49 protein-coding genes, 1 tRNA gene and 7 pseudogenes (2 of these 57 cut by a window edge) are annotated in these 57,671 nt (G+C 67.7%); 22 read left to right on the forward strand and 35 right to left on the reverse strand.

Going from position 1 to position 57,671, the window contains the following annotated elements; all coding sequences use genetic code 11:
• Positions 1–193 carry the start of an N-acetylglutaminylglutamine synthetase gene (ngg, locus tag L6444_RS15185; protein ID WP_236974978.1) on the reverse strand. It extends 1,598 nt beyond the left edge of the window, so the window shows 193 of its 1,791 coding nt (coding positions 1–193); it begins with the start codon at positions 191–193; its stop codon lies off the left edge, out of view.
• Complete coding sequence (locus L6444_RS15190; protein WP_236974980.1) at positions 190–1,995, reverse strand: N-acetylglutaminylglutamine amidotransferase; 1,806 nt, start codon at positions 1,993–1,995, stop codon at positions 190–192. Before L6444_RS15190 ends, ngg begins: the two co-directional genes overlap by 4 nt.
• Before the next feature lie 95 nt (positions 1,996–2,090).
• Here L6444_RS15190 and L6444_RS15195 point away from each other — a divergent pair, with 95 nt between their 5' ends.
• The 9 genes from L6444_RS15195 (at position 2,091) to L6444_RS15235 (ending at position 10,132) form a co-directional block, all read left to right on the forward strand.
• Positions 2,091–3,113, forward strand: a complete 1,023-nt coding sequence (locus L6444_RS15195) for a TIGR03617 family F420-dependent LLM class oxidoreductase (protein ID WP_236974983.1) — start codon at positions 2,091–2,093, stop codon at positions 3,111–3,113.
• Between the two features lie 49 nt (positions 3,114–3,162).
• The gene (locus L6444_RS15200) at positions 3,163–4,719 is read left to right on the forward strand and encodes a succinic semialdehyde dehydrogenase (protein ID WP_236974985.1); all 1,557 of its coding nucleotides are present in this window, start codon (positions 3,163–3,165) and stop codon (positions 4,717–4,719) included.
• A 76-nt stretch (positions 4,720–4,795) separates the two neighbouring features.
• Complete coding sequence (locus L6444_RS15205; RefSeq protein ID WP_236974987.1) at positions 4,796–5,485, forward strand: glycoside hydrolase; 690 nt, start codon at positions 4,796–4,798, stop codon at positions 5,483–5,485.
• A gap of 114 nt (positions 5,486–5,599) precedes the next feature.
• The gene (locus L6444_RS15210; protein ID WP_236974988.1) at positions 5,600–6,199 is read left to right on the forward strand and encodes a cyclic nucleotide-binding domain-containing protein; all 600 of its coding nucleotides are present in this window, start codon (positions 5,600–5,602) and stop codon (positions 6,197–6,199) included.
• An 81-nt stretch (positions 6,200–6,280) separates the two neighbouring features.
• Complete coding sequence (locus L6444_RS15215; protein ID WP_236974990.1) at positions 6,281–6,622, forward strand: FeoA family protein; 342 nt, start codon at positions 6,281–6,283, stop codon at positions 6,620–6,622.
• The gene (gene feoB / locus L6444_RS15220; protein ID WP_236974992.1) at positions 6,619–8,559 is read left to right on the forward strand and encodes a ferrous iron transporter B; all 1,941 of its coding nucleotides are present in this window, start codon (positions 6,619–6,621) and stop codon (positions 8,557–8,559) included. The genes L6444_RS15215 and feoB overlap by 4 nt, the downstream gene beginning before the upstream one ends.
• A gap of 2 nt (positions 8,560–8,561) precedes the next feature.
• Positions 8,562–9,113 carry a NifU family protein gene (locus tag L6444_RS15225; RefSeq protein WP_236974995.1) on the forward strand — a complete coding sequence of 184 codons (552 nt, stop codon included), beginning with the start codon at positions 8,562–8,564 and terminating at the stop codon, positions 9,111–9,113.
• A gap of 108 nt (positions 9,114–9,221) precedes the next feature.
• On the forward strand, positions 9,222–9,563 hold the full coding sequence (locus tag L6444_RS15230; RefSeq protein ID WP_236974997.1) for a DUF3253 domain-containing protein: 342 nt from the start codon (positions 9,222–9,224) through the stop codon (positions 9,561–9,563).
• 20 nt (positions 9,564–9,583) lie between these two features.
• Complete coding sequence (locus tag L6444_RS15235) at positions 9,584–10,132, forward strand: thioredoxin family protein (RefSeq protein WP_236974999.1); 549 nt, start codon at positions 9,584–9,586, stop codon at positions 10,130–10,132.
• Here L6444_RS15235 and L6444_RS15240 read toward each other — a convergent pair.
• The gene (locus L6444_RS15240) at positions 10,119–10,931 is read right to left on the reverse strand and encodes a ParA family protein (RefSeq protein ID WP_236984155.1); all 813 of its coding nucleotides are present in this window, start codon (positions 10,929–10,931) and stop codon (positions 10,119–10,121) included. The genes L6444_RS15235 and L6444_RS15240 overlap by 14 nt on opposite strands.
• A gap of 130 nt (positions 10,932–11,061) precedes the next feature.
• A complete protein-coding gene (locus tag L6444_RS15245) occupies positions 11,062–11,559 on the reverse strand; it encodes a nitroreductase/quinone reductase family protein (protein ID WP_236975001.1) in 498 nt (165 codons plus the stop codon).
• A 151-nt stretch (positions 11,560–11,710) separates the two neighbouring features.
• Here L6444_RS15245 and L6444_RS15250 point away from each other — a divergent pair, with 151 nt between their 5' ends.
• Together L6444_RS15250 and L6444_RS15255 are read left to right on the forward strand one after the other, a co-directional pair.
• A complete protein-coding gene (locus tag L6444_RS15250; RefSeq protein WP_236975003.1) occupies positions 11,711–12,916 on the forward strand; it encodes a glycosyltransferase in 1,206 nt (401 codons plus the stop codon).
• Between the two features lie 74 nt (positions 12,917–12,990).
• Positions 12,991–16,092 (forward strand): adenylate/guanylate cyclase domain-containing protein, encoded by a 3,102-nt coding sequence (locus L6444_RS15255; RefSeq protein WP_236975005.1) that lies wholly within the window; start codon positions 12,991–12,993, stop codon positions 16,090–16,092.
• A gap of 300 nt (positions 16,093–16,392) precedes the next feature.
• On the opposite strand, the gene L6444_RS15260 is transcribed toward L6444_RS15255, so the two are convergent.
• The 6 genes and pseudogenes from L6444_RS15260 to L6444_RS15290 all read right to left on the reverse strand — a co-directional run bounded on the left by L6444_RS15260 (position 16,393) and on the right by L6444_RS15290 (position 22,671).
• A complete protein-coding gene (locus tag L6444_RS15260) occupies positions 16,393–17,727 on the reverse strand; it encodes a phosphatase PAP2 family protein (RefSeq protein ID WP_236984156.1) in 1,335 nt (444 codons plus the stop codon).
• Positions 17,728–17,919: 192 nt separating this feature from the next.
• A pseudogene (locus L6444_RS30645) lies at positions 17,920–18,692 on the reverse strand (SDR family NAD(P)-dependent oxidoreductase).
• A 37-nt stretch (positions 18,693–18,729) separates the two neighbouring features.
• The gene (locus L6444_RS15275; RefSeq protein WP_236975009.1) at positions 18,730–19,554 is read right to left on the reverse strand and encodes a mycofactocin-coupled SDR family oxidoreductase; all 825 of its coding nucleotides are present in this window, start codon (positions 19,552–19,554) and stop codon (positions 18,730–18,732) included.
• A 7-nt stretch (positions 19,555–19,561) separates the two neighbouring features.
• On the reverse strand, positions 19,562–20,554 hold the full coding sequence (locus L6444_RS15280; protein WP_236984157.1) for a hypothetical protein: 993 nt from the start codon (positions 20,552–20,554) through the stop codon (positions 19,562–19,564).
• A gap of 71 nt (positions 20,555–20,625) precedes the next feature.
• Positions 20,626–21,780: a sulfotransferase family protein gene (locus L6444_RS15285; RefSeq protein WP_236975011.1), complete on the reverse strand. Its 1,155-nt coding sequence runs from the start codon at positions 21,778–21,780 to the stop codon at positions 20,626–20,628.
• A gap of 3 nt (positions 21,781–21,783) precedes the next feature.
• Positions 21,784–22,671: an SDR family NAD(P)-dependent oxidoreductase gene (locus L6444_RS15290; RefSeq protein WP_373877337.1), complete on the reverse strand. Its 888-nt coding sequence runs from the start codon at positions 22,669–22,671 to the stop codon at positions 21,784–21,786.
• Between the two features lie 103 nt (positions 22,672–22,774).
• Here L6444_RS15290 and L6444_RS15295 point away from each other — a divergent pair, with 103 nt between their 5' ends.
• The 4 genes from L6444_RS15295 (at position 22,775) to L6444_RS15310 (ending at position 24,702) form a co-directional block, all read left to right on the forward strand.
• Positions 22,775–23,755, forward strand: coding sequence for a LysR family transcriptional regulator (locus L6444_RS15295; RefSeq protein WP_236975015.1), 981 nt, complete (start codon positions 22,775–22,777; stop codon positions 23,753–23,755).
• Positions 23,756–23,834: 79 nt separating this feature from the next.
• Positions 23,835–24,068, forward strand: a complete 234-nt coding sequence (locus tag L6444_RS15300) for a hypothetical protein (protein ID WP_236975017.1) — start codon at positions 23,835–23,837, stop codon at positions 24,066–24,068.
• Positions 24,069–24,169: 101 nt separating this feature from the next.
• Positions 24,170–24,243 (forward strand) — tRNA-Pro (locus tag L6444_RS15305).
• Positions 24,244–24,489: 246 nt separating this feature from the next.
• Positions 24,490–24,702, forward strand: coding sequence for a hypothetical protein (locus tag L6444_RS15310; RefSeq protein WP_236975019.1), 213 nt, complete (start codon positions 24,490–24,492; stop codon positions 24,700–24,702).
• Here L6444_RS15310 and der read toward each other — a convergent pair.
• From der to L6444_RS15340, 6 genes and pseudogenes are all read right to left on the reverse strand, one after another.
• A complete protein-coding gene (gene der, locus L6444_RS15315) occupies positions 24,699–26,099 on the reverse strand; it encodes a ribosome biogenesis GTPase Der (RefSeq protein WP_236975021.1) in 1,401 nt (466 codons plus the stop codon). The two genes, L6444_RS15310 and der, sit on opposite strands and share 4 nt — an antisense overlap.
• Positions 26,096–26,779, reverse strand: a complete 684-nt coding sequence (gene cmk, locus L6444_RS15320; RefSeq protein ID WP_236975037.1) for a (d)CMP kinase — start codon at positions 26,777–26,779, stop codon at positions 26,096–26,098. The genes der and cmk overlap by 4 nt, the downstream gene beginning before the upstream one ends.
• Positions 26,776–27,528, reverse strand: coding sequence for a pseudouridine synthase (locus tag L6444_RS15325; protein WP_236975039.1), 753 nt, complete (start codon positions 27,526–27,528; stop codon positions 26,776–26,778). Before L6444_RS15325 ends, cmk begins: the two co-directional genes overlap by 4 nt.
• Entirely contained in the window at positions 27,528–28,220 is a 693-nt protein-coding gene (gene scpB, locus L6444_RS15330) for an SMC-Scp complex subunit ScpB (RefSeq protein WP_236975052.1), read from the reverse strand. Before scpB ends, L6444_RS15325 begins: the two co-directional genes overlap by 1 nt.
• A complete protein-coding gene (locus tag L6444_RS15335) occupies positions 28,221–29,027 on the reverse strand; it encodes a segregation/condensation protein A (RefSeq protein ID WP_370653174.1) in 807 nt (268 codons plus the stop codon).
• Positions 29,015–29,876, reverse strand: a pseudogene (locus L6444_RS15340) (ParA family protein). Before L6444_RS15340 ends, L6444_RS15335 begins: the two are co-directional and overlap by 13 nt.
• Positions 29,877–30,010: 134 nt before the next feature.
• On the opposite strand from L6444_RS15340, the gene L6444_RS15345 reads away from it, so the two are divergent.
• Both L6444_RS15345 and L6444_RS15350 read left to right on the forward strand, forming a co-directional pair.
• Positions 30,011–30,763, forward strand: a complete 753-nt coding sequence (locus L6444_RS15345; RefSeq protein WP_236975056.1) for an O-methyltransferase — start codon at positions 30,011–30,013, stop codon at positions 30,761–30,763.
• 38 nt (positions 30,764–30,801) lie between these two features.
• Positions 30,802–31,653, forward strand: a complete 852-nt coding sequence (locus L6444_RS15350) for an SdpI family protein (protein ID WP_236975058.1) — start codon at positions 30,802–30,804, stop codon at positions 31,651–31,653.
• A gap of 33 nt (positions 31,654–31,686) precedes the next feature.
• On the opposite strand, the gene xerD is transcribed toward L6444_RS15350, so the two are convergent.
• From xerD to tyrS, 13 genes and pseudogenes are all read right to left on the reverse strand, one after another.
• Positions 31,687–32,619, reverse strand: coding sequence for a site-specific tyrosine recombinase XerD (xerD, locus tag L6444_RS15355; RefSeq protein ID WP_236984158.1), 933 nt, complete (start codon positions 32,617–32,619; stop codon positions 31,687–31,689).
• An 8-nt stretch (positions 32,620–32,627) separates the two neighbouring features.
• Complete coding sequence (locus L6444_RS15360) at positions 32,628–33,251, reverse strand: NUDIX domain-containing protein (protein ID WP_236975060.1); 624 nt, start codon at positions 33,249–33,251, stop codon at positions 32,628–32,630.
• Positions 33,244–35,019 (reverse strand): CTP synthase, encoded by a 1,776-nt coding sequence (locus L6444_RS15365; protein ID WP_236975062.1) that lies wholly within the window; start codon positions 35,017–35,019, stop codon positions 33,244–33,246. The genes L6444_RS15360 and L6444_RS15365 overlap by 8 nt, the downstream gene beginning before the upstream one ends.
• Positions 35,020–35,137: 118 nt before the next feature.
• Positions 35,138–36,082 carry a copper transporter gene (locus L6444_RS15370; RefSeq protein ID WP_236975064.1) on the reverse strand — a complete coding sequence of 315 codons (945 nt, stop codon included), beginning with the start codon at positions 36,080–36,082 and terminating at the stop codon, positions 35,138–35,140.
• Between the two features lie 22 nt (positions 36,083–36,104).
• Positions 36,105–37,286 (reverse strand): putative cytokinetic ring protein SteA, encoded by a 1,182-nt coding sequence (gene steA / locus L6444_RS15375; RefSeq protein WP_236975066.1) that lies wholly within the window; start codon positions 37,284–37,286, stop codon positions 36,105–36,107.
• Between the two features lie 199 nt (positions 37,287–37,485).
• Positions 37,486–39,226: pseudogene (gene recN / locus L6444_RS15380) on the reverse strand (DNA repair protein RecN).
• 3 nt (positions 39,227–39,229) lie between these two features.
• A pseudogene (locus tag L6444_RS15385) lies at positions 39,230–40,154 on the reverse strand (NAD kinase).
• Positions 40,155–40,326: 172 nt separating this feature from the next.
• Positions 40,327–40,956, reverse strand: a pseudogene (locus L6444_RS15390) (TlyA family RNA methyltransferase); the annotation flags it as partial.
• An 8-nt stretch (positions 40,957–40,964) separates the two neighbouring features.
• A pseudogene (locus L6444_RS15395) lies at positions 40,965–41,142 on the reverse strand (hypothetical protein).
• A 34-nt stretch (positions 41,143–41,176) separates the two neighbouring features.
• Positions 41,177–42,175 (reverse strand): HAD-IIA family hydrolase, encoded by a 999-nt coding sequence (locus tag L6444_RS15400; protein ID WP_370653173.1) that lies wholly within the window; start codon positions 42,173–42,175, stop codon positions 41,177–41,179.
• A 10-nt stretch (positions 42,176–42,185) separates the two neighbouring features.
• Positions 42,186–42,971: a tetratricopeptide repeat protein gene (locus L6444_RS15405; RefSeq protein WP_236975078.1), complete on the reverse strand. Its 786-nt coding sequence runs from the start codon at positions 42,969–42,971 to the stop codon at positions 42,186–42,188.
• A gap of 84 nt (positions 42,972–43,055) precedes the next feature.
• Complete coding sequence (locus L6444_RS15410) at positions 43,056–43,406, reverse strand: DUF732 domain-containing protein (RefSeq protein ID WP_236975080.1); 351 nt, start codon at positions 43,404–43,406, stop codon at positions 43,056–43,058.
• 306 nt (positions 43,407–43,712) lie between these two features.
• Positions 43,713–45,002, reverse strand: a complete 1,290-nt coding sequence (tyrS, locus tag L6444_RS15415) for a tyrosine--tRNA ligase (protein WP_236975082.1) — start codon at positions 45,000–45,002, stop codon at positions 43,713–43,715.
• Between the two features lie 107 nt (positions 45,003–45,109).
• Here tyrS and L6444_RS15420 point away from each other — a divergent pair, with 107 nt between their 5' ends.
• Complete coding sequence (locus tag L6444_RS15420; protein ID WP_236975084.1) at positions 45,110–45,985, forward strand: bile acid:sodium symporter family protein; 876 nt, start codon at positions 45,110–45,112, stop codon at positions 45,983–45,985.
• On the opposite strand, the gene L6444_RS15425 is transcribed toward L6444_RS15420, so the two are convergent.
• Positions 45,982–46,641: a DNA-3-methyladenine glycosylase gene (locus L6444_RS15425; RefSeq protein ID WP_255730570.1), complete on the reverse strand. Its 660-nt coding sequence runs from the start codon at positions 46,639–46,641 to the stop codon at positions 45,982–45,984. The two genes, L6444_RS15420 and L6444_RS15425, sit on opposite strands and share 4 nt — an antisense overlap.
• Before the next feature lie 57 nt (positions 46,642–46,698).
• On the opposite strand from L6444_RS15425, the gene L6444_RS15430 reads away from it, so the two are divergent.
• The 3 genes from L6444_RS15430 to L6444_RS15440 are packed head-to-tail and all read left to right on the forward strand — an operon-like array spanning position 46,699 to position 48,837.
• Complete coding sequence (locus tag L6444_RS15430; protein WP_236975086.1) at positions 46,699–47,463, forward strand: ABC transporter ATP-binding protein; 765 nt, start codon at positions 46,699–46,701, stop codon at positions 47,461–47,463.
• Positions 47,397–48,215: an ABC transporter permease gene (locus L6444_RS15435; RefSeq protein WP_236975088.1), complete on the forward strand. Its 819-nt coding sequence runs from the start codon at positions 47,397–47,399 to the stop codon at positions 48,213–48,215. The genes L6444_RS15430 and L6444_RS15435 overlap by 67 nt, the downstream gene beginning before the upstream one ends.
• Position 48,216: 1 nt before the next feature.
• Entirely contained in the window at positions 48,217–48,837 is a 621-nt protein-coding gene (locus L6444_RS15440) for a TetR/AcrR family transcriptional regulator (RefSeq protein ID WP_236975090.1), read from the forward strand.
• On the opposite strand, the gene L6444_RS15445 is transcribed toward L6444_RS15440, so the two are convergent.
• The 3 genes from L6444_RS15445 to L6444_RS15455 form a co-directional block, all read right to left on the reverse strand.
• The gene (locus tag L6444_RS15445) at positions 48,803–49,021 is read right to left on the reverse strand and encodes a Trm112 family protein (RefSeq protein WP_236975099.1); all 219 of its coding nucleotides are present in this window, start codon (positions 49,019–49,021) and stop codon (positions 48,803–48,805) included. The two genes, L6444_RS15440 and L6444_RS15445, sit on opposite strands and share 35 nt — an antisense overlap.
• Complete coding sequence (locus L6444_RS15450) at positions 49,014–51,998, reverse strand: acyl-CoA synthetase (RefSeq protein ID WP_236975101.1); 2,985 nt, start codon at positions 51,996–51,998, stop codon at positions 49,014–49,016. Before L6444_RS15450 ends, L6444_RS15445 begins: the two co-directional genes overlap by 8 nt.
• Before the next feature lie 92 nt (positions 51,999–52,090).
• Positions 52,091–53,575, reverse strand: a complete 1,485-nt coding sequence (locus L6444_RS15455; protein WP_236984162.1) for an HNH endonuclease signature motif containing protein — start codon at positions 53,573–53,575, stop codon at positions 52,091–52,093.
• 210 nt (positions 53,576–53,785) lie between these two features.
• Between L6444_RS15455 and L6444_RS15460 the strand changes: the two are divergent.
• Positions 53,786–55,562: pseudogene (locus L6444_RS15460) on the forward strand (ABC-F family ATP-binding cassette domain-containing protein).
• A gap of 48 nt (positions 55,563–55,610) precedes the next feature.
• On the opposite strand, the gene L6444_RS15465 reads toward L6444_RS15460, so the two are convergent.
• Both L6444_RS15465 and L6444_RS15470 read right to left on the reverse strand, forming a co-directional pair.
• Positions 55,611–56,672, reverse strand: a complete 1,062-nt coding sequence (locus tag L6444_RS15465; protein ID WP_236975103.1) for a type III polyketide synthase — start codon at positions 56,670–56,672, stop codon at positions 55,611–55,613.
• A 140-nt stretch (positions 56,673–56,812) separates the two neighbouring features.
• A protein-coding gene (locus L6444_RS15470) for a type I polyketide synthase (protein ID WP_236984164.1) crosses the window boundary here: on the reverse strand, positions 56,813–57,671 show its end. Its footprint extends 2,168 nt past the window's final position; only the last 859 of its 3,027 coding nucleotides appear in the window; its start codon lies off the right edge, out of view; it ends in the stop codon at positions 56,813–56,815.

Here is a 57,671-nt window from a genome sequence, read left to right on the forward strand (position 1 = left end):
CGGGCGCCTCCCGCCGCAGCGACTCGGCCAGCGTGTCGGCATCGGAGAATGTCTGACCGAAAATCAGTCGGCCCCAACCCAATTCGAGCTCCACATCATGCGCCATCGCCTCGGCCAGCTCTGGCGGGGCGGCGTCGTGCAAACCGAGAGTGATCGCTTCCGGGTGATCCTCCGACGGATCGATGATCGTCATCCGGCGGACCCTGTGACACCGTGCTTCTGCAGCCACATCTCCAGCAGTGCAATCTGCCAGAGCTCGTTGCCGCGCAAGGGGGTCAGCCTGCGGTTGGGGTCGGCGAGCAGCGCCTCGACCGCTTCGGACCGGAACAGGCCGCGCTCCTTGGCGACCGGCGCGTACAGGGCATCCCGGACCATGTCCAGATAGGGCCCTTCCAGGTGGGTCAGCGCCGGCACCGGGAAGTAGCCCTTGGGCCGGTCGATGACCTCGGCCGGTATCACCCGGCGCGCGGCCTGCTTGAGGACGCCCTTTCCGTCGTGCGCGATCTTGAGTTCCGGCGGGCAGGTCGCGGCCAGTTCCACCAGCTCGTGGTCCAGGAACGGCACCCGGCCCTCCAGTCCCCAGGCCATGGTCATGTTGTCGACCCGCTTGACCGGGTCGTCGACCAGCATCACCGTCGTGTCCAGCCGCAGCGCCCGGTCGATGCCGGTGTCGGCGTTGGGCCGGGCGAAGTGTTCGGCGACGAAACGCTCGCTGGGGTCGTCCGCGGCGACGTTCTCGGCCGCCACCAGGGCCCGCAGCCCGGCGACGTCGCGGTCGAAGAAGGCGGCCCGGTACGCCGCGACCGATCCGGGCAGGCTGCTGGCCTCCGGCGCTCCCATCGGCGGGTACCAGTGGTATCCGGCGAACACCTCGTCGGCGCCCTGACCGGACTGCACGACCTTGACGTGGCGCGACACCTCCTGGCTGAGCAGGTAGAAGGCGACGCAGTCGTGGCTGACCATCGGCTCGCTCATCGCCCCGATGGCGTCGTCGAGCGCCGGCAGCATCCGGTCTGTCCCGATGCGGATCTGGTGGTGGTCGGTGCCGAACCGCTCGGCGATGATGTCGGAGTAGCGGAACTCGTCGCCCTCGACGCCGCCCACGGACTCGAAGCCGATGGAGAACGTCGAAAGGCCGTGTTGCCCGGCTTCGGCGAGCAGTCCGACGATCAGGCTGGAGTCGACTCCGCCCGACAGCAGGCAACCGACCGGAACGTCGGCGACCAGTCGGCGTTCGACCGCGGTGCGCAGCGCGGCGAGCACCGCGTCCTCCCAATCGGTCTCCGACCAGTCGGAGTGGCGGTCCTGCCGGGTGAAGTCCGGCGTCCAGTAAGTGGTGGCGGTGCGCTTGCCGTCCGGTTCGATGGCCAGCAGCGATCCCGGTGGGATCTTGCGCACGCCGCGCAGGATGGTCAGCGGTGCGGGCACCACCGAATGGAACGTCATGTAGTGGTGCAGCGCGACGCGATCGATGCGGGTGTCCACGCCGCCGCCGGCCAGCAACGCCGGCAGCGTCGAGGCGAACCGGATCCGGTGGCTGTCTTCGGTGATGTAGAGAGGTTTGATACCCAGCCGGTCGCGGCCCAGCAGGACCCGCCCGCTGTCGCGTTCGGCGATGGCGAACGCGAACATGCCATGCAGGTGGCTGACGAAGTCGTCACCCCAGCGGTGATAGGCCTTGATCAGGACTTCGGTGTCGCTGTGCGAAAAGAATCGGTAGCCGTGGCCCTCGAGTTCCCGGCGCAATTCCCGATAGTTGTAGATGCAGCCGTTCCAGGCGATGGCCAGACCCAGCTCAGCGTCCACCATCGGCTGTGCGCCGGCCTCGGTCAAGTCGATGATCTTGAGGCGGCGATGCCCGAGGGCAACCCGGCCCTGGGACCAGACCCCGGCGCCGTCCGGCCCGCGCGGCGCCATTACGTCAGCCATCGCCGCAACTGCCCCTACATCGGGCACTCGGCCATCGAGTCGCACCTCACCGGTGGCTCCACACACCTTTTCGACCTTAACCGGCCGCATCGGCGCGCGCAGAGCGGGCCGCACCCTGGCTGGGTCGCGGGCCCGCCCCGCTACCGTTGTACGGTTCGACTGTGCAGGTCGACGCGATGACGATTCCCCTACCATTGGCGCAGATCGGGGACGTGGCCCGGCGCACCCAGCAGGCCGGGTTCAGCGGGCTGTTGTTCACCGAGACCGGGCGCACCGCGTACCTCAACGCCGCGGTCGCAACCCAGGCCGCCCCGGGACTGGAATTGTCGACCGGCGTCGCGGTCGCCTTTCCGCGCAGCCCGTTCGTCACCGCGGCCGCGGCATGGGAACTGCAGGAGGCCTCCAACGGAAACTTCCGGCTCGGGTTGGGCACCCAGGTGCGGACCCATGTGGTGCGGCGCTACGGCGTGCAGTTCGAACATCCCGGCCCTCGGCTGCGTGACTACGTGCGCGCGGTCAAGGCGTGTTTCGCGGCGTTCCGAACGGGCCGACTCGACCACCACGGCGAGTTCTACAACCTCGACTTCATCACCCCGCAGTGGAGCGCCGGCCCCATCGACGCACCCGATCCCAAGGTGGATGTAGCCGCGGTGAACCCGTGGATGCTGCGGATGGCCGGCGAGGTGGCCGACGGGGTCCATGTCCACCCGCTCGGTGAGCCCGGCTACCTCACGCGCCACGTGGCACCGAATATCGCCGCGGGCGCAGTGCAGGCGAACCGCCTGCCCGCCGACGTCGCGGTGATCGTGCCGGTCATGACGATCGTCGGCGACACCGAAGAAGAACGCCGCAAGGAGCGGGAATTGGTGCGGTCCAGCATCAGCTTCTACGCCAGCACCCCCAACTACGCGTTCATCCTGGACGAGGCCGGCTTCGAGGGCACGACCGCCCGGCTGCGCGCCAAGCAGAAGGCCGGCGACGTGGCCGGCATGGCGGCGGAGATCACCGACGACCACATCGCCGTGTTCGCCACCGAATCGACGTGGGACGGCCTGGCCGACGCCCTGCTGGCCAAGTATCAGGGCGTCGCGTCGCGGCTGGTGCTGTACAACGCGCTCGGTGACGCCGACCGATTCGAGCGTTATGGCCAAGTTGCACAACGTATCTCGGCGATGAGTGGTTGACCCGGCGCCAGCGGGGTAATCATCGCGGCAATACCAGGGAGGTTCCGCCATGCCCGCACCGTCAGCCGAGGTGTTCGACCGCTTGCGCCGGCTCGCTGCGATCGACGACGTCGATGAGCGCCCGACGAAGACCATCGACGAGGTCTTCACCGGCAGGCCGCTGACCACCATCCCGGTCGGCACCGCGGCCGATGTCGATGCGGCATTTCTCAAAGCCCGTGCGGCACAAGCTGAGTGGGCGGCCCGGCCGGTCGCAGAGCGGATCGAGGTGATCCGCCGCTATCGCGACCTGGTGGTCGCCAACCGCGAGTTCCTGATGGATCTGCTGCAGGCCGAGGCGGGCAAGGCGCGGTGGGCGGCGCAGGAAGAGATCGTCGACCTGATGGCCAACGCGAACTATTACGTGCGCGTGGCCGCCGGCCTGCTGGAGCCGCGCAAGGTCCAGTCGCTGCTGCCGGCGATCGGCAAGACGACGGTCTGCTACCAGCCCAAGGGCGTGGTGGGCGTGATTTCGCCGTGGAATTATCCGATGACGCTGACCGCGTCGGACTCGGTTCCGGCGCTGCTGGCGGGAAACGCAGTGGTGCTCAAGCCGGACAGCCAGACCCCCTACTGCGCACTGGCCTGCGCCGAGCTGCTGTACCGGGCCGGCCTGCCGCGGGCGCTGTACGCGGTGGTGCCCGGGCCCGGCTCGGTGGTGGGCACCGCGATCACCCAGAACTGCGACTACCTGATGTTCACCGGGTCCTCCGAGACCGGCAGCCACCTCGCCGAGCAGGCAGGCCGCCGGCTGATCGGGTTCTCCGCCGAACTGGGCGGCAAGAACGCGATGATCGTCACGCGTGGCGCCAATCTGGACAAGGTGGCCAAAGCCGCCACCCGCGCCTGCTTCTCCAACGCGGGCCAGCTGTGCATCTCCATCGAGCGGATCTACGTCGAAAAGGACATCGCCGACGAGTTCGCGCACAAATTCGGCGCGGCCGCGCGAAACATGAAACTGGGAACCGCCTACGACTTCTCGGTCGACATGGGAAGCCTGATCTCCGAGGGACAGCTCAAGACCGTCTCGGCACACGTCGAAGACGCAACAGCCAAGGGCGCCAAGGTGATTGCCGGTGGCAAGGCGCGCCCCGATATCGGCCCGCTGTTCTACGAGCCGACGGTGCTGACCGACGTCACACCGGAGATGGAGTGCGCGGCCAACGAGACGTTCGGGCCGCTGGTCTCCATCTATCCGGTCGCCGACGTGGAAGAGGCGGTCGAGAAGGCCAACGACACCCAGTACGGCCTCAACGCCAGCGTCTGGGCTGGGTCACCCGCCGAGGGTCAGCGAATCGCGGCCCGGTTGCGTTCGGGCACGGTGAACGTGGACGAGGGCTACGCGTTCGCCTGGGGGAGCCTCAGCGCGCCGATGGGCGGCATGGGCATCTCGGGTGTGGGTCGCCGGCACGGCGCCGAGGGGCTGCTGAAATACACCGAGTCGCAGACGATCGCGACCGCGCGGGTGTTCAACCTCGATCCACCGTTCGGCCTGCCCAAGACCCTGTGGCAGAAGTCGCTGCTGCCGATCGTGCGGACGGTGATGAAGCTGCCCGGCCGGACCTGACCGACGACTCAGCCCGACACACTTGAAGTTCGCCAAGGTCTGTCACATCGGCCCCACCCGACACTAAAGTGTCTGCGTGGGCAACGGCGCGTCAGGCAAGGGCTGGGGCCGCTGGCTGGCGATCGCAGCCTCGCTGGTCCTCGCGGGCGGCATGATCTACGCCCAGGACACCAGGCCGAAGACCCCGTGTTGCGTGGACTCCACCACGGCGGCCGCCGCACCGAGCAGCCAGCCCGTCGCGGCGCCCCCGGGGCCGGGGACGCCGCAGACCGCCAGTCCGGAGGAAGCGGCCCAGCTGGCCGGCAACGCCCCTGTCGCCGCCCAGGACTTCCAGATCGCGCTGCCCCCGAGCGTTGCCTCGGAGCAGGGACTACAGGTCAAGACGATCTGGGCGGCCCGCGCCATCGGCGTGCTGTTCCCCGAGATCAAGACCATCTACGGCTACCGTCAGGACCCGTTGAAATGGCATCCCAACGGGCTGGCGATCGACGTGATGATCCCCGACCACGGCAGTCCCGAAGGCATCGCGCTGGGCAACCAGATTGCCGGGTTGGCCCTTGCCAATGCCAAACGCTGGGGCATCGACCACGTCATCTGGCGGCAGAAGATCTATCTCGGTATCCGATCCGGCAGCTGGACAGCCGATCTGGGCAACGAAACCGCCAACCATTACGACCACGTTCACATCGCCACCAACGGCGGCGGCTACCCCACCGGGCGGGAAACCTACTTCATCGGCTCGATGACACCCCCACCGCCGGACTGATCGGTCGATCGCCGCCGGTAGCGCCGGAAATATCTGGGTGCACTTGAGCCGAATCGACGTAGGCTCCTCGGTGTCAGGGTTCACATCATTCACAGCGCACGGCAGGAGTCCCCCATGAAGGTGGATGCGAAGCAGCAAGAGGAAGAAGAACGTCGGATCCGCGACGATGCGCGTCGGCTGCGCGAGTTTCCCGCCTTCGAGAAGTTCTCGGACAGCGAACTGCATCGTCTCGTCGCCGCAACCCATCACTCGTCACAGTCCGTGCCCTGGCCGCTGATCCGGGAGCAGACGCCGTCGGACGCGTGCTTCATCCTGCTCAGCGGTGAGGTGGGCGTGTACGTCGGCCGGGACCGCGTTGCCGTGGTGGGACCCGGTGAGGTCATCGGTGAGTCAGCTCTGCGCCGCGGGAAACTGCGGTCGGCGACCGTCACCACGATCGGACCTGCCGAGGTGCTGCGCATCGAGCGCGACGACCTGGACCGGCTACTCAAGGAGATCCCGGCGCTGCGCGAGACCATGGATGCGACCGCCGCCAAGCACGTGGCGGTCGAGCAGCCGCCGAAGCCGAAGCCGGAGCGCTCCAAGTTGAACGTTTCGGTCCCGACGGACCTGGTCGAACGATTCGAGCACGCCGCCGAAGGCGCCGGCGTGAGCGTGTCCGCGGCGCTGGAGGACGCGCTGACCCAGTGGGTGGAGCGCAACAGTAAAAGCTAGGTTCGCCACCGCACCCTGATGCGGCTCGGCACATTTCGATAGGCTTGCCTAACTACTGTGGCGGCAATCGGAGGTGTCGGGATGACCTGGAATCGGTCGAACCGCTCGGTGCGGCCGCCGCGCGCCGATCCCGATCGGCCACCCACCTTGGCCGACCTGGCTGCCCAGACCGCCGCCCAAATCGTCGCAGTGAGCCAATCGGCACCCCCCGAAGTGCGAACCAGGCTGCGCCACTTAGGTTTTCGGCCCGGCACCAAAGTCGTCAAACTGCGCACCGCGCCGCTCGGCGACCCTGCCGTATACCGGTTGCTGGGGTACGACACCTGCCTGCGCCGGCACGAGGCGGCGTACTTGGAGGTCTCCGAAGAGGTCTCCGAAGAGGTCGCCGCAGCGGTCCCCGAGGAGATCGGCGAGCAGCCGTGACCGCGTCCTGCCACAGCGACGAAGGCACCGTCAGCGCACCGCCCAGCCTCCCCCGGATCGCGCTGGTCGGCAGCCCCAACGCCGGCAAGACCAGCGTCTTCAACCATCTGACCGGCATGCGGGCGCGTACCGGTAACTATCCCGGCGTCACCGTGGCCCGCCGGATGGGCACCGGCCGGTACCGTGACGGCGGGACGACCAGGGACTTCGTCGTGGAGGACCTGCCGGGGTGCTACAGCCTGCATCCGGTCAGTCCCGACGAGAAGGTGGTCGCCGACCTGCTGCACGGGCAACTCCCCGGCGTCGCGCCCCCCGAAGCGCTGGCGGTGGTCGTCGACGTCACCGTGCTCGAGCGGTCGCTGTCGCTGGTGGCCCAGGTGCTCGAACTCGGCGCCCCCACCATGGTGATCCTCACCATGACCGACGAACTGGCCGCCCGTGGTGGCCGATTGGACATCGAGCGGTTTGCCGCCGCGCTGGGTATCCCGGTAGTGGGCGTCATCGGAAGCCGCGGCAAAGGATTCGAACCGCTGCGAGCGCTGCTGGCCGCCCCCGACACGTGGGCCCGGATCCCCGTGCCGCCGCCGCAAGACGATGCCGAATTCAGCAGTTGGACAGCCTCGATCCTGGACGCCGGCCGTTACCGCCAACCCATCCCGGACCGTCGCAGCGCCCGCATCGACCGGGTGTTGCTGCATCCGGTATGGGGTTCGCTGGCCTTCGTCGTGGTGATGTTCGCGTTCTTCCAGACGATATTCACCGTGGCCGCTCCGGCCCAGGACCTGATCAAGCAACTCTTCGACTGGCTCGCCACGCTCATCGAGCACCACATCTCCAATACGGCGGTGGCCGGCCTGCTCGGGCACGGCATCATCGGCGGCGTGGGCGCCGTGCTGGTGTTCATCCCGCAGATCGTGTTGATGTTCCTGCTGATCTCCCTGCTGGAGAACGTCGGCTACATGACGCGCGCCGCCTTCCTGGTCGACCGCATCATGGCCACCACCGGACTCGACGGGCGGGCATTCGTGGCGATGCTGTCCTCGCTGGCCTGTGCGGTACCCGGCATCATGGCGACCCGCACGCTGCCGTCCTCGCGGGACCGCATCGCCACCTGCATGGCCGCCCCGCTGATGACGTGCTCGGCGCGGCTGCCGGTGTACATCCTGCTGATCGGGCTGCTGGTCGATCCCCGATCCCGGTGGGGTCCGGTGTCGATGCAAGGCGTCGCGATGTTCGGGATGTACGTGCTCGGCGGCATCTCGGCGATGACGACCGCCTGGCTGTTCAAGTCGGTGGTCCTCGGTGGTGATCTGCTGCCCTTCTACATGGAGATGCCGCCATACCGCTTCCCGTCGCCCAAGTCGGTGCTGCTGACGATGTGGGACTCGGCGAAGGTGTTCCTGCGCAAGGCCGGGACCATCATCCTGGGCACCTCGGTGGTGCTGTGGTTTCTGCTCAACCTGCCCACCCGCGCCGTCGAGACCGCCGGCATGGACCCGGACGCAGCCAACGCCTACGTGGTGGACCACTCGTTTGCCGCGGGCCTGGGCAAGCTGCTGGAACCGGTGTTCTCACCGCTCGGTTTCGACTGGCGCATCTGCGTGGGGCTGATCGGGGCGATGGCCGCCCGCGAGGTGTTCGTGGCCACGCTGGGCCAGATCTTCGCCACCGGCGAGACGGGCGACCTGACCGCCACCGCGCACTCGGCGGTCTTCACCTCCGGGCCGCACCAGGGGGCGCTGCTGTTCACCGCAGCTACCACCGTGGCGCTGTTGGTGTTCTTCGCCTACGCGCTGCTGTGCATGTCCACCGTGGCCACCATCCGCCGCGAGACCAATTCGTGGCGGTGGCCCCTGGTGGCGTGGGGATACCTGTTCGTCCTGGCCTGGGTCGCCGCCTTCGCCGCCCGCCATATCACCCTGTGGCTGACCGGCTGAGCGTGTCCAGACCGCTGCTGCACCCGCAGACCACCGACGACCCGCGCCTGTTGCGGTGGCTGACGAACGGGCGCCAACTGTCCGACGTACCGCCGCAGTTGAGCGCGCTGATCGACGAGGGCGTGCTGGAGCGCGCTGAGATCGGCGCCGACGAAGTACGAACCTGGTTGGGTCCCAACCGATCCTGGTCCGTCGACGGCCCGCGCGTGCGTTCGGCGCTCTTCGCGGCGCTCTCCACGGCCGAGGCCGACGAACTCACCGACGATGAGCTCCGGAATGCGATCGAGCAGATTCTGGCGCGTGAGGTCGCACCGCTCGCCGACTCGCACGGGGGCGCGATCACGGTGGTTTCGGTGCGCGACGGCACCCTCACCCTGGCGCTCGACGGGGCCTGCCTGGGCTGCCCGATGAGTGGTCGCACCCTCGGCGATCTGGTGGCGCGCAGCGTGCAAAGCCGCTACCCGCAGATCCGCGAGATCACCACCGCCCCGGCACGCCGCAGGTGGCTGCCGCTGTCGCCCAAGCGCGTGGCGCAGCGTCGCTACCCTGACTGAAGTGAAAGCGACCACTGCAACCTGTGCCGCCGCCGTGGTGCTTGCGGCGGCGGTCGCGGTGGGCGCGCCACTCGGTGCCCGGATCACCCAAAGCCTCACCGGTGCAACATGACTGAGCAGTTGCGCGCGGAACTGCGCCGCGTCGTCGACGACGGCGGCCCCGGTAGCGCCGAGGCCGAAATCGCGCTCGGCGACGGGCCCATCGAAGACCGGTTGAAGTCGGCGATCCTGGCTCTGGCCACCCGCCGCGGCCCGCAGAGCAGCATCTGCCCGTCGGATGCGGCGCGAGCGGTGGGCGGCGACAACTGGCGGGACTTGACCGACGACGCCCGCGAACTCGCGCGCGGGCTGGCGAAATCCGGTGCGGTTCAGATCACCCAGCACGGTGCGGTGCTGGACGCCGACGCAGCGTGGCGGGGCCCCATCCGCATCAGGATCACCGGCAACTGACGGACGTTAGTCTGGCGGCCATGGCTATTGAATCGACAATGCTCGAACTCGGCACTGCGGCCCCGCCGTTCACATTGCCCAACCCGGCGACCGGCGCCACGGTCAGCCTCGACGACCTGACCGGCCCGGCCCTGGTGGTCACGTTCATCTGTAACCACTGTCCCTACGTCCAGCATGTCGCCGCCGCTCTGGCCGCGCTGGGGCGCGACTTCGCCGCACAGGGCGTCGCGATGGTGGCGATCTCGAGCAACGACGTTGTCAGCTATCCGCAGGACGGCCCCGAGCAGATGGTCGAAGAGGCGCGCCGGCACGGCTGGACGTTCCCCTACCTCTACGACGAGAGTCAGGACGTCGCGCGGGCCTTCTCTGCGGCGTGCACGCCGGATACTTTCGTGTTCGACGGTGAGCGCCGCCTGGTCTACCGCGGCCAGCTCGACGACTCGCGACCCAAGAACGGCCTGCCGGTCACCGGTGCCGACGTGCGGGCGGCGGTCGACGCGGTGCTGGCCGGGCGGCCCGTCGACGCCGACCAGCGGCCGTCGATCGGGTGCGGGATCAAGTGGCGTTGAGAACCGTTGCGGCCTCGCCGCTGCGACCCAGCAGGTCGCGGACCAGAAAGTCGCGAAAGACGGGTGCCAGCCGCCGCGCGATGGGATCGTGCCGGTCGCCCAGGCGATCGCCGACCTGAAACACCTCGTTGATGACGGCGCGCCGCGGCACTTCGGCGCGGACCTCGTCGCCGAACTCCCCGTAGACGCGTTCCCGGATGGATTGTTCGATGCTGTTGCGGGTGTCGAAGCCGGACAACACCACACCAACCCACTTGAGCGGATGAGTCCGTTGAATGCGCTCTACCCGGTTACGCGCCTCGACGGCTTTACGCACTGCGTCGATCGTCGGCACGATCGGGGCGTAGGCCACGTCGGCCAGATGCATGGCGAGCGCTTCGAGCGAGCCGGTGCGGCCGCCGGTGTCGATCAGGATCAGCTCGTAACGGTCGAACACGCCGGCCGAGGCGAAGATGCCGCGCAGCAGACCGGTGTCCGGGAAACCGACCCCGGCGACCCGGGTCAGCGTTGCGCCTGCCGGCAGCAGGTCGACGTGGGGCCACTTGGTGTCGATGATCTCCTCGTCGACCCGCTTCGCGGCGTTGTCGGGGTTTCCCCAGAAGTTGATGCCGGCGTCCTCCAGCACCGAGCCCAGCCCGGTCGAATGCTGGGGCACGCCGAAGTGATTGGACAGATTCCGCTCGGGGTCCGCGTCCACCAGCAGTGTCGAGATGGCATTCCGGGAGGCCTCGCCGGCCAGCATCATCTGCCATAACGTCTTAGCCGTCCCGCCCTTGCCCGAAAGGACCGCGGCCGCCACGGCTGCCAAAATTCTCGCCTCGCCTTCCCGTTGACCGCGCCCAGCATAGCCAGCCGCTGTCGTCGCGATTGCACGCGGCGCAGCCGGGCGTAGCCGGTCGCGGCTATCGGATCAAGCGCGCAGCGCCGGCTCAGCCCGGCGTCGGTGTGAAGACTTCGATCGGTCGCACCGTCTTGAGCATCACCAGCGGGATGTGCCGGCTCGTCGACTGCTGGTAGGAAACATACGGCGGGTAGAGGTGGCTCATGTACTCCCACACGTCGTGGCGCTCGGTGGCCTCCGGTTCGCGCCAGGTGGCCTCGAACGCCTGGGTCGCGATCTGCACTCCGACGGTCTCGCCGGCGACGATGTTCAGGTACCACTCGGGGTGGGTGTCGGCGCCGCCCTTGGACGCCACGATCACGACCTCCCCACCGACGTTGCCGTAGATGAGTGGCTTGATGTAGGTCCTGCCGGACTTTCGACCGCGGTACCGGACCAGGCAGTGGGTGGTCATCGCGCGACCGCCGATAGCGCTGAGGTCGACGATATGGCCCTGGGCTCCGCCCGAGTCGAGATAGATCGCCAGGTGTTCTTTCATCCAGTCGCCGCCTTCGGCGCGAACCGCGGCGGCATCAGCGTCGCCCATCAACCATTTCCCTTCCACGATCTGTCGCTGGAGCCGACCCTAACGGTGCATCGACTTTCGGAAATGCCCGGCTCCGAGCGCCGGACACCGACTCGCCGGGCGCATCCGCTCGCCTCGGTCAGCTGCGCCCGGCCCAGTTAATCTGGCGGGCATGGCCACCGATCGAGGGGCGTTGAGCCCGGCGGCCCGTCGGCTCAAGGTTGCGGTGGTTGCTTACGGCAGCCGGGGTGACGTCGAACCGTGCGTGGCCGTCGCCCGGGAGCTACAGCGCCGTGGACACGAAGTCCGAATTGCGCTGCCTCCCAATATGATCGAGCTCGCCACGGCAACCGACCTCACTGCGGTCGACTACGGACCGGATTCGCGTGCACACCTGGACTCGGCAGCAGAGCTGGTGCGGGACTGCGGACTGTCGAATCCGGTCGCCGCGCTACCTAGGATTATCGAGCGGATCAATGCGGTCACGGCGGCAAAGACGGCGACGCTGAAGTCGGTGGCGCAGGGGGCCGACCTGATCGTGGCCGGTTTCAACGAGCAGGGGCTGGCCGGCATCGTCGCCGAGTACTACGGCGTCCCACTGGCTGCGGTGCACTACTTCCCCACCAAGGTCTTTTCGTCCTGGGGCCTGGTGGCGACCATGTCGAAGCAGGCCGAAGCCACACAGCGCCAGGCATTGGGGTTGTCCGCGGACTCCGGGGCTGCGCGAGAAATACTGGAGATTCAGGCCTACGACGAGCTCTGCCTGCCGGGGCCCGCCGCCGAATGGGTGGCACCTGGCCGCCGGCCGTTCGTCGGCGCGCTGACGCTGGCGTTGCCGACGGACACCGACGACGAGGTCATGTCCTGGATCGACGCCGGACCGGCGCCCATCTACTTCGGCTTCGGAAGCACGTCCGTCGAACCTGACACGCTGACTTGGATCACCGCGGCCGCCGGCCGCCTGGGCGGGCGCGCATTGGTGTGCAGCGGACCCAACGACCTGAACCCGACTCCGGACTCGGAGCGGGTGCGGATGGTGCGCACGGTCAACCATGCCGCGGTGCTGCCGCTCTGCCGCGCAGCCGTTCATCATGGCGGCGCCGGCACCACTGCCGCGTGTCTGCGTGCCGGGATCCCGATGCTGATTCTGTGGTCGTGGCTCGACCAGCCGCTGTGGGCCGCCGGCATTCAGAGCCTGAAAGTTGGTACCGCGCAGCCATATTCGGCTTCCGCGCTGGATTCGATTGTCGCGAACCTGAGCGAGATCCTCTCGCCGCAATACTCCGCGACCGCCCGTGCGGTCGCCGGGCAGATGACCGACGCGGCCCAGAGCATTGCTGCCGCCGCCGACCTATTGGAAACTGAGGCAGAGCTCTAGACGGTGTCTCCGGCCGTCTGCCAGGGACTTAAGCATCTGGTGCTCACCGGCCTCCGGAGTGACAAGATACTCAGGTGGACGGTCGCGACCAGAGCACATCGATCGATGCGTTGCTGGATCGGGCCGTGGCCGCACTCGACAGCGGCGACCATGCCGCGGCGACGGCACTCGCCGGTCAGGTGCTGGCCGCCGACGAAGGCAACACCGACGCCGAGGAGCTGCTCGCAGCCCCGGCGCACAGCGGCGAAATTCGGCGGCTGACAATACTTTTCGCCGATCTGGTGGACTCCACCGCGCTGTCGACCAGTGTCGAACCGGAGACCTACCGGCTGGTGGTCGGCCGGTATCGCGAACAGGTGCTTGCCGTCGTGAACCGCTTCGGCGGACACATCGGCTCGACCCACGGTGACGGCTTACTGGCCGTCTTCGGTCATCCGGTCGCCCACGAAGACGACGTGCGCCGCGCGGTGCTGGCGGGTCTGGAAATCAACCGTGCCGTCGCGAAACTCAGCGCTAGGGTGCAGGCGCGCTTCGGGTTCGAGATTCGCGCCCGGGTGGGCGTGCATCGCGGTGTGGTCTATCTGGACACGACGCAAGAAGACGTCTACGGGCTGGGCGCCAACCTTGCCGCGCGAGTCTGCGGGCTGGCGCCGCCGGGGGCGGTGGTGGTCTCCGAGGCGGTCGCACGGTTGGTTCGTGATGCGTTCGAGCTGCAGGCCCGGCCCGCGGCCCCGGTGAAGGGCGTCCAAGGCCTGATCGAGCATCACCTGGTGCTTGGCGAGCGGACCGCGCCGAACCTGGTTGCGCAGGGACCGTTCGTCGGCCGATCGCGCGAGTGGCAGCGGCTGCAAGCCAACTGGACCGAGGCGCAACAGGGTCGGTTGAGCACACCAGCAATGGTGTTCTGCGGTGAACCCGGCATCGGTAAGAGCAGGCTGGCGGCGGCCAGCGAGACGATGGTCAGGCAGTCCACCAACGCCGTGATGGAGCTGATCGGCTCACCCTTTCACACCGATGCCGGCATGCATCCGATCCGCACGCTGATCGAACGCCATTGCGGCATCAGCCGTCTCACCGATCCGGCCGAGCGCCTGGCGCTGCTCGATACCGAATTGACCAGGGTGGGCCTGGATCCCGTCCGCTTCATTCCGCTGCTGGCGCCGGTGCTGAGCATCGATCCCCAACATGGATATCGTGCCGTCACCGACGAGGGACGCGAGCTGTACGACCTGATCGCCGAGGCGGTGCAGACCTACCTATTGGCCTGGTTCGGGCGCCGGCCCGGTCTGGTGGTCGCCGAGGACGCACACTGGTTCGACACCACCAGTCTGGAAGTGCTCGGCGGCCTGCTGGAAGCGGCGCAAGGTCGGCTGCTCGTCGTCGTCACCGCGCGGCACCGGGACTGGTTACCGGAGAACTGGCCGGTCGAGGTCGTCGATCTGGAGCCCTTGACCGAGGAGGAGACCGACCGGCTGATCGTTGCCCTCAATCCGCAACTGACCCCGCAGGAGCAGGCCAGTGTCCGGTCCCGCTGCGATGGACTGCCGTTCTACATCGAGCAGGTGGTGGCCGGTATCACCGAGGTCGGTGTGCCCGAGGCGCTCTACGAACCGTTATTCGCCCGGTTGCGCGCGAGCGCGCAGGTGGTGCCGGTGGTGGAGGCGGCGGCGGTGATCGGCCGCTACGTCGATATGAGCCTGCTGCGCAGCGTGGTCGACACGGACGACGACGAGTTGCAACGCGTCGTCGACGAACTCGTGGACGCGCGGGTGCTCGAAACGTGGGACGGGGACGGTTGGCGGTTCCGTCACGAGTTGCTGCGTGAGGTGGCCGGCGAGTTGGCGCCGCCGAGCGTGCGGCGCAGACTGCACGCCCGGGTCGGCGACGCGCTGTGCAGCTTCGGCGGTGAGCCGGACTGGGGCCTGGTCGCGAATCATTACGCCCAGGCCGAGCGGTTCGACGACGCCGCATCCGCCCACCAGCAGGCATCGGCTGCCGCGCGGCGCCGCGGTGCCCTCGCGGAGGCGCGCGCTCATCTCAGCCAGGCGCTCACCCAGCTTGACCGGTGTCCACCCAATCCCGATCGTGACCGCCGCGAGATCGCGCTGCGATTGGGGCGAGGATTTCTTGCCGGCAGCGCCGTCAGTCCGTCGAGTCCCGTTGTCGCGCCGGACTTGGAGCGCTGCCTGGCGTTGGTCGGCGCGGAGGTGCCGACCAACGACCGCGGCCGCACCTCCACCGCGCAGGAACTTTTCGCCACACTGGGGGTGCTGACCGGCTACTACACTGCCCGGGCGGATCTGGCCCGGGCTAATCAGGCGCTTGAGCTGCTGCGGGCAGCCCTGGAGCAGTGGCGGCCCGGCTTCTGGCCGAGAATCGGCGCGTGGGCCGGGGTGCTGGCGTTTCTGCGTGGCGAATTCGACAGTGCCCGAACGAATTTGGAGCTGGCCACCGGACGCGGCGCAACCGATGACCGCGAGACCGAGACAGTCGGCTTTCTGCCCATCGACCCGATCGTTGCGGCCCATATCCACTTGGCGCTGGTGCGACTGGTGCAGGGCGACCTCGAAGCCGCCGAGACCGAACTCGCCCATGCGGCGTCGCGGGTCGAGGGAATGGGATTCCCGCAAGGCCCGTACAGCCTGGCCTACCTGAGGTTCGCCCAGGTCTGGGTGCACATCGAGGCCGGCCAACACGAGCGCGCCTCCGCATTGGCGGTCGACATGGTCGACGACGCTGCCCGGCATGGCTTCGACCAATGGCGGCTCCGTGGCACCATCCAGCACGCCGTCGCGAACGGATTCACCGAGCGCGCCGCAGCAGCGGTCGGCACCGACCGCATCCGGCAGGTCAGCGGTTTGGTCGACGAACTGCGCGCCGCCGACCTCGGTGTCTACCTGCCTTTTTTCGAGGGCATGCTGGCGCGGCTGATGATCGCCGCTGGACAACTCGACCGCGCGGGCGCTCGGCTCGACGCCGCGTTGGAGTTGGCGCGCGACACCGGAATGACGTTTTACGACTCCGAATTGTTGAGGCTCCGCGCGCAGACGCGCACCGACCCGGCCGCCCGTGAATCCGACCTGAGTCGCGCCCTCGATTTGGCGCGCGGTCAGGGCGCGCGCCTTTTCGAGTTACGTTGCGCTGCAACTGCCGCCTCGACCCAGCCAGCATCCTGAGCCGCGCGGCGCTATCGTCGTATCGGGACCGCGCAATGTCCCGCGCTGAGGAGGCGATCATCATTGCACTCAAGATGGGGCTGGCAGGGGTGCTGGGAACGCTGCTGATGCTGTTCGCGCCCGCGGCTCAAGCCGATCCCCCCGGCCCCGGTGTTCCCTGCCAGGCCGACGCCTGTCAACCGCCGCGTCCCACCTGGAATCCCGATCACCAGCGCGGGGTGCTGGGGTGTATTCGAGGCGCCTGCATCCCGAAACCGAATGGATATTCCTAAGCGCGACAATTCCTAAGCGCGACAATTCCTAAGCGCGACTGGGTTCCGTCTCGGGTCCGAAAGTGGGCTCGGTAGGCATCATGGCCGCCGCGAAGCTGCCACGAACAGACGCTGTCGACGACGCACCCGCGCGGGCGAAGAACGTCGCGTAGAAGGCGGCGATGAAAACGGCGAGCGCGCCGATGATCAGCGGCCCGGTGAGCAGTGGATGGCGTGCCATGGCCTCGGCCAGGTAGCGGCAGGCCAGCAAGAGCACCGCCAAGAACGTTCCCCCGGCGAGGATCAACGACGTTCGTGACCAGATCCGGCCGCGCAACGGTTCGCGCAGCACCGCTTCCACCGTCAGACACAGCACCGTTCCCGCCACCAGGTCGACGCCGTAGTGGTATCCGAAGCCGAGGGTCGCCGCGATGGTGCAGCCCAGCCAGGTGGTACCGCCAGTGCGCAGCCAACGTGGTCCACCGCGGGAATGGAGAAAGACCGCCATTGCCCACGCCGTGTGCATGGACGGCATGCAGTTGCGTGGAGTTTGGCTGTCGAAGCCAACGGCTCTGGGCGACAGATCAATTGGCGGCAGCGCATGGGGCCAGTAGTTGCCCACCTGAAAGCCTCCGCCGGCCCCGCCGAACGCGAACTCGGGGCCGACCAACGGGAACAGCACGTAGATCACCGGGCCGATCAATCCCAGTACCAGGAAGGTCGGCACCAGGAAGTGCCGCGGCCAGCCCTCGGCGGAGACGTTGCGCAACTGATAGACCGCGACCACCAGCGCCGCCAGCGGCAACTCGATGTACACCCAGTGCAGGCCGCCGCCGAGGACCGGCCCGCCGGCGTGGATCAGCCGGCCGAACAACCAAGATGGCTGTGCCAGCGCGTGATCGGCTAGCAGGGCGTATTCGTCGAAGACCTTCGGTCGCGTCAGCGCGGTGATCCGCAACCAAGCGTCGCCGACTTTGGTCGCGATGATGAGCAGCAGACCGAATGCGACGCCCCGATAAGCGGTGGTGGACTCACCCTTGACCCAGCGCCAGGCTCCGGTCAGAGCCAGCGCGGTGAGCACGATCAACGGTCCGTTGCCGAACGTCAGTACGTGGTTCTGCAGGACTCGGGTCGTGGCGAAAACAAGGTCCAGGGCCAGGGCCACCGACAGCGCGACCATTCGCGACCGGTTGGCCAGCCCGGCCATGGCCAGCCCCAACCCGACCCACGGCACCGTGGCCGACTTCGGTGTGGCGACGTAGTCGCTGATCAGGCTGTGTAGCGGACCCTGGAAGCCGAACCTGTGCGCTGCGACTTGCAGCACGACGAGCACTACGACGATCGCTGCGACGGCCAGCGACGGCCAGGTACGGCTCAGTGGCACCCCGGCCGGTCGTGGTTCGTCGGTGAACACCCGAGAAATTTTAGGTGTCTTCAGGGCGTCAGAGGCAAGAATTCCTCAGGATGGCCTACCCGGTGTGTCGGCAGGACGCTTACCCGTCGGCGCCGAAGTCGTAGCACCGCGCCATCACGCTGGTAGCCCTACCCCATCGTGTCTGATCCCGGCAAGTCTTCCCTACTGGCGCATGTGGGCGGCGCCGCCGATGTACCAGCATTGCCCGTTGATCCACTCCGCCTCGTCCGATAACAGGAAGGTCGTTATGGCGGCGAGATCGGACGGCTGACCGATGCGGGTGGTCCTGGCCGCGGCGATGAACATCTCTTGCAGAGAATGAAGACCAGCACGTTCCTGTGTTTCGCCCCAGACGAGACCCGGCATGACGCAGTTGCTCCGGACCCCGTGCTTGCGTAGTTGTTTGCGACGTGGCGGGTCAACTGGTTGACCGCTGCCTTTGCGGCGTTGTAGGCGACATGCATTGGGTCGCCGGTGCCAAGCGATCCGCCCGACGAGGTGTTGACGATGCTGCCGGTGCCCTGCTCGATCAGATGCGGCAGCACCGCGCGGATGGTTCGGACGTAGCCGAGCAGATCTACCTCGAGCGTGCGTCGCCAGATATCCATACTGGTGTCGAGCACGGTGAAGTCGCTGCCGTTGACTTCGGCGGACAGATCCGCGCCGACGTTGAACAACCCGTGCAGCGAATCGAATTCGCTGAGCGTCTGCTGCACCAACTGCGCCACGGAGGCTTCGTCGGCCAAGTCGAATTCGACGGCGATGGCGCGGCCATCGAGGGCGTTCAGCGCCTCGGCCGTTCGCGTCGCGCCGGCAAAATTGATGTCGCCGACGACGACATTTGCGCCTTCTTCGGCGAGCCGTCGTGCTGTTCCGGCTCCGATCCCGGTGGCACCCCCGGCGACGATGAACGTCTTGTCGGCTAAGCCGCGCATGGAACTCCTTCAGTCGTGAGGTGGCTGGTCCGGACGGTCAGCAATTAGCCACCCCGATGTCGACTGAAATCGCGGCTGCGGTAACGAATTTCGACTGCTCCGATGCCAGCCATGCGACGGCGTCGGCGATGTCTTCGGGCTGCGCGATCCCCTGTGGCAACAGCGGTGTGTGCAGATTTGCAAGGTGGGGGTTCGTCTCTCGCGCCGCTGTCAGCGCCTCGATCAATCCCCCGGTGGTCACCATGGGGCTGGCCACTGAACCGGGGTGCACGCTGTTCACCCGGATGTTGTGCATGCCGAGTTCGGCTGCGAAACCCTTTGCCATGCCGGTGATTGCGTGCTTGCTCGCGGTGTAGTGAACCATGAACGCCTGCATCTTCACACCGGCCGCGGATCCGATGAGGATGATCGATCCGCCTTGCCCGCCCCGGATGATGTGCGGAGCGCCGGCCATGACCGTGTTCCAGGTGCCCGTGACGTTCGTTTCGATGGTGTCGCGGAAGGCCGCAGCGGTGATCTGATCCCATGGCGCGGGCGTACATATCCCGGCGTTGGCCACGATGACGTCGAGGCGGCCCAGTTCGGCAACGGCTCGGTCGACGGCGGCGGTGAGTGCGTCCAGATCGCGAATATCGTTGGCGGCCTGAATAACCCGCCGACCGTTGGCTTTCACCAGACGCGCCGTTTCGGCCAGGTCGTCGGGGGTGGGCGATACGTAGCGAACGCTCGGCGGAAGCGGCCCCGCGATATCGACGGCAATGATGTCGGCGCCGTCGGCACTCAACCGTTGGGCGTGCGCACGGCCTTGACCGCGTGCGGCGCCGGTGACAAGTGCCACTTTCCCGGCCAGATCTGTGCCCATCAGATGCCTAACCGCGTTCGATCTTGTCGAGCGGGTTGGACCGCTCGAGCATGCCGTATGTCTGTTCGGTGTCCCAGCGATAACGCACGCCCGCTTGCTGCAGCGCGGGGAAGCTGGGCATCTCCTTCTTGAGTGCGTGCATCGAGTACATGTCATCGTCGTGGTGGATGTCGTGGGTGGAGAAGACCGTTTCCCCCTCGATGTGCACTGTGCCGTCGGCGGTTTCCAGAACCAGTGACACGTCTTCACCCGCGGCCTGCAATCTGGTCAGCCAGGGAGCCGCGACCACGCGCGCCGGGACGAGTGGACCGTCACCGCTGAACAGGTACCCCTCGTTGAATGTGGGTTGACCATCAGGGCGCGGCGGATAGGCGATGTATCCAAACGCCCTGCCGCTGGGAAAGACCGCCGATTGCCAGCTGTGCCCCCAGAACCCGGCGAGCCTACGCACGCCCTGACGACGGATGCGCAATCCGCTGCCGGTGAAGGCTTTGCGTTCGCCGCCGTCGATGGTGACCGAACCGGTTGCGGTGTAGAGCTGCTCGTAGCGCGAACCTCCCATCAGGTCACCTTCGACCGACGTCTTGAGCCGCTTGCCGGCATCGGTCCGCAGGCTGCCCTGGACCCACGGCGGAACAGCCATCGTCGCCTCGACGTCGAATTCGACGTCGATCATGGGTCCGTCCTTGCGTCCGGCGACAAGATCTTGTGACGTGGTCTGCAGCGCCTTGCCCCGGTAGGTCATCGTCCACACGGAAAACGGCTCGACGCAACGGAAAACGAGTCCGCCGGCGCCCAGTATGGTGGGCTTGCCTTCCGGTCCGGTCGCGGGCAACGAGTTCGCGTTGGTGCGTAGCCGGTACACCCGCCCGTCGGGGTAGGCGAGATTGACCTGAATGTCGTGCGCGTCCCAATTCGCGGCGACCGCCTCGATACCGATGCGCGGCAGTCCCACCTGGCCGCGGTCGTCGACGGTCCAAAAGCTCACCGAGTCGCGCATTTCCGGGTTGTCGGGACGCTGCTCGAACACGTACTCGCAAATCGGATCGATACCGCCGGTTAAGTCGACTGTCATTCGTTCGCCTGCCTTTCGGTGGTGTCGTGGTTCGTCCACCGCGCCGCAGCGTCGACGTAGGCCGCGAAGAGTGGACGCACCCTATCGAGGTCGATGCCGAACTCGGCGGGGTCGGCGCGGTGGCTGGGCTCACGTTCGGCCGCGGCGTGCGTCCACCAGCTGTGCATGCGGGCGGTGAACTCGTCGCTCACCGGTTCGCCCAGCCAGTGGTAGAGCCTGCCGACCTCGCCGACGGGATCGGCCTGCATGGCACGAAAGTCGATGTCGTAGCAGCGTTTATCGGCACCGGCACGGCGGAACTGTAGAGTCCGCTGCATTCCCAGCGACCAGTGCTCGACGTTCAATCGACCGATGTAGGGCCGGTCGATGTCATCGGTGAACGATCCGACGATGTCGGCGTACAACTCGGCCACCGACAGGATCACATCCGTGGGGTCACGGTGGGTCATGACATACCGGGCGTCGGGGAACACCGAGTCGAGCGCCTCGAGCCACAACACGTGTGAGGGACATTTCAACCGCCAGGGCCGGGCGGGCTCGCCCCACTGCAGCAACTTCAGCACGCGGCGCTGGTATTGCAGTGTCGATGTCAGGTCGGCATCCTCCACCAGCCACCGTGAGTAGGACGGAACCTGGGCGAACGACTGAAAGATGTGGGAGGCGAAACTCAGCGCCATCAGTTCGTGGCACTCCATCGGGCCGTGCGTATCGCCGGGCACGTGGTAGCGGGTGCCGATCATCTCGCCCTTGTCCTTGGGAACGCGTGGGTCGGCGCCCTGCACGGTTGACGGCGGTGGGCAGGGTTGCGCCGACTCCCACCGCCGCAGATAACGCACCGCGGGGTCCTGTGCGAGCAGCATGGACAGCGCCGTCGAACCGGTGCGGGGTAGGCCGAGCCCGATCAGGGGCGCCTGGCAGGGCACCTCGTCGATCTCGGGGTGACGCCGATACCAGTCCTCCACCTGCAGTCGCTGCCCGAGATAGCCCACAATGCGCTGGGTGATGAACGCATCACCGCGGGAATTCAGTCGAGCCTCGTCACGCAGCGCGGCGAGCAATGTCGACAGACCCTCTTCGTAGGACTCGTCGCCGAAGTCCCGCAGCCCAGTTCGAGCAATTGCGGCGTCCTGTATCTCGCTGAGCGACAGCATGTTTCAGCCCATCCACTGTCCGCCGGCAACATCGATGGTCTGTCCGCACATGTAACTGGCCGCTTCTGAAGCCAAGAACGCAACCATGTTGGCGGCCTCTTCGGGTAGCGAGGCGCGACCCAGCTGAACCTGGGTGGTGATTGCTTCCAGGATTGCGCCACGCCCGGCATGGTGCGCCGGGGTCTGCGGATCGAACAGATACTGCTTCATCTGTTCTTTGATCATGATGCCGGGCGCTACGCAGAACACGTTGACTCCGCGCAGCGCCACCTCGTGCGCGAGATTTCGGGTGAACCCGATGACGCCTGCCTTGCAGGCGTTGTACGCGACCAGGCCGCGCTGTTGGATCCGCCCACCGACCGACCCGATGTTGATGATCGTCCCCGATCCCTGCGGCAACAGGTACTGCAGCGCGGCGTGAGCGCCGTACATCATCATGGTGAGGCTGCCCAGGACCGTGAGGTCGATGTCGGCTTTCGTCTGCGTCTCGAAGGGTCCGGCAGCGACCATGACGGGGTTGTTGATCATGATGTCCAGGCCGCCGAGCTTCTCGTGCGCCTCACCGACCGCGCCGTGTATCTGATCCCAATCCGACATGTCTGCCCGAACCGGTACGGTGTTGACTCCCCACCGCTGCGCGATCTCCTCGGCTCGGCGCTGTAGCGGCTCCAAAGTCCGACCAACCAGAGCGATGTCCGCGCCGGATCCAGCCAGACGATTGGCGATCGCGTGTCCCAAGCCATCGCCGCCGGCGCCGGTGCAGAACGCTTTCTTCCCGGTCAGGTCCATCAGTTCGGTCACGCGCTTGCCGACGATGTGGGTCGGCAGCTTGTCGAGATTCAGTGCGGCGACTGCCTCTGCATCGTCCACCGTCACGGGCGCTCCTTCGATCGGCTCGATGGCGACGATATGGCCCTGGTACGCAGCTGCGGTAATACCGATTGCGGTGTTCAGTCATGCCTTTTCTCGATGGCTGGTATACGTCTACTGACATATGGACACGCACCGGTTGAAGTACTTCCTACGCATCGCGGAGGAAGGGTCGATCACGCGTGCAGCCGAACTGCTGGGCATCGCGCAGCCCGCGCTGAGCCGCCAGCTGCAGCTACTCGAAGAAGACCTGGGCGTCGAGTTGTTTCGGCGCACCCGCCGCGGCGTCCAGTTGACAGACGCAGGCGAACGTTTACGCGCCGCGACGGCGGCGCCGCTGCGTCAGCTGGATCTAGCCGTCAAATACGCTGCGTCGCCCTTGGCACGGCTCAAGCGCAACATGCTGCTCGGCCTACCGGAGACGGCAATTGACGTTCTCGCCGCCCCGCTGATCGGCAGTCTCAGCGCGGCATTCCCCAACGCCGTGTTCTCGATAACCGCCGGCAGCACTGACCATCTCGTCGAAGCCATGCTGAGGGGAAGCGTCGACGTCGCATTGATCAATCCGGTACCCGACGACAGGGTGTTCTACCGCGCGCTGGTTGAAGAAGAGCTGGTTGTCGTGGGCGGCCCGCAATCACATCTGCAGGCCGACCAGGCGGTTACGTTCGAAGAGCTCGCGACCTTGCCCCTGGTGATCCCCCGCTCCCCGACCGGCATCGGTGCAATTCTCGAGAACGCCGCTCTGCGAACGAAAGTCAAAGTGAGCTACCGAGCATCCAGCGACTCCGTCGCGGTCGCCAAAGCACTCTTTGCGGCAGGTACGGCTTACGGGGTGTTGCCTCTGTCCGCGTGCAACCACGACATCGGTGTCGGACGATTGCGTTATGCGCCATGCGATCCCGTTCTCAACCAGCAACTGGGAGTAGCCGCGACGACGCGCCTGGAGCTACCCCGAGAACTCACCGCGAAGATCGGCGAAGTGCTACGCGAGGAGACCGCCGACCTCATTCGGTCCGGCCGGTGGCCGGCGCGGTTGCTGGCGCCGCAACGGTGGGACCCCAACGTCCCGGACTCTTCGACCACCTCGGGAGCCGACGCTTAGGTCCCGGACTGCTCTTTCGGCCCGGTGCGGCGCCTGGCGACACCCGATCGTCTGGGCGCCAAGCTTTAAGGTGGGCGGCATGAGCGAACGCCCATACCTGCGCCTGGTAACGGAACCGGTGTCGCGTCCCGATCTGCGTCACGCGCGACGGCGTGATGTGGTCGACTACCCTGTCTCGGATTCCGCTCGGTACCAACTGCCCGCCTACCAAGTCCTGCGCAACGCGACCGACCAGCCCATCAGCTGGGCCCAGCAAAACGTCGTGAGTCCTGCCGCAGCAGCATTGGCGCGGGAGGCGCTCGGCGGAAGTTGAAAGCTGTCGGCGCCTGCGGGCACATTCAGAGCCGTTTCGGAGACCGCGACGAACCTGATGTATGGTTCCCTAGCGTCTGTCGTCTTGTTGCGGCAGACTCGCGGGCTGTGGCGCAGCTTGGTAGCGCACTACACTGGGGGTGTAGGGGTCGCAGGTTCAAATCCTGTCAGCCCGACCGCATCGGTCTCGGACCTCGGAATAGTGTCCAGCCTGGGGTTGCTTCGACTCCAACAGTCGTCATGTGTCCACAACGCGCCAATCTCGCCCGAGCGGGCTCACTGATGGCAGCCGCGTGGTTCGCGCTGTGCGGCCACTCCGTCTCCTGGCCGCTTGAGCCGTGCCGCTATGACTTACTCGTTTGGATCGGCGCTGCAGTACAACGCATCCAGGTCAAGACGACCACGGTGAAGCAAGCGGGTGAGTGGACCGCGTGGATTTCCAATTCCGGCAAGTACGCGCGACATCTGATCCCGAAGAGATCGATTATTTTTTCGTCATCGACGGCGACTTCGCCTACTACCTGATCCCGGTCGCGGCCGTCGGCGGTCTGACGGCGATCCGACTGACGGCGTATTCGCAGTACCGGCTGCCCACCGCACCGATCGACAGCGCAACCAGACCCGGTCCGCCCTAGCGACGCCGAGCGCCCCGCTTCTCCCGCACCCGCACATTGATCCGGATCGGCGAACCCTCGAACCCGAACGTTTCCCGCAGCCGCCGCTCCAGGAACCTTCGGTAACCGGCCTCCAAGAAACCGGACGTGAACAGCACGAACGTCGGCGGGCGGGCCGTCGCCTGCGTCGCGAACAGGATGCGCGGCTGCTTACCGCCGCGCACCGGGGGCGGCGTCGCGGCGACCACCTCTTTGATCCAGGTGTTCAGTGGGCCGGTGGCGATCCTGGTGTCCCAGGACGCCAGGGCTTTCTCCATCGCCGGCACCAGCTTCTGCACCGCACGGCCGGTCTTGGCGGAGATGTTGACCCGCTCCGCCCACCGCACCTGCACCAGCTCGCGGTCGATCTCGCGGTCCAGCAGATCGCGGCGGTCCTCGTCGACCAGATCCCACTTGTTGTAGGCCAGCACCAGCGCCCGTCCGGCCTCGATCACCATCGACAGCACCCGCAGATCCTGCTCGGTCAACGGCTGGGACGCATCGATCAGCACGATCACCACCTCGGCGGCGTCGATGGCACTGTGCGTACGCACCGAGGCGTAGAACTCGTGACCGCTGGCCTGACCGACCTTGCGGCGCAGCCCCGCGGTGTCCACGAACCGCCACACCTTGCCGTCCAGCTCGATCAGCGAGTCCACCGGGTCCACGGTGGTGCCGGCCGCGTCGTGCACCACCGAACGCTGGTCGCCGGCCAGCTTGTTCAGCAGCGAACTCTTACCGACGTTGGGTTTGCCGACCAGCGCCACCCGCCGCGGACCGCCGGCACCTGCCGCCGATTCCGCAACCTCGGGCAGCGCGCCCAGCACCGCGTCGAGCAGATCGGCGACTCCGCGACCGTGCATGGCACTGATCGCGTACGGCTCCCCCAGCCCCAGCGACCACAGTTCGGCCGCATCGGCTTCCACCCGTTCGTTGTCAACCTTGTTGGCGGCCAGGAACACTGGCTTGCCGGAGCGCAGCAGGATCCGGGCGGCGGCTTCGTCGGCGGTGGTCGCGCCCACGGTGGCGTCGACCACCAGGATCACCGCGTCCGCGGTGCGCATGGCCACCGACGCCTGTTCGGCCACCAGTTGCTGCAGGCCCTTGGCGTCGGGCTCCCAGCCTCCGGTGTCCTGCACGACGAACCGGCGGCCGGTCCACAGCGCGTCGTAGGACACCCGGTCGCGGGTCACCCCGGGGACGTCCTGCACCACCGCTTCGCGCCGGCCGATGATCCGGTTGACCAGAGTCGACTTGCCGACGTTGGGACGCCCGACGATGGCCACCACCGGCGCCGGGCCCGCCTCACCCGACTCCTCGGAATCGGAATCAGTTAATTCCCAGTCACTTTCGTCCGACCAGGTGCCATCCTCGGTCACCGCACCGCCTCACTTCGCTGGGTGACCAACTCCTGCAAGTGGGCAACCACCTGGGATTCGGTCATGTCGCCGGTGTCGACGACGATCGCATCGCTGGCCGCCCGCAACGGCGAGACCGCCCGGGTGGAGTCCAGGTGGTCGCGGCGGCGCACGTCAGCCAGCACCGCCTCGTAGTCGTCGGGAAACCCGGCCCGGACGTTCTGCGCGTTGCGGCGCTGCGCGCGGGTCTCGGCTGAAGCCGTGAGGAAGATCTTCACCGGTGCTTCGGGAAACAGCACGGTGCCGATGTCGCGGCCCTCCACCACGATGGGCCCGTCGCCCCGCGACAGTTCGCGCTGAATGTCGACCAACCGCGTCCGCACCGCCGGCACCGCTGACACCGCCGACACCGCCCGGGTGACGTCGTCGGCCCGGATCTGTGCCGAAACATCTTCTCCGCCAAGCAGAAAGCTGCTGACATCGGGGTCGTAGCCGACGGATATCTCTACCTCCGAAGCACAACGCGCAACAGCTTCGGCGTCGGACGGATCGATGCCGGCCCGCAGCACGGCCAGCGTCACCATCCGGTACATCGCCCCGGTATCGAGGAACCGTGCACCCAGACCGCGCGCCAAACCCCTTGACACCGAGGACTTTCCGGTTCCGGCCGGACCGTCGATCGCGATCACCAGGCCGCTCACAGCCCGACCGCCTGATACAGTTTCCCGATCTCGTCGTGCCGCAGCGCACGCACCGAGCCCGGCCGCTGCTTGCCCAGCGTCACCGCACCGATATCGGTGCGCACCAACGCTTCCACCGGAAACCCCACGGCAGCCAGCATCCGGCGCACGATGCGGTTGCGTCCCTCGTGCAGCGTCACCCGCACCAGCGTCTTGCCCGGAATCGAATCCACCAGCGCGAAGTCGTCAACCCGCACCGGGCCGTCCTCCAATTCGATGCCGGCGCGCAACTGCTTGCCCAACCCGCGCGGCACCGTACCCGTCACAGTCGCAAGGTAGGTCTTGGGCACTTCGTGGGACGGGTGCATCAACCGGTGCGCCAGCTCCCCGTCGTTGGTCAGCAGGATCAGCCCCTCGGTGTCGGCGTCCAGCCGGCCGACGTGGAAAAGTTTCTTGTTGCCCCGGACTTTTCGCTCGATCAGGTCGCCGATGCAGGGGCGGCCGCGATCGTCCGACATGGTGGAGTGCATGCCGCGCGGCTTGTTGAGCGCCAGGTAGACCAGCGAGTCGTCGAGCACCACCCTGGCCCCGTCCACGCGGATCACCGACGCGTCGGGATCGACCCGGGTACCCAGCTCGGTCACCACCTGCCCGTCCACCTCGACCCGGCCCTCGACGATCAGCTTCTCGGCCGCCCGGCGCGACGCAATCCCGGCCTGGGACAACACCTTCTGCAACCGGATGCCTTGCGGCTCTTCGAATTCGACCATCAGTCGCGGTCCACATCGAACGCCACAGCCGGATCGGACGGCCGGCCACCGGCCAGCTTCATGAAACGTGGCTCGCTGTCCAGGGATTCGCTGAGGTCGTCGATCGTGTCGACATCCGGGAGCAGCGGCGCGATGTCGGGCAACTCCGTCAAGGACGTCAAACCCAAACGCTCCAGAAACAATTCGGTGGTGGCGAACGTCACCGCACCGCTGTCCTCGTCGGTGCCGACTTCGGTGATCAGACCGCGGGCCAGCAAGGTGCGCATCACGGCGTCGACATTGACACCGCGCACGGCGCTGACCCGCGCCCGCGTCACCGGCTGGCGGTACGCGACCACGGCAAGAGTTTCCAGTGCCGCCCGGGTCAGCTTGGTCCGGGCACCGTCCAGCAACAGCTTCTCGACGTAGGGCGCGAACCGGGCCCGGGTGTAGAGCCGCCATCCCTCGCCGCCCTGCCGCAGGTCGATGCCGCTGTCGCGTTCGGTGAGCTCCTCGGACATCTGCTGCAGCTTCGCCGCGACCCGGTACACCGGCTGCTCGATGACGGTGGCCAGCGCCTCGGCGGTCACCGGGGAGTCCACCACCAGCAGCAGCGACTCCAGCACCCGGCCCAGTTCGTCGGGGTCCAGCTCCGCGGGCTCGGCGATATCGGGGATGCCAGCGTCGAGCTCGTCTGGCAGGTGTTCGGTCACTTACTCGTCTCGCACTTCTAGCAACGATTGGCTGGTGGGTCGTTCCCCGGTCCACGACACCTGGAGGACGCCAAGAGGCTCGGACTGGTCGAATGCTACCGCCCGGGAACGATACAGTTCGAGCAGCGCCAGGAAGCGCCCGACGATCTCGACCGGCGCCTTGCAGTCGGCGACCAGCTCCGAAAACGACGCCCACTGCCCGCTGCCGCGCCCCTCCAGCAGCGCCAAGATGTGCCTGGCCTGCTCCGGCACCGACACCGTCTCCATGTGCAGGTGCCCGACACCCACCGTCGGAACCGGCCGCGGGGTGAACGCGATCGCGGCGATCTCGGCGAACCGTGCGGCGTCCACCCCGATCATCACCTCGGGCAGCAGTCCGTCGAAGCGCTCCTCCAGCGACACCGACCGGGGATAGCTGCGCATCGCCGTCGCCTCCAGCTCGGCGAACATCTCCGCGACGTGCTTGAACGCCCGGTACTGCAGCAGCCGCGCGAACAGCAGGTCGCGCACCTCGAGCAGGGCCAGGTCCTCCTCGTCGTCGACCTGGCCGGCAGGTAGCAGCCGGGCGGCCTTCAAGTCCAGCAAGGTCGCGGCCACCACCAGGAAGGCGGTGGTCTCGTCGAGGTCCAACCGGGCGCCGATGGCCTTGGTGTAGGCGATGAAATCGTCGGTGACCTGGTGCAACGCCACCTCGGTGACGTCGAGCCGATGCGCGAAGATGAGCTGCAACAGCAGGTCGAACGGACCCTCGAAATTCGTCAGCCGAACCTGGAAGCCGCTCTCGGATGCGGCGTTCACACGCCGAATCGGTTGATGAACTCGCGCGCCAGCGCCCGATACGCGATGGCGCCGCTGGATCGGGGCGCCCACGTCGTGATGGGTTCTCCGGCGACGCTGGTCTCGGGGAAGCGCACGGTGCGGGTGATCACGGTGTCGAACACTAGATCACCGAACCGCTCCACGACGCGGGCCATCACCTCGCGGGAGTTGACGGTCCGCGGGTCGTAGCGGGTGATCAGGATCCCGCTGATGTCCAGTTTGGGGTTGAGCCGGTCGCGCACTTTGTCGACGGTGTCGGTGAGCAGCGCCAGCCCACGCAGGGAGAACTCGCACTCCGTCGGGATCACCACGCCTTCGGCGCAGGCCAGGCCGTTGACGGTGAGCAGGCCCAGTGACGGCTGGCAGTCGATCAGCACGTAGTCGTAGCGGTCCAGCAACGGATACAGCGCCCGTCCCAGCGTTTGCTCCCGACCCACCTCGTTGACCAGCTGAATCTCGGCGGCGGACAGATCGATGTTGCTGGGCACCAGGTCCAGGTTCTTGGACCCGGGTGTGGATCAGCACGTCGTCGATCGACACCCGCGGCTCGACCAGCACGTTGTGAATGGTCTTTTCCAGCTCGTAATGCGGGACACCCAGCCCGGCGGACAGCGCGCCCTGCGGGTCCATGTCCACCAGCAGCACCCGGCGGCCGTACTCGGCCAGCGCCGCCCCCAAGTTGATCGTCGAGGTGGTCTTGCCGACGCCGCCCTTCTGATTGCACATAGCGACGACCTTGGCCGGCCCGTGGCCGGTGAGCGGGGCAGGCTCGGGAATCGCCCGCGCCGGCCGGCCGGTGAGGCCGAGCTCCGGGCCGCTGTCCGGGTGGTCGGTCATACCCGGACGCGACTGGTGGTGACGGGCGTCTGCTGGGACATCGCAGGAAAGTCTAACGGCTGCGCCCGCCTGCGTAGGACGACCCGCAGGCAACTGTCAGCCCCGGTTTTCCGGGGGTGCGTAAGGTGGCACCGATGAGCCTCCTATCGCGTCTGCCCACCCTCGGATGGTCGATGCTGCGGATGGGACTCGGTGCCCGCTCGTTCAAGAACACCGGGCAGTTCGGCGATGGACGCGAAGCCGCCACCGTCGACTACGTCCTGAACAACGCCAAGCCGGGTGACGTGGACGACGCGCTGGCCACCATCGACAGGTTCGCCTACGAGAAGTCGATGTTGGTCAACGTCGGGGACGAAAAAGGGGAACTGCTCGACGCGGCGGTGCGGCGGGCCGATCCGGCGCTGGCGCTGGAGCTGGGTACCTACGTCGGATACAGCGCCATGCGCATCGCCCGCGCCGCACCGAAGGCGAAGGTGTACTCCGTCGAGTTCTCGGCAGCCAACGCCGCCAACGCCCGGCGGATTTGGGCGCATGCCGGCCTGGCCGAGCGGGTCACCTGTGTGGTCGGGACCATCGGCGACGGTGGGCGCACCCTGGACACACTGGCCAATGATCACGGATTTACTTCTGCCGCTTTGGATTTCGTGTTCATCGACCACGACAAAGCCGCTTACCTCGACGACCTGCTGAGCATCGTGCAGCGCGGCTGGCTGCATCCCGGCTCGATCGTGGTGGCCGACAATGTCAAAGTGCCGGGTGCGCCCAAGTACCGCGCCTACATGCGCGAGCAGCAGGGCAAGTCCTGGCATACCGTGGAGCACAAAACGCACGTCGAATACCAGTCGCTGGTGCCCGACCTGGTGCTGGAATCCGAATACCTCGGCTAGTCAAGTCCGGGCCGGCGGATGCGCATTCGGGTGCTCTCATGAGTGCGGTGGTGGAGCAGGCGCTCATCTGGGCGGTCCTGATCTCGATCACCCTGTCCGGCGGTAGCGCGTTAGTGATGTTCAGCTGCCGGCGGGCCGCCAAAGGCTCGTTGCCGCTGACGGAACCCAACGGGTACGGATGGCGCGGGAACGGGATCAAGACACCGTCGACGCTGCGCAGCGAGCAAGCGTGGCGGGCGGGTAACGGCGCCGCGGCCCGCCTGGCGCCGATGTATGTGCTGTTCAACCTTGCGGTCGTCGCGGCCCTGGTCGCGGCCGCCGCGCGGGGATGGCGTCTGATCGTCGCGATGATCGGCGGCACGGCCTTTGTCGCCTGGACCTGTCTGCTTATCGTGACCGCTGTCGTTGCCGGCCGTGCGGCACGTGCGGCTTCCGACCACCCGGCCGGTCAGCGGCCTGCCGTGGCTGAACCCGGGCCGACCGGCCACGCGGCGCCGGTCTCCGGGCGCACCGGCACGATCCTCGGCTGGATATGTGCATTCGCCGCGTGCGGACTGCTGCTGTATCTGTTCGGCACCATCGTGGACGGCTACCTATTGGCGATCCACCATCGGCTGCAACCCAATTCAACATTCGGGTTCCGCGACCCGGTGGCATCGTCATGCCTGCCGCACTGGTATGCCGCCCAGCGGGCGGGCTTCACCTGGATGCTGTTCGGCTACGGCACCGTCCTGGTCACGAGCCTGTCGCTGTGTGCCGCCGTGGCGATCAAGCGGCGCTCACCGTGGGACATCTGCCTGCTGGTGTTGGGCACCGTGTTGGTGCTGGTCGTCGTCCTGGTGCCGGCCGGCATTCATGCCGACACTGTGGCCCGTGCCGTCCCTTGCTGACGCGGCCCGTCGGTCGCAATCGTTTCGCTCCGATCACTGCGCCCGCGGGTGCGCCCCGGCCCACACCTCGCGCAGCGCGTGCACCGTGACCAGCGTATAGATCTGCGTCGTGGTCACCGAGGCGTGACCGAGCAACTCCTGCACCACCCGGACGTCGGCGCCGCCCTCGAGTAGATGGGTGGCGAACGAATGCCGCAGCATGTGCGGCGACACACCCGAGGTGATGCCGGCCCGATCGGCGGCGTCCTGCAGCACCTGCCACGCGCTCTGCCGGGACAGCCGGCCGCCCCGGGCATTGAGGAAGATCGCCGGAGTGCCGCGGCCACGGCGCGCCAGATCGGGGCGGCCACGCACCAGGTAGGCGTCCAGCGCCTGCACCGCGGGGCGCCCGATCGGCACCAGTCGCTGCTTACCGCCCTTGCCGCGCAACAACACCGAGCGGGCATGCGTGTCGATGTCGTCGACGTCCAGGCCCACCGCTTCGGAGATCCGCGACCCGGTGGAATACAGCAGTTCCAGCAACGCCCGGTTGCGCAGCGTCAACGGACCGTCGGCGGCGTCCTCGCCGCCGGCGGCCTCCAGCAACGCCAGCACCTGGTCGATGGTCAGGCTCTTGGGCAGCCGGCGTCCCGGTGTCGGCGGGCGCACCGACCGCGCCACGTCCACGGCGGCCAGTCCTTCGGCGGCGGCGAAGCGGTGCAGGCCGCGCACCGCGATCAGCGCCCGCGCCGCTGATACCGCGGACAGCGCCGCCGCCCCGGCCTCCGGATCGCCGCGGCGCAGCGCCACCAGGAACTCGGCGACGTCTTCTTCGCCGACCTGCGCCAAATCGTGAATTCCCCGCTCTTCCAGATGCTTCGAGTAGCGGCGCAGATCGCGACGGTAGGAGCTCAGCGTGTTGGCCGCGACGCCGCGCTCGATCGTCAGATGGTCGAGGTAGCCCTGCAGCTGCGCGTCGAGCGTCAGCGCCGTCGTCACTGCCCGGCCTTGCGCTTGGCGAACGCCGTCGGCTTGTCGACCCAGGGGCTGTCCACCGCCCGCGGTTCGGCCAGTCCGCCGGTGATGGCGTAAGTGGCCAGAATCCCGGCCACCGCAATGGAATTGACGAACTCGCCACTGAGCACCCGCTGCACCGCATCGTCGAGGGCGAACCAGCGCATCGTCATATCGGCTTCCTCGTCGTGCGCCTCGGGCCGGCCGATGTCGGTGAGATCGGTAGCCAGATACACGCGTACCGATTCGTCGCTGTAACCGGGCGCGGTCTGGATGTCCACCAGCATCCGCCAGGTCCCGGCCCGCAGGCCGACCTCCTCTTCCAGTTCTCTGGCCGCAGTCAGCTGGGCGGGCTCCCCCGCCGCGTCGAGCAGGCCGGCGGGCAACTCCCACAGCCGGCGCCCGGCGGTGTGGCGATACTGGTAGACCATGGCGATGTTGTTGTCGTCGTCCATCGCAACCACCGCAACCGCGCCGTAGTGCTCGAGCACCTCCCGCTTGGCGATATTGCCGCCGGGCATCCGCACCTGGTCTCGGCGTAGCGCGAAAATCGCTCCCTGATAAAGGGTTTCCGACGATACCGTCTCGAAGTCGTGCTCAGCCACGGGTGACGGGTTCGGGGAGCGACGCTGCGACCACCGAACCGGCGCCGTCTGGGTGCTCGGTGCCGTTGGGCGGAGGCTGATCGGGGATCTCCGGGATCTCGACGGGCAGCAGCTCGCCCGCCTTGTAATCGATGGCCGCCTTGACGAACGCGACGAACAACGGGTGCGGCCGGGTGGGTCGGCTCTTCAGTTCGGGGTGGGCCTGGGTGCCGACCACGAACGGGTGCTGATCGGCCGGGTATTCGACGAACTCGACCAGATGGCCGTCCGGTGAGGTACCGGAGAACCGCAGGCCGCTCTGCGCGATCTGCTCCCGGTAGCTGTTGTTCACCTCATAGCGGTGGCGGTGCCGTTCGGACACCTCGGTGGTCCCGTATGCCTGGGCCACAATCGAATCCGGCTCCAGCACGGCGGGGTAGGCGCCCAGTCGCATGGTGCCGCCCAGGTCGGCCTGGCCGGCCACGATGTGCTCCTGGTCGGCCATCGTGGAGATCACCGGATCCGGTGTCTGCGGCTCGAACTCGGCCGAGTTGGCCTCGGTGAGGCCAACCGATCGCGCCGCCTCGATCACGATGCACTGCAGACCCAGGCACAGACCCAGCACCGGAATTCCGCGCGCCCGGGCATGCCGGATGGCGCCGATCTTTCCCTCGATACCGCGGATGCCGAAGCCGCCGGGGATCAGCACCCCGTGTACGTCGCCCAGCGCGTGCGCGGCGCCCGTCGGTGTTTCACAGTCATCGGAAGCGACCCAGCTGATTTCGACCTTGGAGCGGTGCCGGAACCCACCGGCGCGAAGCGCCTCGCTGACCGAGAGATAGGCGTCGGAGAGTTCAACGTACTTGCCCACCAACGCGATTCGCACCGTCTCATGGGGTTCGTGCACCCGGCGCAGCAGGTCGTCCCACTCGGTCCAGTCGACGTCGCGGAACGGGAGGTTGAGACGGCGCACCACGAAGGCGTCGAGTTCCTCGCGGTGCAACACCTTCGGGATGTCGTAGATCGACGGCGCGTCCGGGGTGGAGATGACGCCGTCGATGTCGACGTCACACATCAGGGCGATCTTGTTCTTCAACGCTTCGGGGACGTCTCGGTCGCACCGCAGGATCAACGCGTCCGGGCTGATACCGATGCTGCGCAGCGCGGCCACCGAATGCTGGGTCGGTTTGGTCTTGAGCTCCCCCGAGGGCGCCAGATACGGCACCAGCGACACGTGCAGGAAGAAGACGTCTTCGCGGCCCAGGTAGTGGCGGACCTGGCGGGCCGCTTCCAGGAACGGCTGCGACTCGATGTCGCCGACCGTGCCGCCGATCTCGGTGATGACCACGTCGGGCCGGTTGCCGTCGGCGTCGGGTTCGGCCATCGCCAGGATGCGGCGCTTGATCTCGTCGGTGATGTGCGGGATGACCTGCACGGTGTCGCCGAGGTACTCGCCGCGACGCTCCTTGGCGATCACCGTCGAATACACCTGGCCGGTGGTGACATTCGCCGACCCGGACAGGTCACGATCCAGGAAACGCTCGTAATGCCCGACGTCGAGGTCGGTTTCCGCGCCGTCTTCGGTGACGAACACCTCACCGTGCTGGAACGGGTTCATGGTGCCCGGATCCACATTGAGGTAGGGGTCCAGCTTTTGCATCGTGACGTACAAGCCGCGCGCGGTCAGCAGTTGGCCGAGGCTGCTGGCGGTCAGGCCCTTGCCCAGCGAAGAGGCGACGCCACCGCTGACGAAGAGGTGCTTGGTGGCGGTTTGCGGATGCTTGCGCAACTGGGCGACCTCCGTGAAGACGGGCAGGGCATTATGCAGGAAAAATCAACGATCTGGGCCTGCCGACCCACGGAAACCCACCCTAACATCCACCGGCTCGCGCCGCGGGGAACACGCCCTACTGGGGGACGGTCACCGCCGTCGCGCCGTGTCCGATGCCGTAATGGCCGGGATGGGCACCACCGACCAGCTCGTGCAGGGCCAGGATGGCGGTGATACGTCCGGACTCGGCGTTCACGTCGTCGACGGTGCTGATCGCACCCGCCATACCGGCGTCGGCGCGGGCCACCGCGACGGCGGCGCTGCCGGCCGCCGAACCGTCCCGGCCGGCCAACACCGCACCCGAACCGTGCGGCGCCAGGGCGGCGGTGAACCGCGCCACGGTGACCCCCTGGTTGCCGGCGTCGGCGGGCAGTCCCCCGCCGGTGACGACGATGGCGGCGTTGGCCGTCCCGATGTGCTCGTTGGGCTGGTAGGTCAGGAACCCGGTTTCGCGCAATGCGCCCAGCACGGTGTCACGCTGGGTGTCGTCGACCGGCGGCGCATCCGGTTTGCCGGTGCTCAGCAGCGCAATCCCGAGCAGGTCACCGGCCTGCGACCCCTGGTCGACCAGCTTGGTGCTCAGTTGGGTGCCGGCGGGCAGGATGGCCGAATTGACCACCGTGCGCAGTTTTTCCCCGGAGTTGGCTTCGACGAACTCATGGGTCAGCGCGACGGTTGCGGTGACCGAGCCACCGGCCTGCCCGACGATCTTCGACACCGCAGCGACGTCGTCGTCGCTGGCGTCCGGGGTGCGGAACACGACCACCGTCTTGCCCGCCAACGCTTCGTGAACGATCCGGCCGAGCACCTGAGCATCGAAATTATTTGCCGCACTGAGCTTTTCGTTCAGCGCGTTGCGCTGGTCGGTGAGTCCGCTGATTTGCGACGCCAGGTCGCGCTTCTCGTTGCGCAGGCTGGACAACACCGTGTCGGAGAAGAAGCCGGAACCCAGCACCACTCCGATCGCCAGGGCCAGGAACACCGCGGCCAGTGAGATCGCGTGTTGGCGTAACGAGATCATGAAAACACCGTTCTAGGGAGGGTTACGACACCAAATGCTGGACCCACATGGTGAATTGGCTCCAGTAGTCGACGATCCAGTGCATCACCACGCCGTCGGTGCGCGATACCCACAGCACCACGACGACGGCGATCAGCATGGTCAGCGCCAACAGGGCGATGGCACCGGCCGAGATGTGATTGCGGTACAGGGTGGCGACCGCCTTGGCGTCGACCAGCTTCTCCCCCACCCGCAGTCGGGTCAGGAAGGTCGACGGGTTGCTCTGCGAACGGGTGCGGTCGAAGAACGTCTCGATGTTGGCGGTGTGGCCGGCGGTGACCAACAGCGCGGCGCCATGGTGGTCGGCCAGCAGCAACGCCAGATCGGTCGCGGAGCCGGCCGCGGGGAACGTCATGGCTCCCACTCCGAGATCCTGGATGCGTTCCAGTCCGGGAGCGTGCCCGTCGGCGTCGGCGGGCAACACCACCTGGGCGCCGCACTTGGGGACTTCGGTGCTGATCTGGTCGGGGTCGCCGACGATCAGTTGCGGGCGGTACCCCGCTTTGCGCAGCACGTCGGCGCCCTGGCCGACACCGACGAGCACCGGTTGGTACTCCTTGATGAACGGTTTGAGGGCTTTGAGATCTTCGGCGGCGCTGGGCTCTTCGGAGACGATCACCACATGCCGGCGGCGCATGTCGACGTCGATGTCGGGGATGCCGATTCCGTCGATCAGTAGCGGGCTTTCGCTGCGGATGAACTCGATTGTGTTGCCCGCGAACGCTTCCAGGTGGGCGGCCAGCCCGCTCTTGGCCTCGCGCATCAGGTCGGCGATGTCGTGGTCGGTGCGCTCGGTGCCGCGGATCAGCCGGCGGTCACCGGAGTAGACGCCGCCTTCGTACAGGCGAATCTTGGCGCCGTCCTTGACCTTCTTGAAGATCTCCGGACCAGTCTCGTCGATCAGGGTGACGCCGTTGTTAACCAGCACCTCCGGGCCCAGATTGGGGTAGCGGCCCGAGACTGACGGGGAGGCGTTGACGACGGCGGCGATGTCAGCTTCGACCAGCGCGTCGGCGGTGATGCGATCGAGGTCCAGAATGTCGAGGACCACGATGTCGCCGGGGCACACCCGGCGCAGCAGTCGATCGATGTTGCGGTCGACCCGGGCGGTGCCGACCAGACCCGGCCGGTCGCTGTTGCGAGATAGCAGCGCTGACATCTTCATGGGAGCCGATTCTGTCGGCGAAGCGCGTTCGGGCCGCGGAGGCGCGCCGTAACATCTGTCACTTAAGTTTAAAAGCGTCACATCTGTAACAGGCTGGTCGCGGGCTGGTTGCGGCGCCTGGGCGCGAGGGGCCGCAAATGTACGGTCGCAACGGCAGATCGGCGCACATCCGGGGACGCTCGCTGCGCTGCCCGGAGAGCTACAACTCGCTCTGCGCGGTGTCCAGCAGTTCGCGGGCGTGCGCGCGGCCGCTGTCGGATTCGCCCAGGCCGGCCAGCATCCGGGCCAGTTCGGCGACCCGGTCGTCGTGATCCAGCCGCCGCACACCACTGGCGCCTTTGGGCCCCTGACTGTGCACCACGAGATGGACGTCGGCGTAGGCGGCCACCTGGGGCAGGTGCGTGACGACGATGACCTGGTGGGTGCGGGCCAGCCGGGCCAGCCGGCGGCCGATCTGCACCGCCGCCCAGCCGCCCACGCCGGCGTCGACCTCGTCGAAAACCATGGTGGTGCCGGTGGCCGAGGCCGAGAGCACCACCTCCAGCGCCAGCATCACCCGCGACAGCTCGCCGCCGGAAGCGCTCCTGGCCAGCGGAAGCACCGACATCCCGCGGTGCGCCGCGAAGCCGAACTCGACGACGTCGACGCCGTCGGCGCCGGCCCGGACCGTCTCACCGGAGGGCAGAGTCAGGGCCGCGGGGTCATCCGGTTGGCATGAGTCGGTCGCGACGTCGATGGTGAAGACGGCGTTGTCCATCGCCAGGCCGGACAGCTCGGCGGTGACCTCCTTGGCCAGCTTCTTGGCCGCCTTCTGCCGAGCCTTGCTGAGTTCGGTTGCGGCCTGGGCCAATTCGCGCCCGAGTTGACCGACGCGGGCCTCCAGCGCGGCCAGTCCCTCCTCGGACACGTCGAGCTGGGCCAGCCGCTCGCGGGACTCCGCCGCCCACTGCAGCACCCCGTCGATGTCGGCGGCGTACTTGCGGGTCAGTGTGCGCAGCTGGGCCTGCCGGGCCAGCTTGGCATCCAGCGCGCTGGCGTCGACAGGCAGCGCGTCCAGATAGTCGCCGAGTTCGCCGGCCGCGTCTAGGACCACGGTGAGCGCCGAACCGATCTGGTCGGCCAGCTCTCGCAGCCGGGCGTCACCGGTCGACTCCAGGGCGGCCCGGGCCTGCCCCAGCGTGTCGGTGGCGCCCAGCGCGTCCTCGGACGAGCTGGACAACGACTCGCGGGCCACGGCGGCGGCCTCGCGCAAGGTGTCCAGCTCGGACAGCCGGACGATGTCGGCCACCAGAGCCTCGTCTTCACCGGGTTGCGGTTCGACGGCGTCGATTTCGTCGATGGCGAACTTCAGCCGGTCGGCCTCTTGGGCGAGTTCACGGGCCCGGTCGCGGCGGTCGGCGAGGTCGCGCCGGGCAGACAGCCACGCATCGCGCAGCGTGCGGTACCGCTGCACGGCCGGGCCGACCGCCGCGAAGCGGTCCAGGGCGGCACGCTGCTCGTCGGGCCGCATCAGCCGCAGCTGGTCATTCTGCCCGTGCAGAGCCAACAGCTGGGTGGTGAACCCGCTCAGCGATTTCGCCGGCACGCTGCGGCCGCCGAGGTAGGCGCGGGACGGACCGTCCCGGTTCACCGTACGCAGCGCAATCACGCTGCCGTCTTCGTCGCGCTCGGCGCCGGAGGCGTCCAGGACATCGTCCAGCCCGGCAGCCACCGCCTGGTCCAAATCGGTTGTGGTGAAACGTCCTTCGACGACAGCGCGATCCGACCCGGGACCGGACCCGCGCCGGGTCGGCACGGGCACCGCCCAACAGGTGCAGGCCGGTCACCACCATCGTCTTGCCGGTCCCGGTCTCTCCGGTCAGTACGGTCAGGCCGTCACCGAACTCGGCGGTCGCGACGCTGATGGCGCCCAGCGACTCGATTCTCAACTCGGTCAGCACCAGTTACTGCCCGCGCCAACCTGTTACGGGCAACCGGAACTTGGTCACCAGACGGTCGGTGAACGGCGCGCTGTCCAGCCGCGCCCACCTGACCGGGGTGACACTTCGAGTCACCTCCAGGCGACTGCCGGCCGGGACGAGCATTTCGCGGCGGCCGTCGCAGAACACCAGCGCGTCGTGGCCGTCGGCTTCGATCTCGACCGCGATCGCGGCATCCGGGCTGGTGACCATCGGGCGGCCGAACAAAGCGTGAGCGTTGTTGGGCAGCACCAGGATTGCCTCCAGGTCGGGCCACAGCACCGGACCGCCGGCAGAGAACGCGTAAGCGGTGGATCCAGTGGGCGTCGACACCAGCACACCGTCGCATCCGAAGGTGGACACCGGCCGCCCGTCGATCTCCACGACCACACCGAGCACGCCGAGCCGCGGCCCTTTTTTCCAGGCTGGCCTCGTTGAGCGCCCAGCCTTGGTCGATCACCTTACCGCCTTGGCGCACAACGACATCCAGCGTCAGACGGTCCTCGACCCGATAGTCCTTGGCGACGATGTGCTCCAGCACGGAGTCGATGGCCTCGGCTTCGGCCTCGGCCAGGAAACCGATCCGGCCCAGGTTGACTCCCAGCACCGGGATGCCGGCGTTGCGGGCGAGTTCGGCCGCACGCAGGAACGTGCCGTCACCACCGAGCACCAGCACCAGCTCACAACCTTCGGCGGCCATCGGGTCGGCGTCGACGACCTCGATGTCGATGCCCACCGCCCGCACGTCACCGGGAGCCATCCGCAGCGATCCCCGGTCGACCGCCTCGGCCGACAGCGCGCGGAGCTCGATACCGTTGTCGCGCAGAACTTTCTCCACCCGGCGCGCGGTCTCGGTGGCCTCGTCCCGCCCGGAGTGGACCACCAGCAGCACGGTGCGTTCGGCGGTCATTGGGGCCCCTCCCGAACGGCGCGTTGCGCGGCAGCCTGCAAAGCATCCTCATCCAGTGCGCGCTGCGTCTCGGCGCGCAACCACAGGATTGGGACGGTCGACAGCCGGCCGGCAGCGGGCTGGCCGTCACGGCCAGGGTGTGCCAGCCCAGCGCGCCGGCACGTCGTGCCACCGAGAGCACCGAATCCGTGCGCAACTGCGGGTCCTGGACCACCCCGCCGGGCCCGACGCGGCCCTTCCCCACCTCGAATTGCGGCTTCACCATGGGAACGATATCCGCGCCGGGAGACGCGCAACCAACCAGCGCGGGCAACACCGTCGCCAACGAGATGAAGGACAGGTCGGCGACCACCAGGTCGACCGGGCCACCGATGGCTTCCGGCGTCAGGTCGCGCGCGTTGGTTCGTTCCACCACCGCCACCCGCGGGTCGCTGCGCAGCGACCAGGCCACTGGCCGTAGCCGACGTCGGCCGCGACGACTTCAGTGGCCCCACGGTCCAGCAGTACCTCGGTGAATCCCCCCGGTCGACGCGCCGGCGTCCAGGCAGCGCCGTCCCTCGACGCCGATCCCGAAGGTGTCCAGAGCGCCGATCAGCTTGTGCGCCCCGCGGGACACCCAGGTGCGTTCGGCGTCGGCAGTGACGGTCAGCGCCGAGGCAACCGACACCGCGGTGGCCGGCTTGACCGCCGGCAGACCGTCGATACGCACCCTGCCTGCGCCAATCAACTCCGCGGCCTGCTGCCTCGACCGGGCCAGGCCCCGCCGAACCAGTTCGGCGTCGACGCGGGCACGCCGTGGCATGCCCGCACTCAGCCCTTCTCCGCGGACTCCAGGGCCCGCAGCAGCACGTCGTGTGCCTCCGAGAGCCGGCGGGCGATGTCTTCGAGGTCCTCGAGCGACGGAGCACCCCCCGGCGTCGGCGGTGTCCGGCAGCTGGGCCAGCAGCCCTTCGATTTCGGCGCGAATCTGGGTGGGATCGATGGTCATTGCGCTCCTACGCTAGTCGCCGACGAGTCATCGGCTAGTCGGCGGCCAGCAGAGACCAGCCGTCCAGCGCGGCGCGGGCCCGCTCGTCGCCGGCCACGATGCGCGGTGACCCATCCGTGTCCCAGACCGCGCTGGCCACCGCGCGCACGATCGACAGCTCGTCACCGTCCGACTCGTCCGCACCGTTCGCATTGACGGTCACCGTGCTGCCGGCGACCTCGACGCGCCAGCCCGGTTGCGGACTCACTTGCAGTTTCTCCGGCGACTGGTGCAGCGACCGCAGGTCATGGCCGAGGTAGGTGGGTCGGCAGGCCGGTTCGGCGTACACGGCGTCGCGCGCGGAGTTCACCCCGGTGAGCACCATCAGGCTCGGTAAGCCGGCGGCGTTGGCGCCCTCGATGTCGGTGTCCAGCCGGTCGCCGACCACCAGCGGGGACTGGAAATCGCCGCGGCCCACCGCATCTTTCATCAGTTGCGGCCCCGGCTTGCCGGCGACCTGCGGCTCTTCGCCGGTGGCTGCCCGCAGCGCGGCGACCAGCGATCCGTTGCCGGGCAGCAGGCCTCGCTCGGTGGGCAGGGTGGCGTCGACGTTGGCCGCCACCCAGACCGCACCCGCGCGAATGGCCAGTGCGGCCTCGGCGAGATCGGACCAGCAGACCTGCATCGACAAGCCCTGGACGACGGCGTCGGGTTCGTCCTCGAAGCGCCGCACCGGTTGTAGACCGGCGGTGGTGATCTCGTCGGCCAGCGCGTCGGTCCCCACGACCAGCACCCTGGCCCCCTGCGGCAGCTGAGCGGCCAACAGGTGCGCGGCACTCTGGGCGCTGGTGACGACGTCGTCCGCGGTGGCGGTGAAGCCGAGTTCCCGCAGGTGCGCAGCGACCTCGTCAGCGCTGCGCGAGGCGTTGTTGGTGACGAACAACTTGCGGCCGGCCAGATCGTCCAGCGCTTCGACCGCGCCCTCGGTCGGCTGATGACCGCGGAACACCGTGCCGTCCAGGTCGAGCAGCAGACAGTCGTGTCGCCGGCCGATCGTTTCGGTGCTAGCCAAGTTCGCCGACCCGGTCTTCGGCGTCGGTGACGCCCTCGACGTCGGCGGCCGCCGACCGCAGGAACCACTGCAGCGCCTCGTCGTCGCGGCCGAGCGCCAGCAGCGTTTCGGCGTAGGCGTAAAACAACCGGGCGGCCGTCGACCCGGTGCGGTTGGGGTCCAGCTCGGGAGTCGACAGCACGGTCAGCGCCTGCTCGAGCTGCCCCAGATCGGCGCGGGCGCCGGCGGCGACGATGCGTAGTTCGTCGGCGTCGTCGCCGGTGAGCTGGGCCGCCTCCGGCCCGCGGGCCAGATCGATGGCCCGCTGCGGGCGGCCCAGGCCACGCTCGCAGTCGGCGATCAGCGCCAGCAACGCGGACTTGCTGCCCATCCGCCGTGCGGCCCGAAACTCCGCCAGCGCCTGAGCCCAGTCACCGCAGTGGTAGGCGGCGATCCCGACGGCCTCGCGGACCGCGGCGATGCGACTGGCCCGCGCCCGGGCCGCGCGAGCGTGATTCAGCGCGGCCTGCGGATCCTCGTCGAGCAACCCGCCCGCGGTGACCAGGTGGCGGGCGACGGCGTCGGCGGTGGCCTTGTCCAGGGTGGTCAGTTCGCGGCGCACATCGGGCGCCAGTTGCCGGGCGTCGACTTCGGGCGGGATGGCCGGACCGGCGGTATCGGCCGGCACCGACTGCGGCTGGACGGGTCGTGCCCGGCCCGGACCCGAGCGTCGCGGGGCGCCGTTGGAGGCAGGGCGCGGACGGCGTCCGTCGTTACGCGCCTGCCTGTCGTTGACCACTCGCTAGAGGTTACGGGCACACCGGACAGACTCACAATTTGCCGCCGCACCGCCGGCCGGGTCGAACCGGACGGGTCGAAGTTGTCAGGCCTGCAGCTTGTTTGGCAGCAGCGGAGACAGCAGCGACGGACAGTAGGTCGCGATCGCGACGATGGTGAACGTCGCCGCTCGCTCTCGCGACATGCCGTTGAGTTCGGCGATCTCGGCGACGACGGACTCGAATGAGCCACCGGGGGCCAGAGCCTTGGGACAAACCGAGCGCCCCATCGCGATCGCCGTTGCCGGCTGTCCGTACTGAATGCCCGCGTTGTTCAGCGAGTTCAGGAAGACGTTTCCCATCATGTCGGCGTGAATCGGCGCCGCCACCGCCGCCGAGACACCGAACACGCCGGCGGCCAACGTCAGGAACCTGAACGCGGTCGCCGGTGTGGTCATCGTGACAACAGTGCTGGGCGATGGTCACATTCACGACACAGTGAGGTCACTGTTTGCGCACTAACGCGTTTCGAGTCGGGGCGGCGCCGCTGCGACATGCTTGTCCCCCGAATGGCGGACAGCGCGGTCGGGTCCGCGGGGGAAACGCGTTTTCCCCCGAACCGATGGCCGGTAATGGGATACCAGGCTCGCGCGGCGGAGCCCAGAATAGGTCGCGTAAGCAAATTGAACAACGATCCTTCAGCGGGGTCTCATCACCTCCCTCCCCCTCCGCGATGAGACTCCGCTGGGTCGTTTTGCATCTTGTCAGCCCGGCGCAACCCGTCGCACGCCTGCGATGTTCCGTTTGCCGCGGCGCAGCACCAGCCACTGCCCGTGCAGGAAATCCGTTGGCTGCGGCGCCCATTCGTCACTTTCGATGCGAATGTTGTTGACCGAGACGCCGCCTTCGCCGATGGTGCGCCGGGCGGCCTTGCGGCTCTCGGAAAGCCCGGCAGCCACCAACAGGTCGACAATCCCGTCCGGCTCACCGGGTTTGAGTTCGGCGACGGTGGTCTCACCCAGGGCCGCGGACAGCGTCGCCGCATCGAGCCGGTCCAGCTCACCTTGCCCGAACAAGGCCCGGCTGGCGTGCTCGACGGCTTCGGTGGCCGCCTCGCCGTGCACCAGAACGGTCAGTTCCCTGGCCAGCCTGCGCTGGGCGGCGCGCTGCTGCGGGCGCTGCGTGGTGGCCTCCTCCAACTCGGCCAGTTCGTCGGCCGTCAGGAAGGTGAACCAGCGCAGGTAGCGGATCACGTCGGCGTCGGCGGTGTTGACGAAGTACTGGTACCAGGCGTACGGACTGGTCAGCTCGGGGTCCAGCCACAGGCTGCCGCCGCCGGTGGATTTGCCGAACTTCTTGCCGTCGGCCGAGGTCACCAGCGGGACGGTGAGCGCATGCACCGAGGCGCCCAGCTTCTGCCGCACCAGCCGCACGCCCGCGATGATGTTGCCCCACTGGTCGGATCCGCCGATCTGCAACGTGCAGCCGTGCCGCCGGTGCAATTCCACGTAGTCGTTGGCCTGCAACAGCATGTAGCTGAACTCGGTGTAGGAGATGCCCTCGCCCTCCAGACGGCGGCGCACCGTGTCGCGGTCCAGCATCACGTTGACCGAAAAGTGCTTGCCGATGTCGCGCAGGAACTCGATCGCGGACAACTTCTGCGTCCAGTCCAGGTTGTTCTCGACGATGGCGCCGGTGGGTGAATCGTCGAAGTCGACGAACCGCTCCAGCTGGCCGCGGATGCGGTCGGTCCATTCGGCGACGGTGTCGGCCTGCTGCAGGCTGCGCTCCCCGACCTCGCGGGGGTCGCCGATCATGCCGGTGGCGCCGCCCGCCAGCACGATCGGGCGGTGTCCGGCCCGCTGAAACCGGCGCAGCGCCAGCAGCGGCACCAGGTGCCCGGCGTGCAGGCTGGCCGCGGTGGGGTCGAAGCCAGCGTAGACCGTCATCGGTCCGCGCTGCGCCTCGGCGGCCAGCGCCTCGAGGTCGGTGGACTGCGCGATCAGCTCACGCCAGCTCAGCTCGTCGAGGATTCCGGATGACTCGCTACCCATGGCGAAGAGTCTTGCAGGGCCGTTTCCGGTGCCGCGAGCTGCCCGCAATCGGTTCAGGCTGATTCCAGCTGAGCGCATCCGACGGGGGCGACCGTAGAGTCCTTGCGATGGACAACCGGTATTTCCCGCTGGTCGTCGTCGCGGTCATGCTGGCCCTCGGGCTGACGCTGACCGTCGGCGACTTCCAGCGGGCCGCCACACTCAAGCGCCCACTGCTGGTGGCGCTGATCTGCCAGTCCGTGCTGCTGCCGGTGTTCTGTCTGCTGATCGCCGAGGCGCTGGACCTCGAGCCCAATCTGGCGGTCGGGCTGATGCTGATGGCCGCAACACCGGGCGGGTTGCTGGCCAACGTGCTCAGCCACCTGGCCCACGGGGATCTGGCGCTCAATCTCACGCTCACCGCGGTCAACGCCGTGCTGTCGATCTTCGCGATTCCGGCCATATTGGCGGTGTCGATGACCTGGTTCCTCGGCGAGGGCAGATTCATCCCGCTGCAGTTCGATAAGTTCCTGGGCGTGGTCGCGATCGTCCTGGTGCCCACCGCGATCGGGGTGGCGATCCGGCACCGGTTCCCGGATCTGGCGCGCCGACTGCACAAGCCGGTGCGCATCGCGGCGGCCGTGCTGTTGGTGGTGGCCGTGGTTGCTGGTGTCGCCGGCGGCCGCGCGGCGTTGTGGAAGAACTTCGGCGTGCTCAGTTTCGCGGTGCTGTCGTTCTGCGCGTTGAGCTTGACCGTCGGGTATCTGGTTCCGCGCTGGATGAAACTGGCTCCGCCGCAGGCAATCGCCGTCAGCCTCGAGATCGGCCTGCACAACGCCGTGGTGGCGATCGGCATCGCGCTGAGCCCGCAACTGCTCAACAACGCCGAAATGGGCACCCCCGCGGCGGTGTACGGCGTGTTGGCGCCGCTGGTCGCCGTGCCGTTCATCCTCGCGGTGCGCCGATTGGACCCCTCGTTCCGCGCCGTGCCCCGGCCCGTTTAGTCACTGCGTCCCGGCGTCGGCGCACGTGGGCTGCGCCGATACGCCGACACCTCCGGCCGGCCGGCCAGCCATAACCGCCAGGGCCGGTCGGCGGCCTTGCTGACCCCGACCCGCGGACCCGACACCACGCCGTTCGCCTCGCTGAGCGTGACGGTCACCGGAGAGTTCGGATCGAACAGGTCAATCCCGTTGTCGTCCATGGTGATTCCCAACGCCGAGCACAGGTTGCCCGGGCCGCGGGCCAGCGCGACGGGACGGATCGCCGGGCCCCGCCGCGCGGATGCCGCCTCGAATCCGTCGTCGATGGCGCACGCCCGCAGCAGCACGGCAGCGGCGGTGCCGTCGGGTCCGCACGCGACGTTGGCGCAGACGTGGATGCCGTGGCTGCGGTACGTGTACAGGCGGCCCGGCGGCCCGAACATGACCGCGTTGCGGGTGTTGCGCCCGCGGTAGGAGTGCGCGGCCGCGTCCGGCCAGGGCCCGTCCGGCACACCGCCATAGGCCTCGACCTCGACGATGACCCCGCTCACTCCCCTGCCGAAGATGGTGGCGCCGAGTAGTCGGTGGGCGGCCGCGACCGGATCCACCAGCAGTGCGGTGGCTGGCGCACCGGCTGCTTCAGCGGCCGCGTCGGGGGCTGCGTTGGAGGCGCTCACCGCACCGATTGTGCCTGCTCCTTGACAACGGCCGTGCACCGGCCGAATATTCACCATATGATGACTTCATCACGCGATGAATTAATTGCGGAGTCGGCCACGCCAGCGGTCAGCATCGAGCATTTGCGGGTGGTCCGGGGTAAAAACGCTGCGCTGCAAGACTTCTCGGTGCAGATCAGGCGCGGCACCATCACCGGGCTGCTCGGCCCGTCCGGCTGCGGCAAGACCACCCTGATCCGCAGCATCGTCGGCACCCAAATCGTCGCCTCCGGCACCGTCACCGTGCTCGGCCGGCCCGCGGGCTGTGCGGCGCTGCGCCACCGGGTGGGGTACGTGCCCCAGGACCCGACCATCTACCTGGACCTGCGGGTCATCGACAACGTCCGCTACTTCGCCTCGCTGTACGGATTCGACGGCGCGGCCGCCGACGACGCGATCGAACGCGTCGGGCTCACCGATCACCGAACCGATTGCTGCACCAACCTGTCCGGTGGTCAGCGCACCCGGGTGTCGCTGGCCTGCGCCCTGGTCTGCCGGCCCGACCTGCTGGTGCTCGACGAGCCCACCGTGGGACTGGATCCCGTTCTGCGGGTTGATCTTTGGCGGCAATTCGGCGAACTGGCCGAGGCAGGCACCACCCTGCTGGTGTCCAGCCATGTGATGGACGAAGCAGACCACTGCGGCGATCTGTTGCTGATGCGCGCGGGACGCCTGGTCGCGCACACCACCCCGGCTCAACTAAGAGAGGACACCTCATGCGCGTCACTGGAGGAAGCGTTTCTGTCCATCATCCGGCGCAGCACCGAGCAAAAAGCCGGCTGAGCCTGACCGGATACACCGCCACCACCGCCCGCATCCTGCGGCAGCTGGCCGCCGACCACCGCAGCATGGCGATGATCCTGATGGTTCCGGTGGTGGTGATCACGTTGATGTACTTCATGTTTCAGAACGCGCCGCACCGGCCGGGCATGCCGACGCCGTTCAACAGCGCCTGCCTGATCCTGCTGGGTTTGTTCCCGCTGTTCGTGATGTTCATCATCACTTCGATCACGATGCAGCGTGAACGCGCATCCGGAACCCTCGAGCGCATCCTCACCACGCCGCTGCGGCGGCTCGATCTGCTGCTGGCTTACGGCACCGCGTTCTCGATCGCGGCCGCCGCGCAGGCCATCGTGGCGTGCGTCGTCTCGTTCTGGTTCCTCGGCTTCAGCACGGCCGGCAGCCCGGTGTGGGTGTTTGCGATCGCGGTCGCCAACGCGGTGCTCGGTGTCGGCCTGGGCCTGCTGTTCAGCGCCTTCGCCCGCACCGAGTTCCAGGCCGTGCAGTTCATTCCGCTGGTGATGGTGCCGCAGTTGCTGCTGGCCGGGGTGATCGTGCCGCGCGCGGCGATGCCGGACTGGCTGCACTGGATCAGCGACGTCATGCCGGCCAGCTATGCACTCGAGGCACTGCAGCAGGTGGGTGCGCATCCCGGATTGACCGCGACTACCGTTCGGGACATGGTCGTCGTCCTGGGCTTCGCCGTCGCATCCCTGTGCCTGGCCGCCGCGACGCTGCGGCGCAGGACACCCTAGCGTGGCGGTCACCACCGGCAAGAAGCGGCGCGGCCGCCCGGCCGGCAGCTCGGACACCCGCGAGCGGATTCTGACGTGTGCGCGAGAGATGTTCGCCGACAAGGGCATTGACAAGACTTCGATCCGTGCGGTGGCCGCGGCGGCCGGAGTGGACGCGGCGTTGGTGCATCACTACTTCGGCACCAAAGAGCGGCTTTTCGCCGCCGCGGTGCACATTCCGATCGACCCGATGCAGGTGATCGGGCAGTTATCGGAAGTGCCGGTCGAAGAGATCGGACTGCAGCTGCCGTCGCTGCTGCTGCCGCTGTGGGATTCCGAACTGGGCGCCGGACTGATCGCCACCTTGCGATCGCTGGTCGCCGGCGACGAGGTCGGACTGGCGAGGTCGTTTCTGCAGGAGATCGTCGGCGGCGCTGTGGGGGCCAGGGTCGACAACCCGCCGGGGACCGGCAAGATCCGCACCCAGTTCGTGGTGTCGCAGATGATGGGTGTGGTGATGGCGCGCTACATAATCAAGCTGGAGCCGTTCGCGTCGCTACCGACCGAGCAGATCGCCCAGACCATCGCGCCCAACCTGCAGCGCTACCTCACCGGGGATCTGCCGGAGGGCTTTGCGCCGTGAATCGGGCGTGCTCGTCGTCGTCGACGTCGCGGGCCTCGTCGACCAGCAGGACCGGAATGCCGTCGTCGATGCGGTAGGCGCGGCGCAGCCTCGGGTTGTAGAGGATCGTCCCGTTCTCGACGAGCAGCAGCGGGCCACGGTCGTCCGGGCACACCAGGATCTGCAACAAGGTGTCGTCAAGCATCGGCCTTCACCGCCTTACCGCTGATCTGGGCACGCGCCGCCGGGGTCAGCCTACGGAATTCCTTACTGGTGGCGTCGAAATACCAGGCCTGCCGGCCGGACTTAGGGATTCCGGCGGCCCGCAGCGTGCTCACGGTGGGCCGGTAGGTTGTGCTGAGCGTCAACTTCGGCACCACCTGCACGATGTCGGGGCCCAATCCCACCGCCATGTTGGCCACGGCCTCGGTCAGGTCCGCGGCAGTGATGGTGGCGCCCGGACGCAACGTCACCGCGGACACCGCCAGCTGCCGGTCGCCCACCGGGACCCCGTAGGTCACCGCGAGGTCGACCGCGCTGATCAGGCCGAGCGCGTCGGTGACCAGTTCGGCGTACACCATCCCGCGTGCGGTGGGGACCACCGATCCACGCCGGCCCGCCAGCCAGAAGTCACCGTCTTCGTCGCGGTAGAAAAGGTATTCGGTGGAGATCCAGGTGTCGGCGGGCGCGAAGACGCCGCGCTTGACCGAGGCAGTGGGATCGATCGGCCCGCGGGATTGGGCGAGCAGCACTCCCACCTGATTGGTTGCGGCCACCTGGACGAAGCCGTTGTCGTTTTCCAGGATCAGATCGTGTTCCGCGTCGTAGGCGCCGAGTTCCACCCGCCCGGCACCGGGCAGCGGCCGGCCCTTGCTGCCGACCTTGACGCCCGACACATTGGCCAGCACCGCCTGCCCGTCGGTGGTGGCGAAGAACTCGACGACACGGGCAGGGGCGAACGCGTCGACGACCCGCTCCCACAACCCGGTCGGCATGCCCGAGCCGATGAACAGCCGCACCGGGTGGTTGCCGTGCAGCCCGAACTCGGGGTCGTCGACCACGTCGCCCAGCATCGCCCAGGTGTAGGACACCACGGTCACACCGTATTGGCGTACCTCGGCGACGAACCGTTCCGGGTTCAGGCCCCGGGACAGCGCGATGCGGGTGCCGCCGACGACCGCGCCCCCCAGGCTGACCAGCAGCGCGGATTCGTGGTGCAGCGGCGTCAGACAGTAGACGGTGTCCTTGCGGTCCAGCGACGCGGTCGAAGCGGTTCCGAAAGCCGACAGGGCCCACCGGAAATTGGTGATCTGTTTGGCGACGAGTTCGCCGCCGGCCGAACTGAACGCGATGAACGCCAGGTCGCGGGCGAAACCCGGGTTGGGCCGATACCAGGCCGGCAGTTGCACGATGTCCGGATCGATCTGCTCCATGTCGATGACGTCAGCATCGTCGGGCAGATGCAGATCGCGGGTCTCACCGCCGCCCAGCACCAGAATCTGGCCGGGCAGCTGGCGGGCGGCCTCCAGGTTGATCGGGTCGGTCAGGATTTCGCTGACTCCGCCGAGCCGGGCCTGGGCGGCCAGGTCGACGTCTTGACGCATCAGCACGGCCACCCCGCCCAGCCGGGACAGCGCGGCTATCGCGACCAGCGCGCTGGGCCGGGTTTCCATCAGGATCCCGACCCGGTCGCCCTGGCGCACCCCGACCTCGATGAGACCCCGGACCACGTTGTTGATGCGGCGGTTGACGGCCTCGTAGGTGTGCACCCGGCCGTCGAACAGCAGGAACTCACCCTGCGGGGCGTCGTGCGCCTGCTCGTCGATGATGCGGCCCAACGAGATTCGGGTGTGGTCGTTGAGCTGACCGAGTCGGGCCAGCCTGGGCAGCGTACGTACGGTCTCGACGGCCAGCGTGCGCATCGACCGGTTGGCCGCGACGACGGCGTCCGCGGCACCCCGTGCCACCGCCAGTGCGGCTTCGGAGACCTCGCCCATGCCGTGCACAAGGCGGGTACTCAACGCCACGCCACTGTCGGTGTGCTCGGCCGGTTGTTCGACCATCGGGTGGATGTTCGCCGGCTGATCGCCGCCGCCGGAGATCCATCGCACCCACTCGGCAACGGTGGGCCAGCTCTGCAGGGCGGCCCGCGAACCCACGACAAGTCCGAAATGACCTGTGCGGATCAGGCTTTCGTAGACCTCGGTGTTGGGCGCGGCGCGCCGGATACCACGCACCGATGCCGGCTGACCGATGTCGTCGACCTCACCGACGAACGCGAGGACCGGACAGGTGATATCGGTGAGCGTCACGAGTTGCCCGTTGATCGCGAAACCGCCGGTCATCATCCGGTTGTGGGCGATGAATTGCTTGAGCAGTTCCGAGATCGCCGGGCCCGACCAGGCGATCCAACCTTCGCGCTCAAGGAATCGGCGCTGCTGTTCGCGCGGCAGCAGGGCCTCGCGGTCGTGTAGCTGCCGCAGGAAATCGACGCGGGCCTTGGCCGTCTTGAGCGGATCCATCATCTGGAAACCGGTGCGCGCCATCCAACTTGGGATGTTCAGCCGGTTGAAGACGTGGTCGGCCATGAAATCGGCCATGGCCGGGGCCAGGTTCGGCGGCAGACCCATCGGCAGCGCGGCCAGCGTGTCGACCGGGGAGCCGAAGGTGACGATGCTGGCCAGGTTCTTGGACCGCCGATAGGCCGCGACCTGGTAGCACCACATTCCGCCCTGCGAGTAGCCGACCAGGTGCACGTCTTGCCCGGAAGCATCTCTGACGGTGTCGATGGCCTGGCTGAGTGCGACGATGTGGTCGGCCAGGGTGCGCTGCATGCCGCCCTCGACCTTGTCGGGCGAGCCGAAGTCGATGACCCAGGGGTCCAGTCCGCTGGCGTGCAGGATGCCCACCGCGCCGTCCTCGCGGGTGACGTCCCACATGTCGGCCGACATCATCATCGGGTGCACCATCAGCACCGGCGGTCCGACTTTCGGCTGGCCTGGCCGATTGTCCGGCGGGAAGTACCGCCGGAGCTTGTACATCGGCACGCTCTCCACGGTCTGGGACGGCGACGGGGCGCTGCCCGTTTCCAGGCCGCCCAAGCGCAGCACTTCCAGACCGTTCTGCGCTGTGGCCACCAGACGCTCGACGGGTCGGGTGACGATCGACAAATTGAGATCCACCGCTGCTCCTGACTGCTCGCTGAGTTGGCCTTGACCAGCGTGGTCATCATGGCACATCGGCCCCATGGCACGGTCCGAGCGTTAAGCCCGTGTTAAAAGGGTGGTGGTTCGTCGTCGGGTGGGGCGGGGCCGCCGTGGCTGAGGCCGCCGTGGCTGAGGTAGGCGGCATCGCCGGCGGTGCGGGCTTGGCGGTTGTGGCGGCGTTCGGTGGCGATGCGGGTGGCGCGGTCTTGGGCGCGGGTGCGGCGGCGCCTGGGCATCATGGCGGTGCGCTCGGCGCAGTAGTCGGCCGGTGGGGTGTCGGTTTCGGGGCTTGGCATGCCGCCGACGGCGGCGCACAGGCTGGGGAACAGCAGGGCGCTGCCCGGCGTGGTGACGTGAGTCTCGCCGGCCGGGGAGGTCAGGATCAGGGTGCCGTCGGCGAGTTGTTTCTCCCGCCAGCCCCAGAAGGATTTCACCAAATGATGTGTGCGGCAATAACATTTGAGGTTCCCGGCGTGGGTGGGTCCACCCTGGGCATACGGGATGGTGTGGTCCACGTCGCAGCGGGTGGCCGGCACGTCGCAGCCCGGCCAGCGGCACGTCAAGTCCCGGCACCGCACGAAATCGGCCAGCTGTTGGGAAGGGCGGTAGCCGGGTTCGGGGGGACGGCAGCCGGGATGGATCAGCGGTACCTGCTTGGCGGTTAGCGCCAGTTCGGCCAGCACCTCGGGGGTGATCAGCGCGCCGGCCTCCACCAGCGACGCCGGGGTGCTGCCGGCGCCGGTCAGGGTGGCGCGCTCGGCGATGACGTGAATAACCACCGCCGGGGAGGGTTTACGGTCCTGCGCGGCGCAATCCTCGCGCGCGCAGCGGCATCCCAGCCGATCCGCACCGGCGGCCAGAGCACCCAGGGCATCGGCACGGCGCTCGTCCATACTGCGTGGGTCGTGCGGGCACACCGTCGCCGCCAGCGCGGACAGTCGCGCCTGCAGCGCGCGGGCATCGGGGGTGAACAGCCCGCCCTCGAGGTAGGTGATGCCCTCATGATCATCGCTGAAGCTGACCTCCCGCTGGACGTGGCGCTCCTGCCGCCGGCGCACCGCATCCCGGTCCGCCTGGGCCACCAGGGAATCCACTTTGCCGGCCAGCCGGCCCGCGGTCAGCGACGGCCAGCGGGTCAGGTTGGCTGCGACCAGCCCATCGACGCGGGCCAGCACCTCGGGATCGGTGATCAGCTCGGTGCGTGACACCACGGTGGCGAACGCGCAGAAATCGATCTCCCCGGCCGCAAACAGTGCCCCTACTTTCGGCACCCGCTCGCGCAGTGCGCGCGCCCAGCGCAGTTTGGTCTGCGCGCGGCGCTGGCTGATCCGCAACCCCGCGGCCACTTCGGCGGCCACCGCTTCCATCGTGTCGATTGCCCAGTCCGCGGTCTCAGCGCTCTGGGTCAACCGATACGCGAACAACTCACCGATGGCTTTCAACTGCGCGGCGGCGGCCTGGTTCTCCAACCGCGCCCCCGCGCGTACCGCCTCCATCCAGCCCGCCGACTCCGCGGTTGGGGTCCGCAACACGCGACGCCGCAGCTTGTCCATGTCATCGAGCCACGCCCACAACACGGCCCGATCTTCGGTATCGGGTGGTTGTACATTCAGCGGCTCGAACACATGTTCGATTGTACCGCAGCCGCCGACGATACGCACCCGAAGTCCGGGGGGCATCACCCACCGATTCCGACTCTTGGCACGGTCGTCCGCTCTATCCGTGGATCCACCCCGCCTGCTCCACCTACTACCGTCGTGCGGGTGGCGCACCTACTCGGGGCCGAGGCGGTCCACCTGGCGTATCCGAACCAGGTGATATTCGAGTCGATCACCCTGGGGGTGAACGACGGCGCCCGTATCGGCATCGTGGGGCGCAACGGCGACGGCAAGTCCAGCCTGCTCGGCCTGCTCACCGGCCGATTGACGCCCGACACCGGTCGGGTGACACTTCGAACCGGGTTGCGGGTGAGTGCCCTCAGCCAGGCCGACACCTTGCGCCCCGATAGCACGGTCGGCGCCGAGCTGGTTGGCGACCAACCCGAACATCAATGGGCCGGCGACGCCCGCATCCGCGACGTGGTGAGTGGGTTGGTCTCCGACATCGATTGGCGAGCAAGGGTTTCCACGCTCAGCGGTGGACAACGTCGACGGGTCCAGCTGGCGCAACTGCTCATCGGCGAATGGGACGTGATCGCCCTCGACGAGCCCACCAACCACCTCGACATCGAGGGCATCACCTGGCTGGCCGGCCACCTCAAACAACGCTGGGCGCGCAACAGCGGCGGTCTACTGGTGGTCACCCACGACCGCTGGTTTCTCGACGAAGTCGCCACCACCACTTGGGAGGTGCACGACGGCGTCGTCGAACCGTTCGAGGGCGGGTACGCCGCGTATGTCCTGCAGCGGGTCGAGCGGGACCGGCAGGCGGCCGCCTCGGAGGCCAAGCGACAAAACCTGATGCGCAAGGAACTGGCCTGGTTGCGTCGCGGCGCCCCGGCGCGGACGTCGAAACCCAAATTCCGGATCGAGGCCGCCAACCAGCTGATCGCCGACGTACCGCCGCTGCGCAACACCGTCGAATTGGCCAAGCTGGCCACCGCCCGGCTGGGAAAAGACGTCATCGACCTGCTCGGCGTGTCGGTGTCGTTCGACGGACGTCCGGTGCTGCGGGACGTCGAGTGGCGCATCGCGCCCGGGGAGCGCACCGGAATCGTCGGGGCCAACGGTGCGGGGGAAATCCACCCTGCTGGGATTGCTGGCCGGAACGGTCCAGCCGGATACCGGGCGGGTCAAGCGTGGCAAGACGGTCCAACTCGCGGTACTCGACCAGCAAGGCGACGAGCTGAAAGCGCTGGCCAGCGAGCGGATCGCCGATGTGCTGGGCCGTCTGCAGAGCGGCTACGAAGTCGAAGGTCGCGAGATGACTCCCGCCCAGCTGCTCGAGCGCCTCGGGTTTGCCCGTGGACAACTCTCGGCGCGTATCGGCGAGCTGTCCGGCGGCCAGCGCAGGCGCCTGCAACTCATGCTGACCCTGCTGGCCGAGCCGAACGTGTTGCTGCTCGACGAGCCCACCAACGACGTGGACACCGACATGCTGACCGCGACCGAAGACCTGCTCGACTCCTGGGCGGGCACGTTGATCGTCGTCTCCCACGACCGCTACCTGCTCGAACGCGTCACCGATCAGCAGTACGCGATCCTGGACGGTCGATTGCGACACCTGCCGGGCGGCATCGACGAGTACCTGCAGCTCGTAGCCGCTGCGTCCGCCAAACCCGCTGACCGGCCGTCCGCCGCGCCGGCCTCGCAGACGATGTCGGGCGCCCAGCGGCGGGCTGCCGAGAAGGAATTGGCGGCAGTCGACCGCCAGTTGGCCCGCCTCGCCGACCGTATCGCCGCCAAGCACTCCGAGCTGGCCGAGCACGATCAGTCCGACCATGTCGGCGTCACCCGACTGACGCAGGAGCTGCGCTCCCTCGAAGACGAGGTCGCCGAGATGGAGGCTCGATGGCTGGAGTTGTCGGAGGCGCTGGAATGAAACCCACGCGCTGAGTCCCCGTCCGGGCCTGACGATCCAGGCGAAAAGCTAGTGCCAGCGCAACAGTACGAGTTCAGAGCAGAAGCCGGGCCCCATCGCCAGCATCAGCCCCTGGCTACCGCTGGGCGGTCGCTTCTCGATGGTGTCGCGCAGGATGTGCAGCACCGACGACGACGACAGGTTGCCGATGTCGCCGAGCGAGCGCCACGTCAGCTCCAGCGCCTCGGGCGGCAACTGCAGGGTGTCGGTGATCGCATTGATCACCTTGGGCCCGCCGGGGTGGCTGACCCAGGCCGCGATGTCGTCCTTGGTCAGATCATGCGTGGCGAGGAAGCCTTCGACGTCCGCGGCCAGGTACTGCTCGATCAGGTCCGTCAAGTCGGGTGAGAGCCGCAGCCGCAGACCGGCCGAACTGACGTCCCAGCCCATGATGTGCAGCGACTCGGGGTAGAGGCGGCTGCGCGAGTCGACGATCCTGGGTCCGCTGATCTGCAGCTGTTCGGCTCGCCGGTCACCGACGGCTACCACCGCGGCGGCGCCGTCGCCGAACAGCGCCGACCCGATCAACCCGGATACGGTCGGCTTGATCGCCGGATAGGTCAGCGAGCACAGCTCGACCGAAATCAGCACGGCCACGTCGTCGGGTGCGCCACGCAGATAGTCGTGCAACCGGCCCACACCGGCCGCCCCGGCCACACAGCCCAACCCGAACAGTGGCATCCGCCGCACGTCGGGCCGCAGGCCAAGCCTGCCGGCAATCCGGGCATCCAGCGACGGAACCGCCACGCCGGTAACCGTCGTGGTGATGATCAGGTCGATGTCGTCTGGCTGCAGTCCCGCCTCGTTGAGCGCCCCCATCAGCGCTTCGATTCCGAGGTCGACAGCCTTGTCGATGAAGATCTCGTTGGCGTCACCGAAGTCGGTGAGCGCCGGGTACTGATCCAGCGGCAACACGAAGTGCCGCCCGTTCACCTTCGCTGACTTGTGCAGCTTCCGGACGATTTCCTCGTGCTCCTTGAGACCGGGGAACTCGACGAACAAATCGGTGATCTCACTCTGGCTGTATCGGTGTGGTGGCAATGCACCAGATACACCTGCGATGACGCTCATGCACCTGCCTCATTCAGTTAGTCGCCGGCCAGTCCGCCCCGATCAGACTCCCCAAATCGGGGAGTTTAATGGGCGTTCGACTGCATCGCAAAAACGACCGCTATTCAACACCTGTCTTATTTGGCCGGGATTCGGGGTGATCAGCCATTGTCTCCATCGCCGTCTAAAGTCATCGCAATTAAATCGTCGGGACTCAGCGAATCGATGTCGTTGTCGCTCATTGAGTGTTCTGACGTGGCCCTATCCGTTCGCCCCGCCAACAACAATAGTTTCTCGAGTAGTCCGGTCCTGCGCAGTTCCGCGATGGGTATATTGCGCAGCTCCGACCAAATTCTTTCGTTTTCGGGCCGATTATCATAATGGTCGCTCAGCTGATCGCAGAGATGGTCGGCCAGCGCCGTTGGAGTCGGATAGTCGAAAATCAGTGTGCGCGGTAGCGACAATCCGCTCAGCGCACTCTCCGCCCTGAGCCGGTTGCGCAGCTCGACACCGCCCATCGAGGTGAACCCGAGGTCCTGAAAGGGCCGCTCGGGATCCACGTCGCGGCCACTGCCGTGACCCAGGACCGCAGCGGCGTGCCCACACACCAGGGCGATCAGCTGACGACGCCACTGGGCGGGATCGAGATGTTGCAACCGTGCGGCCACGGGCTCGACGGGATGCTCGACCACGCTGTCACCGGCCGTCAGCCAAAACCTTTGCCGGGCAAAAGCATACGTGGGTAGGTCTACGCGCCGACAACTCAGCCCGTCGAAAGTGGCCGCCCAGTCGACTTCCACACCCGCGGTGAACAGTCGCGCCGCCGCGGTCAGCACCGCGTCGACTTCGGGAACGCCGGCCGTCAGCGTCGCAACCGAAACCTCTTGCTCCGCGGTCAATCCGGCGCCCGGACCCACCTCGATGAACGCCTTGGCGCCAAGGCCCACCACGGTCGACACGCCGTCGCTGAACCGCACCGGGTTGCGGATGTGCTCGGCCCAGTACCGGGCCGAGCCGTAA

The sequence above is a fragment of the Mycobacterium kiyosense genome (assembly GCA_021654635.1).
Lineage (GTDB): Bacteria > Actinomycetota > Actinomycetes > Mycobacteriales > Mycobacteriaceae > Mycobacterium > Mycobacterium kiyosense.

What these genes read in the sequence shown, in the direction of transcription:
- L6444_RS15420 (WP_236975084.1), top strand. Translation starts at nt 45,110, where the DNA reads ATGGACAACCGGTATTTCCCGCTGGTCGTCGTCGCGGTCATGCTGGCC.
- L6444_RS15430 (WP_236975086.1), top strand. Translation starts at nt 46,699, where the DNA reads ATGATGACTTCATCACGCGATGAATTAATTGCGGAGTCGGCCACGCCA.
- L6444_RS15285 (WP_236975011.1), bottom strand. Translation starts at nt 21,780, where the DNA reads ATGCTGTCGCTCAGCGAGATACAGGACGCCGCAATTGCTCGAACTGGG.
- L6444_RS15295 (WP_236975015.1), top strand. Translation starts at nt 22,775, where the DNA reads ATGGACACGCACCGGTTGAAGTACTTCCTACGCATCGCGGAGGAAGGG.
- L6444_RS15345 (WP_236975056.1), top strand. Translation starts at nt 30,011, where the DNA reads ATGAGCCTCCTATCGCGTCTGCCCACCCTCGGATGGTCGATGCTGCGG.
- L6444_RS15410 (WP_236975080.1), bottom strand. Translation starts at nt 43,406, where the DNA reads ATGACCACACCGGCGACCGCGTTCAGGTTCCTGACGTTGGCCGCCGGC.
- L6444_RS15215 (WP_236974990.1), top strand. Translation starts at nt 6,281, where the DNA reads ATGACCTGGAATCGGTCGAACCGCTCGGTGCGGCCGCCGCGCGCCGAT.
- L6444_RS15325 (WP_236975039.1), bottom strand. Translation starts at nt 27,528, where the DNA reads ATGGTCGAATTCGAAGAGCCGCAAGGCATCCGGTTGCAGAAGGTGTTG.
- L6444_RS15370 (WP_236975064.1), bottom strand. Translation starts at nt 36,082, where the DNA reads ATGATCTCGTTACGCCAACACGCGATCTCACTGGCCGCGGTGTTCCTG.
- L6444_RS15435 (WP_236975088.1), top strand. Translation starts at nt 47,397, where the DNA reads ATGCGCGTCACTGGAGGAAGCGTTTCTGTCCATCATCCGGCGCAGCAC.
- tyrS (WP_236975082.1), bottom strand. Translation starts at nt 45,002, where the DNA reads ATGGGTAGCGAGTCATCCGGAATCCTCGACGAGCTGAGCTGGCGTGAG.
- L6444_RS15210 (WP_236974988.1), top strand. Translation starts at nt 5,600, where the DNA reads ATGAAGGTGGATGCGAAGCAGCAAGAGGAAGAAGAACGTCGGATCCGC.
- L6444_RS15200 (WP_236974985.1), top strand. Translation starts at nt 3,163, where the DNA reads ATGCCCGCACCGTCAGCCGAGGTGTTCGACCGCTTGCGCCGGCTCGCT.
- L6444_RS15445 (WP_236975099.1), bottom strand. Translation starts at nt 49,021, where the DNA reads ATGCTTGACGACACCTTGTTGCAGATCCTGGTGTGCCCGGACGACCGT.
- L6444_RS15300 (WP_236975017.1), top strand. Translation starts at nt 23,835, where the DNA reads ATGAGCGAACGCCCATACCTGCGCCTGGTAACGGAACCGGTGTCGCGT.
- L6444_RS15245 (WP_236975001.1), bottom strand. Translation starts at nt 11,559, where the DNA reads ATGGGCGACGCTGATGCCGCCGCGGTTCGCGCCGAAGGCGGCGACTGG.
- L6444_RS15230 (WP_236974997.1), top strand. Translation starts at nt 9,222, where the DNA reads ATGACTGAGCAGTTGCGCGCGGAACTGCGCCGCGTCGTCGACGACGGC.
- L6444_RS15350 (WP_236975058.1), top strand. Translation starts at nt 30,802, where the DNA reads ATGAGTGCGGTGGTGGAGCAGGCGCTCATCTGGGCGGTCCTGATCTCG.
- L6444_RS15235 (WP_236974999.1), top strand. Translation starts at nt 9,584, where the DNA reads ATGGCTATTGAATCGACAATGCTCGAACTCGGCACTGCGGCCCCGCCG.
- L6444_RS15280 (WP_236984157.1), bottom strand. Translation starts at nt 20,554, where the DNA reads ATGCGCGACTCGGTGAGCTTTTGGACCGTCGACGACCGCGGCCAGGTG.
- L6444_RS15465 (WP_236975103.1), bottom strand. Translation starts at nt 56,672, where the DNA reads ATGAGCGTCATCGCAGGTGTATCTGGTGCATTGCCACCACACCGATAC.
- L6444_RS15275 (WP_236975009.1), bottom strand. Translation starts at nt 19,554, where the DNA reads ATGGGCACAGATCTGGCCGGGAAAGTGGCACTTGTCACCGGCGCCGCA.
- L6444_RS15455 (WP_236984162.1), bottom strand. Translation starts at nt 53,575, where the DNA reads ATGGACAAGCTGCGGCGTCGCGTGTTGCGGACCCCAACCGCGGAGTCG.
- L6444_RS15250 (WP_236975003.1), top strand. Translation starts at nt 11,711, where the DNA reads ATGGCCACCGATCGAGGGGCGTTGAGCCCGGCGGCCCGTCGGCTCAAG.
- steA (WP_236975066.1), bottom strand. Translation starts at nt 37,286, where the DNA reads ATGAAGATGTCAGCGCTGCTATCTCGCAACAGCGACCGGCCGGGTCTG.